General features: G+C 40.7%; 38 protein-coding genes and 1 pseudogene (2 of these 39 running past the window's edge). 5 read left to right on the top strand and 34 right to left on the bottom strand.

Features of this window, described 5'->3' with window-relative positions:
* From ACAM22_RS02730 to ACAM22_RS02685, 10 genes are all read right to left on the bottom strand, one after another.
* Positions 1–356, bottom strand: partial view of a GNAT family N-acetyltransferase gene (locus tag ACAM22_RS02730; RefSeq protein ID WP_369606922.1) — the 5' portion only. Its footprint begins 148 nt before the window's first position; only the first 356 of its 504 coding nucleotides appear in the window; the start codon lies at positions 354–356; its stop codon lies off the left edge, out of view.
* Between the two features lie 199 nt (positions 357–555).
* Positions 556–795 carry a 30S ribosomal protein S18 gene (gene rpsR / locus ACAM22_RS02725; RefSeq protein WP_000068664.1) on the bottom strand — a complete coding sequence of 80 codons (240 nt, stop codon included), beginning with the start codon at positions 793–795 and terminating at the stop codon, positions 556–558.
* A 31-nt stretch (positions 796–826) separates the two neighbouring features.
* Positions 827–1297 carry a single-stranded DNA-binding protein SsbA gene (ssbA, locus tag ACAM22_RS02720; RefSeq protein WP_261026331.1) on the bottom strand — a complete coding sequence of 157 codons (471 nt, stop codon included), beginning with the start codon at positions 1295–1297 and terminating at the stop codon, positions 827–829.
* An 11-nt stretch (positions 1298–1308) separates the two neighbouring features.
* Positions 1309–1599 carry a 30S ribosomal protein S6 gene (rpsF, locus tag ACAM22_RS02715; RefSeq protein ID WP_045612061.1) on the bottom strand — a complete coding sequence of 97 codons (291 nt, stop codon included), beginning with the start codon at positions 1597–1599 and terminating at the stop codon, positions 1309–1311.
* 163 nt (positions 1600–1762) lie between these two features.
* Positions 1763–7813, bottom strand: coding sequence for an LPXTG cell wall anchor domain-containing protein (locus ACAM22_RS02710; protein ID WP_369606921.1), 6051 nt, complete (start codon positions 7811–7813; stop codon positions 1763–1765).
* A 38-nt stretch (positions 7814–7851) separates the two neighbouring features.
* Positions 7852–13293, bottom strand: a complete 5442-nt coding sequence (locus tag ACAM22_RS02705) for a YSIRK-type signal peptide-containing protein (RefSeq protein WP_369606920.1) — start codon at positions 13291–13293, stop codon at positions 7852–7854.
* A gap of 270 nt (positions 13294–13563) precedes the next feature.
* Complete coding sequence (gene asnS, locus ACAM22_RS02700) at positions 13564–14910, bottom strand: asparagine--tRNA ligase (RefSeq protein WP_261027731.1); 1347 nt, start codon at positions 14908–14910, stop codon at positions 13564–13566.
* 19 nt (positions 14911–14929) lie between these two features.
* Positions 14930–16108: a pyridoxal phosphate-dependent aminotransferase gene (locus ACAM22_RS02695; RefSeq protein WP_261027717.1), complete on the bottom strand. Its 1179-nt coding sequence runs from the start codon at positions 16106–16108 to the stop codon at positions 14930–14932.
* Positions 16105–16593: a DUF5590 domain-containing protein gene (locus tag ACAM22_RS02690; protein WP_369606919.1), complete on the bottom strand. Its 489-nt coding sequence runs from the start codon at positions 16591–16593 to the stop codon at positions 16105–16107. Before ACAM22_RS02690 ends, ACAM22_RS02695 begins: the two co-directional genes overlap by 4 nt.
* A gap of 300 nt (positions 16594–16893) precedes the next feature.
* Positions 16894–18090: an MFS transporter gene (locus tag ACAM22_RS02685; protein ID WP_369606918.1), complete on the bottom strand. Its 1197-nt coding sequence runs from the start codon at positions 18088–18090 to the stop codon at positions 16894–16896.
* A 418-nt stretch (positions 18091–18508) separates the two neighbouring features.
* Between ACAM22_RS02685 and ACAM22_RS02680 the strand changes: the two are divergent.
* Positions 18509–19057, top strand: a pseudogene (locus ACAM22_RS02680) (NAD(P)H-dependent oxidoreductase).
* A gap of 121 nt (positions 19058–19178) precedes the next feature.
* Here ACAM22_RS02680 and ACAM22_RS02675 read toward each other — a convergent pair.
* Positions 19179–23063 carry a YSIRK-type signal peptide-containing protein gene (locus ACAM22_RS02675; protein WP_369606917.1) on the bottom strand — a complete coding sequence of 1295 codons (3885 nt, stop codon included), beginning with the start codon at positions 23061–23063 and terminating at the stop codon, positions 19179–19181.
* 123 nt (positions 23064–23186) lie between these two features.
* On the bottom strand, positions 23187–31379 hold the full coding sequence (locus ACAM22_RS02670; protein ID WP_369606916.1) for a YSIRK-type signal peptide-containing protein: 8193 nt from the start codon (positions 31377–31379) through the stop codon (positions 23187–23189).
* Between the two features lie 216 nt (positions 31380–31595).
* On the opposite strand from ACAM22_RS02670, the gene ACAM22_RS02665 reads away from it, so the two are divergent.
* The gene (locus ACAM22_RS02665) at positions 31596–33080 is read left to right on the top strand and encodes a M protein trans-acting positive regulator PRD domain-containing protein (protein WP_369606915.1); all 1485 of its coding nucleotides are present in this window, start codon (positions 31596–31598) and stop codon (positions 33078–33080) included.
* Positions 33081–33130: 50 nt separating this feature from the next.
* Here the strand turns inward: ACAM22_RS02665 and yaaA are convergent, their stop codons facing one another.
* From yaaA to ACAM22_RS02640, 5 genes are all read right to left on the bottom strand, one after another.
* Complete coding sequence (yaaA, locus tag ACAM22_RS02660) at positions 33131–33859, bottom strand: peroxide stress protein YaaA (RefSeq protein ID WP_369606914.1); 729 nt, start codon at positions 33857–33859, stop codon at positions 33131–33133.
* Positions 33860–33937: 78 nt separating this feature from the next.
* Positions 33938–34102: a YczI family protein gene (locus ACAM22_RS02655; protein ID WP_031227831.1), complete on the bottom strand. Its 165-nt coding sequence runs from the start codon at positions 34100–34102 to the stop codon at positions 33938–33940.
* A gap of 169 nt (positions 34103–34271) precedes the next feature.
* Positions 34272–35867, bottom strand: coding sequence for a hypothetical protein (locus tag ACAM22_RS02650; protein ID WP_153210751.1), 1596 nt, complete (start codon positions 35865–35867; stop codon positions 34272–34274).
* Between the two features lie 11 nt (positions 35868–35878).
* A complete protein-coding gene (locus tag ACAM22_RS02645; RefSeq protein WP_045612079.1) occupies positions 35879–36289 on the bottom strand; it encodes a peptide deformylase in 411 nt (136 codons plus the stop codon).
* Positions 36290–36403: 114 nt separating this feature from the next.
* Positions 36404–39100, bottom strand: a complete 2697-nt coding sequence (locus ACAM22_RS02640; protein WP_369606913.1) for a cation-translocating P-type ATPase — start codon at positions 39098–39100, stop codon at positions 36404–36406.
* Positions 39101–39406: 306 nt separating this feature from the next.
* Here ACAM22_RS02640 and mntE point away from each other — a divergent pair, with 306 nt between their 5' ends.
* Positions 39407–40591, top strand: a complete 1185-nt coding sequence (gene mntE, locus ACAM22_RS02635; protein ID WP_261050456.1) for a CDF family manganese efflux transporter MntE — start codon at positions 39407–39409, stop codon at positions 40589–40591.
* Between the two features lie 37 nt (positions 40592–40628).
* Here mntE and ACAM22_RS02630 read toward each other — a convergent pair whose 3' ends face one another.
* The 8 genes from ACAM22_RS02630 to cdaA form a co-directional block, all read right to left on the bottom strand.
* Positions 40629–42500 carry an ABC-F family ATP-binding cassette domain-containing protein gene (locus tag ACAM22_RS02630; protein WP_369606912.1) on the bottom strand — a complete coding sequence of 624 codons (1872 nt, stop codon included), beginning with the start codon at positions 42498–42500 and terminating at the stop codon, positions 40629–40631.
* Complete coding sequence (locus ACAM22_RS02625) at positions 42497–43696, bottom strand: CCA tRNA nucleotidyltransferase (protein ID WP_369606911.1); 1200 nt, start codon at positions 43694–43696, stop codon at positions 42497–42499. The genes ACAM22_RS02630 and ACAM22_RS02625 overlap by 4 nt, the downstream gene beginning before the upstream one ends.
* A complete protein-coding gene (dapB, locus tag ACAM22_RS02620) occupies positions 43693–44460 on the bottom strand; it encodes a 4-hydroxy-tetrahydrodipicolinate reductase (protein WP_369606910.1) in 768 nt (255 codons plus the stop codon). The genes ACAM22_RS02625 and dapB overlap by 4 nt, the downstream gene beginning before the upstream one ends.
* Before the next feature lie 389 nt (positions 44461–44849).
* Positions 44850–45698, bottom strand: a complete 849-nt coding sequence (locus tag ACAM22_RS02615) for a DegV family protein (RefSeq protein ID WP_369606909.1) — start codon at positions 45696–45698, stop codon at positions 44850–44852.
* 1 nt (position 45699) lies between these two features.
* Positions 45700–46074 carry a DUF1149 family protein gene (locus ACAM22_RS02610; protein WP_001050087.1) on the bottom strand — a complete coding sequence of 125 codons (375 nt, stop codon included), beginning with the start codon at positions 46072–46074 and terminating at the stop codon, positions 45700–45702.
* 73 nt (positions 46075–46147) lie between these two features.
* Positions 46148–47500, bottom strand: a complete 1353-nt coding sequence (gene glmM, locus ACAM22_RS02605) for a phosphoglucosamine mutase (protein ID WP_369606908.1) — start codon at positions 47498–47500, stop codon at positions 46148–46150.
* A 24-nt stretch (positions 47501–47524) separates the two neighbouring features.
* Positions 47525–48304, bottom strand: coding sequence for a YbbR-like domain-containing protein (locus ACAM22_RS02600; RefSeq protein ID WP_369606907.1), 780 nt, complete (start codon positions 48302–48304; stop codon positions 47525–47527).
* Positions 48291–49148 carry a diadenylate cyclase CdaA gene (gene cdaA / locus ACAM22_RS02595; RefSeq protein WP_238395585.1) on the bottom strand — a complete coding sequence of 286 codons (858 nt, stop codon included), beginning with the start codon at positions 49146–49148 and terminating at the stop codon, positions 48291–48293. Before cdaA ends, ACAM22_RS02600 begins: the two co-directional genes overlap by 14 nt.
* A gap of 138 nt (positions 49149–49286) precedes the next feature.
* Here cdaA and ACAM22_RS02590 point away from each other — a divergent pair, with 138 nt between their 5' ends.
* Entirely contained in the window at positions 49287–50255 is a 969-nt protein-coding gene (locus ACAM22_RS02590) for an NAD(P)/FAD-dependent oxidoreductase (protein ID WP_203180085.1), read from the top strand.
* Between the two features lie 424 nt (positions 50256–50679).
* On the opposite strand, the gene whiA is transcribed toward ACAM22_RS02590, so the two are convergent.
* From whiA to ACAM22_RS02545, 9 genes are all read right to left on the bottom strand, one after another.
* A complete protein-coding gene (gene whiA, locus ACAM22_RS02585) occupies positions 50680–51591 on the bottom strand; it encodes a DNA-binding protein WhiA (RefSeq protein ID WP_004262315.1) in 912 nt (303 codons plus the stop codon).
* Positions 51588–52565, bottom strand: a complete 978-nt coding sequence (locus ACAM22_RS02580) for a YvcK family protein (RefSeq protein ID WP_261050468.1) — start codon at positions 52563–52565, stop codon at positions 51588–51590. Before ACAM22_RS02580 ends, whiA begins: the two co-directional genes overlap by 4 nt.
* Entirely contained in the window at positions 52562–53452 is an 891-nt protein-coding gene (gene rapZ, locus ACAM22_RS02575; RefSeq protein WP_261050469.1) for an RNase adapter RapZ, read from the bottom strand. The genes ACAM22_RS02580 and rapZ overlap by 4 nt, the downstream gene beginning before the upstream one ends.
* Before the next feature lie 51 nt (positions 53453–53503).
* Positions 53504–53884, bottom strand: a complete 381-nt coding sequence (locus ACAM22_RS02570) for a RidA family protein (RefSeq protein ID WP_001140420.1) — start codon at positions 53882–53884, stop codon at positions 53504–53506.
* A 10-nt stretch (positions 53885–53894) separates the two neighbouring features.
* Entirely contained in the window at positions 53895–54482 is a 588-nt protein-coding gene (yihA, locus tag ACAM22_RS02565) for a ribosome biogenesis GTP-binding protein YihA/YsxC (protein WP_000422605.1), read from the bottom strand.
* Between the two features lie 8 nt (positions 54483–54490).
* Positions 54491–55723, bottom strand: a complete 1233-nt coding sequence (clpX, locus tag ACAM22_RS02560; RefSeq protein WP_369606906.1) for an ATP-dependent Clp protease ATP-binding subunit ClpX — start codon at positions 55721–55723, stop codon at positions 54491–54493.
* A gap of 36 nt (positions 55724–55759) precedes the next feature.
* Positions 55760–55930 (bottom strand): hypothetical protein, encoded by a 171-nt coding sequence (locus ACAM22_RS02555; RefSeq protein ID WP_130897099.1) that lies wholly within the window; start codon positions 55928–55930, stop codon positions 55760–55762.
* The gene (locus tag ACAM22_RS02550; RefSeq protein WP_261050471.1) at positions 55930–56436 is read right to left on the bottom strand and encodes a dihydrofolate reductase; all 507 of its coding nucleotides are present in this window, start codon (positions 56434–56436) and stop codon (positions 55930–55932) included. The genes ACAM22_RS02555 and ACAM22_RS02550 overlap by 1 nt, the downstream gene beginning before the upstream one ends.
* A 130-nt stretch (positions 56437–56566) precedes the next feature.
* Entirely contained in the window at positions 56567–57085 is a 519-nt protein-coding gene (locus ACAM22_RS02545; RefSeq protein WP_050280517.1) for a DNA starvation/stationary phase protection protein, read from the bottom strand.
* Positions 57086–57344: 259 nt separating this feature from the next.
* On the opposite strand from ACAM22_RS02545, the gene ACAM22_RS02540 reads away from it, so the two are divergent.
* Positions 57345–57671 carry the 5' portion of a transposase gene (locus tag ACAM22_RS02540; protein WP_261050475.1) on the top strand. The gene runs 231 nt beyond the window's last position, so the window shows 327 of its 558 coding nt (coding positions 1–327); its start codon is at positions 57345–57347; the stop codon falls past the right edge of the window.

The raw sequence follows: 57671 nt of genomic DNA, 5'->3' as shown, positions 1-57671 counted from the left end.
CCTAAGTGCAAACCTACACCAAGAGTGACCTTACTAGAAACAACCTTGACTCGTTTTTCTGCTTCTTCTAGCAGTGGATTCCCAATCCCTTGATTTCGAAAAGGCTCAAACACATTAAAATCTGATAATTCTGGATAGACTTCTGCAAAAGGACCATGTTTAGCAGAGGGCAAAATGGTAACGTAGCCCGCTACAACACCATCAATCTCTGCAACTAAGACTTCTCTCTCCCCACTTTCCTGTTCCAGAAAATATCTAGCCAAAATTTCCTCTCTACCAGGCCAACCTTGATTCATAAATCCATGAGATAAGGATTCAATATCAGACTTAATCATATTTCTAATCGTACAATTCATCTTTGACTTACCCACCTTTACTCTTTCTATTACCATTATAGCACGCCAAGGTCAGAAAAAAACTATCTCGTTAAAAAAGACCCATCCGGGCCTTAATTCGCTTTCTTATTTCCGAGCTTATGAAAAAGAGGTCCACTGGACCCAAACTCGCTCTCTCATTTCAAAGCTCGTGAAAAAAAGACCCAACTGGGTCTTTTCTTTAATCTTCGTTTACGAAAGGCATCAAAGCCATTACGCGAGCGCGTTTGATAGCTGTTGTTACTTTACGTTGGTTTTTAGCTGAAGTTCCTGTTACACGACGAGGAAGGATTTTCCCACGTTCTGAAACGAAACGGCTAAGAAGCTCAGTATCTTTGTAATCAACATATTCAATTTTGTTTGCTGCGATGTAATCAACTTTTTTACGGCGTTTGAATCCGCCACGACGTTGTTGAGCCATGTTTTTTCTCCTTTATAATTTTAGTTGTCCATTAGAATGGTAAATCATCATCTGAAATATCCAATGGATTTGTTGCTCCAAATGGATTTTCATCACGTGAAAAGTCTGGTACTGAATTTGTAGGCGCTGAATAGCTTGCAGTTGGTGCAGAATAAGCTCCACCTGTGTGACCCTCACGCACACTACGGCTTTCCAACATTTGGAAATTCTCAGCCACGACCTCTGTCACGTAGACACGTTGTCCTTGCTGGTTATCGTAACTACGAGTCTGGATACGACCTGTCACCCCGATAAGTGAGCCCTTTTTAGCCCAGTTAGCAAGGTTTTCAGCCTGTTGGCGCCACATAACGACATTGATAAAATCAGCCTCACGTTCGCCATTTTGACTCTTAAATGTACGGTTTACTGCAAGAGTAAAAGTCGCAACTGCTACATTTGATGGGGTATAACGCAACTCAGCGTCACGTGTCATACGCCCTACAAGTACAACATTGTTAATCATAGTTTACCTTCTTACGCGTCAGTTTTGACGATCATGTGACGAAGAATGTCAGCGTTGATTTTTGAAAGACGGTCAAACTCTTTAAGAGCTGCGTCGTCGCTTGCTTCAACGTTAACGATGTGGTAAAGTCCTTCACGGAAATCTTTGATTTCGTATGCAAGACGACGTTTTTCCCAAGATTTTGATTCAACAACAGTTGCACCGTTGTCAGTCAAAATAGAGTCAAAACGTGCTACCAAAGCGTTTTTAGCTTCTTCTTCAATGTTTGGACGAATGATATAAAGAATTTCGTATTTAGCCATTGATATGTTCCTCCTTTTGGTCTAATGACCCCAAGACTTTGCAAGGGGTAAGTGAGGTTCGCTCACAATAAACTATTATACTAGAAAATATTTTTTTACGCAAGTAAAAACAGCGAAATTAAAAAAGAAGATGATGAATCATCTTCTCAAAAACTATGAGTTTTTAGTCTTCTTTTTTCTTGCGAGCAAGAAGTCCAAATCCACCTAGGGCTCCAAGAAGTCCAAGTGCTGCTAGGCTAGCATTAGCTTCTGTACCTGTGTTAGGTAATTCTTTTTGACCTTCAACATATTTAGGTGTTTCTGGTTTAGAAGGTTGACCTGGTTTAGAAGGTTGACCTGGTTTAGAAGGTTTTTCTACTTCCTTAGGATTTGGAACATAGTTAATTGGTGTATCCTCACCTGGGTTAGTTGGGATACTTGGTACTTCATAACCTTTAGTTGGATCGTTTGGATCCACTGGTTTCAACGGATTACCATCTTTATCCTTAGGTGTGTAGCCTGGGACATATGGTACTACTTCTGTTGGTTGTCCTGGTTTGGTTGGATCTGTTGGATCATTTGGATACTTGATTGGGTCTGTTGGTTGACCTGGGATATTTGGTACCCATGAACCTAGTGGTTTATATGTTACAACTTCTGTAGTATTTTCTGAGTCTGCAGTTACTTTTGTAGTTGGTACAGTTGCTTTATCAGCTAAGTACCCTTTAACTACTGGTGATTTAACTTCAGCTAAGTCTTGAGCTGGAGTCCAATCTCCGTAAGTCACTTCACCTGTTACCAAGTTGACCTTAGCTTCACGTGTGAATTTAGCCTCTTGGATAACAACTTTTGGAGTGCCGTCTTCGTTTAATACTGGAGTTCCATCTTCGTACACATAAGTGATCGTACGTGTGACTGTTTTGTTTAGATCTTTTTCTTCCAAGCCAGCTGGGTATTTAGGTCCGTCTGGGTTGTTTGGATCAACAGGTGTCCCTGGAGTTTTTGGTTGATCTGGTGTAACTGGTACAACACGTTCTTTAAGCGTTACTTTGAACTCTTGATCAGTGTCTTTATCTTTATCGAACTTACCACCTTCTGGGTATGTATTAGAAACTAATTCATATCCTTTGTTTTCAAGTTCTTTGATCTTAGCTTTTACTTCAGCTTCTTTTGTAAGTGGTGTATCTGAGTCACCTTCTTCAGTAATAGCATCAACACCTGGAATTGGGTTTCCTTTTTCATCTACGAAAGTCGTTTTAGCTTTTTGTGTATCCTTCACATAGTTGATTGGTGTATCCTCACCTGGGTTAGTTGGTACATTTGGTACTTCATAACCTTTAGTTGGATCGTTTGGATCTACTGGTTTCAACGGGTTACCATCTTTGTCCTTAGGAGTCATACCTGGTACGTATGGAAGAACTGGTTTGTCGTTGCCTGGTTTTGTTGGATCGTTTGGATCATTTGGATACTTGATTGGGCCTGTTGGTTGACCTGGGATATTTGGTACCCATGAACCTAGTGGTTTATATGTTACAACTTCTGTAGTATTTTCTGAGTCTGCAGTTACTTTTGTAGTTGGTACAGTTGCTTTATCAGCTAAGTACCCTTTAACTACTGGTGATTTAACTTCAGCTAAGTCTTGAGCTGGAGTCCAATCTCCGTAAGTCACTTCACCTGTTACCAAGTTGACCTTAGCTTCACGTGTGAATTTAGCCTCTTGGATAACAACTTTTGGAGTGCCGTCTTCGTTTAATACTGGAGTTCCATCTTCGTACACATAAGTGATCGTACGTGTGACTGTTTTGTTTAGATCTTTTTCTTCCAAGCCAGCTGGGTATTTAGGTCCGTCTGGGTTGTTTGGATCAACAGGTGTCCCTGGAGTTTTTGGTTGATCTGGTGTAACTGGTACAACACGTTCTTTAAGCGTTACTTTGAACTCTTGATCAGTGTCTTTATCTTTATCGAACTTACCACCTTCTGGGTATGTATTAGAAACTAATTCATATCCTTTGTTTTCAAGTTCTTTGATCTTAGCTTTTACTTCAGCTTCTTTTGTAAGTGGTGTATCTGAGTCACCTTCTTCAGTAATAGCATCAACACCTGGAATTGGGTTTCCTTTTTCATCTACGAAAGTCGTTTTAGCTTTTTGTGTATCCTTCACATAGTTGATTGGTGTATCCTCACCTGGGTTAGTTGGTACATTTGGTACTTCATAACCTTTAGTTGGATCGTTTGGATCTACTGGTTTCAACGGGTTACCATCTTTGTCCTTAGGAGTCATACCTGGTACGTATGGAAGAACTGGTTTGTCGTTGCCTGGTTTTGTTGGATCGTTTGGATCATTTGGATACTTGATTGGGCCTGTTGGTTGACCTGGGATATTTGGTACCCATGAACCTAGTGGTTTATATGTTACAACTTCTGTAGTATTTTCTGAGTCTGCAGTTACTTTTGTAGTTGGTACAGTTGCTTTATCAGCTAAGTACCCTTTAACTACTGGTGATTTAACTTCAGCTAAGTCTTGAGCTGGAGTCCAATCTCCGTAAGTCACTTCACCTGTTACCAAGTTGACCTTAGCTTCACGTGTGAATTTAGCCTCTTGGATAACAACTTTTGGAGTGCCGTCTTCGTTTAATACTGGAGTTCCATCTTCGTACACATAAGTGATCGTACGTGTGACTGTTTTGTTTAGATCTTTTTCTTCCAAGCCAGCTGGGTATTTAGGTCCGTCTGGGTTGTTTGGATCTACTGGAGTTCCTGGTGTTTTAGGTTGATCTGGTGTAACTGGTACAACACGTTCCTTAAGCGTTACTTTGAACTCTTGATCAGTGTTTTTATCTTTATCGAACTTACCACCTTCTGGGTATGTATTAGAAACTAATTCATATCCTTTGTTTTCAAGTTCTTTGATCTTAGCTTTTACTTCAGCTTCTTTTGTAAGTGGTGTATCTGAGTCACCTTCTTCAGTAATAGCATCAACACCTGGAATTGGGTTTCCTTTTTCATCTACGAAAGTCGTTTTAGCTTTTTGTGTATCCTTCACATAGTTGATTGGTGTATCCTCACCTGGGTTAGTTGGTACATTTGGTACTTCATAACCTTTAGTTGGATCGTTTGGATCTACTGGTTTCAACGGGTTACCATCTTTGTCCTTAGGAGTCATACCTGGTACGTATGGAAGAACTGGTTTGTCGTTGCCTGGTTTTGTTGGATCTGTTGGATCGTTTGGATATTTGATTGGAGTTGTTGGTTGACCTGGGATGTTTGGAATCCATGAACCAAGTGGTTTGTATGTTACCACTTCTGTAGTGTTTTCTGAGTCTGCAGTTACTTTTGTAGTTGGTACTGTTACTTTATCAGCTAAGTATCCTTTAACTACTGGTGATTTCACTTCAGCCAAGTCTTGAGCTGGTGTCCAATCTCCGTATGTAACCTCACCTGTAACCAAGTTAACTTTCGCTTCACGTGTGAATTTAGCTTCTTGTGTTACTGTTTTTGGAGTTCCATCTTCGTTTAATACTGGAGTTCCATCTTCGTAAACATAAGTAATTGTACGTGTTACTGTTTTGTTTAGATCTTTTTCTTCCAAACCAGCTGGGTATTTAGGTCCGTCTGGGTTGTTTGGATCAACAGGTGCCCCTGGTGTTTTTGGTTGATCTGGTGTAACTGGTACAACACGTTCTTTAAGTGTTACTTTGAACTCTTGATCAGTGTCTTTATCTTTATCGAACTTACCACCTTCTGGGTATGTATTAGATACTAATTCATATCCTTTGTTTTCAAGTTCTTTAATTTTCGCTTTTACATCAGCTTCTTTTGTTAATGGTGTATCTGAGTCACCTTCTTCAGTAATAGCGTCAACACCTGGAATTGGATTTCCTTTTTCATCTACGAAAGTAGTCTTAGCTTTTTGCGTATCCTTCACATAGTTGATTGGTGTATCCTCACCTGGGTTAGTTGGGACACTTGGTACTTCATAACCTTTAGTTGGATTGTTTGGATCTACTGGTTTAAGTGGTTGACCATTGCCATCTTTTGGAGTGTATCCTGGTACATATGGTACTACTTCTGTTGGTTGTCCTGGTTTGGTTGGATCTGTTGGATCATTTGGATACTTAATTGGGTTTGTTGGTTGACCTGGGATGTTTGGTACCCATGAACCAAGTGGTTTGTAGGTTACTACTTCCTTGATATCTTCAGAATCACCTGTTACGTTTACTACTGGTACACTTGCTTTGTCAGCTAAGAATCCTTTAACTACTGGTGATTTAACTTCAGCTAAATCTTGTGCTGGAGTCCAATCTCCATATGTAACTTCTCCTGTAACTAAATTAACTTTCGCTTCACGTGTGAATTTAGCTTCTTGTGTTACTGTTTTTGGAGTGCCGTCTTCGTTTAATACTGGAGTGCCATCTTCGTATACGTATGTAATTGTACGTGTTACTGTTTTGTTTAGATCTTTTTCTTCCAAGCCAGCTGGGTATTTAGGTCCGTCTGGGTTGTTTGGATCTACTGGAGTTCCTGGTGTTTTAGGTTGATCTGGTGTAACTGGTACAACACGTTCCTTAAGCGTTACTTTGAACTCTTGATCAGTGTTTTTATCTTTATCGAACTTACCACCTTCTGGGTATGTATTAGAAACTAATTCATATCCTTTGTTTTCAAGTTCTTTGATCTTAGCTTTTACTTCAGCTTCTTTTGTAAGTGGTGTATCTGAGTCACCTTCTTCAGTAATAGCATCAACACCTGGAATTGGGTTTCCTTTTTCATCTACGAAAGTCGTTTTAGCTTTTTGTGTATCCTTCACATAGTTGATTGGTGTATCCTCACCTGGGTTAGTTGGTACATTTGGTACTTCATAACCTTTAGTTGGATCGTTTGGATCTACTGGTTTCAACGGGTTACCATCTTTGTCCTTAGGAGTCATACCTGGTACGTATGGAAGAACTGGTTTGTCGTTGCCTGGTTTTGTTGGATCTGTTGGATCGTTTGGATATTTGATTGGAGTTGTTGGTTGACCTGGGATGTTTGGAATCCATGAACCAAGTGGTTTGTATGTTACCACTTCTGTAGTGTTTTCTGAGTCTGCAGTTACTTTTGTAGTTGGTACTGTTACTTTATCAGCTAAGTATCCTTTAACTACTGGTGATTTCACTTCAGCCAAGTCTTGAGCTGGTGTCCAATCTCCGTATGTAACCTCACCTGTAACCAAGTTAACTTTCGCTTCACGTGTGAATTTAGCTTCTTGTGTTACTGTTTTTGGAGTTCCATCTTCGTTTAATACTGGAGTTCCATCTTCGTAAACATAAGTAATTGTACGTGTTACTGTTTTGTTTAGATCTTTTTCTTCCAAACCAGCTGGGTATTTAGGTCCGTCTGGGTTGTTTGGATCAACAGGTGCCCCTGGTGTTTTTGGTTGATCTGGTGTAACTGGTACAACACGTTCTTTAAGTGTTACTTTGAACTCTTGATCAGTGTCTTTATCTTTATCGAACTTACCACCTTCTGGGTATGTATTAGATACTAATTCATATCCTTTGTTTTCAAGTTCTTTAATTTTCGCTTTTACATCAGCTTCTTTTGTTAATGGTGTATCTGAGTCACCTTCTTCAGTAATAGCGTCAACACCTGGAATTGGATTTCCTTTTTCATCTACGAAAGTAGTCTTAGCTTTTTGCGTATCCTTCACATAGTTGATTGGTGTATCCTCACCTGGGTTAGTTGGGACACTTGGTACTTCATAACCTTTAGTTGGATTGTTTGGATCTACTGGTTTAAGTGGTTGACCATTGCCATCTTTTGGAGTGTATCCTGGTACATATGGTACTACTTCTGTTGGTTGTCCTGGTTTGGTTGGATCTGTTGGATCATTTGGATACTTAATTGGGTTTGTTGGTTGACCTGGGATGTTTGGTACCCATGAACCAAGTGGTTTGTAGGTTACTACTTCCTTGATATCTTCAGAATCACCTGTTACGTTTACTACTGGTACACTTGCTTTGTCAGCTAAGAATCCTTTAACTACTGGTGATTTAACTTCAGCTAAATCTTGTGCTGGAGTCCAATCTCCATATGTAACTTCTCCTGTAACTAAATTAACTTTCGCTTCACGTGTGAATTTAGCTTCTTGTGTTACTGTTTTTGGAGTGCCGTCTTCGTTTAATACTGGAGTGCCATCTTCGTATACGTATGTAATTGTACGTGTTACTGTTTTGTTTAGATCTTTTTCTTCCAAGCCAGCTGGGTATTTAGGTCCGTCTGGGTTATTTGGATCTACTGGAGTTCCTGGTGTTTTTGGTTGATCTGGTGTAACTGGTACAACTCAAGTTCTTTAATTTTCGCTTTTACATCAGCTTCTTTTGTTAATGGTGTATCTGAGTCACCTTCTTCAGTAATAGCGTCAACACCTGGAATTGGATTTCCTTTTTCATCTACGAAAGTAGTCTTAGCTTTTTGCGTATCCTTCACATAGTTGATTGGTGTATCCTCACCTGGGTTAGTTGGGACACTTGGTACTTCATAACCTTTAGTTGGATTGTTTGGATCTACTGGTTTAAGTGGTTGACCATTGCCATCTTTTGGAGTGTATCCTGGTACATATGGTACTACTTCTGTTGGTTGTCCTGGTTTGGTTGGATCTGTTGGATCATTTGGATACTTAATTGGGTTTGTTGGTTGACCTGGGATGTTTGGTACCCATGAACCAAGTGGTTTGTAGGTTACTACTTCCTTGATATCTTCAGAATCACCTGTTACGTTTACTACTGGTACACTTGCTTTGTCAGCTAAGAATCCTTTAACTACTGGTGATTTAACTTCAGCTAAATCTTGTGCTGGAGTCCAATCTCCATATGTAACTTCTCCTGTAACTAAATTAACTTTCGCTTCACGTGTGAATTTAGCTTCTTGTGTTACTGTTTTTGGAGTGCCGTCTTCGTTTAATACTGGAGTGCCATCTTCGTATACGTATGTAATTGTACGTGTTACTGTTTTGTTTAGATCTTTTTCTTCCAAGCCAGCTGGGTATTTAGGTCCGTCTGGGTTGTTTGGATCTACTGGAGTTCCTGGTGTTTTAGGTTGATCTGGTGTAACTGGTACAACACGTTCCTTAAGCGTTACTTTGAACTCTTGATCAGTGTTTTTATCTTTATCGAACTTACCACCTTCTGGGTATGTATTAGAAACTAATTCATATCCTTTGTTTTCAAGTTCTTTGATCTTAGCTTTTACTTCAGCTTCTTTTGTAAGTGGTGTATCTGAGTCACCTTCTTCAGTAATAGCATCAACACCTGGAATTGGGTTTCCTTTTTCATCTACGAAAGTCGTTTTAGCTTTTTGTGTATCCTTCACATAGTTGATTGGTGTATCCTCACCTGGGTTAGTTGGTACATTTGGTACTTCATAACCTTTAGTTGGATCGTTTGGATCTACTGGTTTCAACGGGTTACCATCTTTGTCCTTAGGAGTCATACCTGGTACGTATGGAAGAACTGGTTTGTCGTTGCCTGGTTTTGTTGGATCTGTTGGATCGTTTGGATATTTGATTGGAGTTGTTGGTTGACCTGGGATGTTTGGAATCCATGAACCAAGTGGTTTGTATGTTACCACTTCTGTAGTGTTTTCTGAGTCTGCAGTTACTTTTGTAGTTGGTACTGTTACTTTATCAGCTAAGTATCCTTTAACTACTGGTGATTTCACTTCAGCCAAGTCTTGAGCTGGTGTCCAATCTCCGTATGTAACCTCACCTGTAACCAAGTTAACTTTCGCTTCACGTGTGAATTTAGCTTCTTGTGTTACTGTTTTTGGAGTTCCATCTTCGTTTAATACTGGAGTTCCATCTTCGTAAACATAAGTAATTGTACGTGTTACTGTTTTGTTTAGATCTTTTTCTTCCAAACCAGCTGGGTATTTAGGTCCGTCTGGGTTGTTTGGATCAACAGGTGCCCCTGGTGTTTTTGGTTGATCTGGTGTAACTGGTACAACACGTTCTTTAAGTGTTACTTTGAACTCTTGATCAGTGTCTTTATCTTTATCGAACTTACCACCTTCTGGGTATGTATTAGATACTAATTCATATCCTTTGTTTTCAAGTTCTTTAATTTTCGCTTTTACATCAGCTTCTTTTGTTAATGGTGTATCTGAGTCACCTTCTTCAGTAATAGCGTCAACACCTGGAATTGGATTTCCTTTTTCATCTACGAAAGTAGTCTTAGCTTTTTGCGTATCCTTCACATAGTTGATTGGTGTATCCTCACCTGGGTTAGTTGGGACACTTGGTACTTCATAACCTTTAGTTGGATTGTTTGGATCTACTGGTTTAAGTGGTTGACCATTGCCATCTTTTGGAGTGTATCCTGGTACATATGGTACTACTTCTGTTGGTTGTCCTGGTTTGGTTGGATCTGTTGGATCATTTGGATACTTAATTGGGTTTGTTGGTTGACCTGGGATGTTTGGTACCCATGAACCAAGTGGTTTGTAGGTTACTACTTCCTTGATATCTTCAGAATCACCTGTTACGTTTACTACTGGTACACTTGCTTTGTCAGCTAAGAATCCTTTAACTACTGGTGATTTAACTTCAGCTAAATCTTGTGCTGGAGTCCAATCTCCATATGTAACTTCTCCTGTAACTAAATTAACTTTCGCTTCACGTGTGAATTTAGCTTCTTGTGTTACTGTTTTTGGAGTGCCGTCTTCGTTTAATACTGGAGTGCCATCTTCGTATACGTATGTAATTGTACGTGTTACTGTTTTGTTTAGATCTTTTTCTTCCAAGCCAGCTGGGTATTTAGGTCCGTCTGGGTTATTTGGATCTACTGGAGTTCCTGGTGTTTTTGGTTGATCTGGTGTAACTGGTACAACACGTTCTTTAAGTGTTACTGTGAACTCTTGATCAGTGTCAACATCTTTATCAAAGACGCCATCTGTTGGATATGTATTAGAAACTACTTCATATCCTTTGTTTTGAGCTTCTTTGATTCTCGCAGCGATTTCATCTGCTTTTGTAAGTTTGTCTCCACCTTTACCTGTTTCAGAGATTGGCGTGTTACCTTCCACCTGCTTAACATTACCATCTTTGTCTTGGTAGACAAATGTTGTTTTAGCTTTTTGGATTGGTGAGTAAGTTACTACATATTCGTAATCTTCATCTGTTGCAGTTGTTGGCTGTACCGGAACTTTTTCTACACTTGCAATGTAACCTTCTTTTTGAGGTACTGTTACTTCTGGAAGATTTGTATCTCCGTTACCTACCCAATTAACGTAAATAGGCTTATCATTGGAGTCAACTGCAGCTTTACCATCAGAATTTAATTTGACAGTACCTGTATAACTTACTGTTTGTTTAGTTGGTTCAAACACCTGTTGCCCTGCAAGATTTTTAACATCGTCTGCATACACATACTTAATTGTACGGTTTACTTCTTCAACCTTAGTTTTCTTAACATATGAATAAATAACATTGTTAACATAAGCATCAGGATTCAAACCAGCCGCGGTAATTTCATCTGCAGTATATATATCACGAATCCGTTTATCACTAACATTAATAGTTCCTGCAGGACCTTTTGGAGGAATTTCAGCTAATATATAATCAACCCCAGCAATAGGTTTAACCAAATCTGGAATTTGATTCGTAACATCATATTTTTTACCTAGAATATTTTTTGTTTCATACGTACCATCTTCCTTAAGAGGTGCATATCCATTATATTCTGTCGGTATATATCCAATAATTTTACCAGTTTCTAAATCTTTTAAAGTTAAAGTAACTGCCCCAGTCTCAACAGTGGTTGAACCATTCGGTATAACACTAACTTCCCAACCATTGTTAACTTTAGTAGCAATTTCTTCTGTTTGACCATTTAATGGAGTCCCGCCTGTAACTGATAAAGTTGCGCTAGTTTTGTCATTACCAACTGTACTTCCCTTAGCAACTCGCCCTAATTCATCATATTTTATTTTTGAAAAATCATCTGAGAAGGTACGAGGTGTCAATACTTTTTCAATCCCTAGCTTATCTAAAGCCATAGAGACAGTTGAACCCTCTTGAATAACACCATCAATGACTTCTAGTTCCAATCGAGTTGGTGATTTCAATGTAGCTTTTAATGTAAAGCTTGTATCTCGGCCATCTTGGAGAATCCAAACATTATTTTGATTAGCTTGAACATTTGACCAACGGTTAGATGGCCTATATGTCACTTCTGAACTCTTAATAGAATTCTTTCCATTTCCCAATTCACGGAAATAAGTGAACTCATCATTTGGTAAATCAATTGTAAATTTAGATCCTTTGCTATAGCGAACATCAGTATCTGTATTAATAACTACAGAATCATTCTTTTTCACAAGTGAAGAGCCATTATAGTTAACACCATTGTCAGTCAACAAAGAGACACTAGTCGACTGCTTCTGAACACTCGGCTTAGTTGCTTTATGTATGTAAGTATGTTCCAGAACTTTTTGGCCATCTACCTTAATCTCCGCAGTGTATTCTGTATCCTTAGAAATTTGAGGAGCATAATATCCACTACCTGTTAAATTTTCAACAGAATATGTTGTAACCGGATAATTACTAGCTTTTTCGTTCCATTCTATTGTATAAGTAATAGTTCCTACTTCATTGGGAATAGCTGGTTGCTCTGCAAGACGTTCTTCATAAGTCATTCCATCTTTCATACGTTGAGCCCAATATGGACTTGTTGTACCTTTGTTACCTGTAGAATTACTTTGGGCAGCAGATTTCACCACACCTATCGTTGTACCATCCGCGGCTTTTATTGGTGTTCCTACCTTGAATGCATCACCAAATCCTGCTAAATTTTTTAATTCAATTTTAGTAGTATCACCCTTTTGAGTTCTAGACGTGTCAAAAGAAATTTCTATTCCCCATGCCGTTGGTGCTGAATTATCAGCATTCATAGTAATATAAGCGTTTTGAACGTTTACTACGGCTTTTCCTTCTTTTATAAGAGCTTTACCAGTATGAGTTTCAGCTAATACAGCTTCAACTTTACCTGCATGGCCTGCACGTTTCATTTCAGCATAAACTGCTTCAATTGCGGCTGAAAGACGGTTCACTTGGGCTACCATCTGATCTTTAGAAGCATCAGATGAAAGTAAACCTTTAGATGCTACTGCTTCTAACTTAACAGCAGCAATTGCAGCTGACAATTTTTGTTTAGCTTCAACATCTTTAGCTTCCTTATCTGAAAAGTTTGAAGCAACTGTTGCCATTACTTCTGCTTCTGAAGTCAATTGAGTAAGAACTGTCTTCACTTCATCTTTAGGTTTTACTGTTTCAGCTTTTTCAGATGTTTCTTTGTCAGTTTTTTCTTTAGCTACTTCTTTTTTGTCAGCTTGCTCTTTATCAGATTTTTCTGTTGCAGCTTTATCAGTAACTTCTTTTTCTGCTACAGGTTTAGCTTCTTCTTTTACTTCAGATTTTTCATCTGCTTTTACAGCATCAAGCTTTAATTCTGGAAGTTCTTCAACAACTGGTGTTGTTATGGCTGAATCAGGTTTCTGTTTATCAGGATTTGTAATTTCTGTAGCCTTTGCAGAACCAGTGTTCGTCTCATCAGCTTTGACAGCATTTGTTCCTAATAGGAGAGCAGTTCCCAATAGAACACTAGCGGCACCAAAGCTATACTTACGAATAGAAAAGCGTTGAGCTCTTCTACCATGGTATTTTCCCATTCTTGAATACATGTTTTCTCCTTTTTTAAAATATGTGTTAATTACGGAATTACACCCAAGTATTTAAACAACGCCTCCATTTCCAGCTTAATTTATACATTAAAGCAGCTACACTTAGGTACTTAATCCCTAATTTACATTATAACATTATTTCAACTAAACTGTCTACGTTTATGTACAAAATATGAGGATTTTTCTATATATATATATCAATCGCTGTTTTGTGTAATTTCATCATAAAAAATAAAAGGCCAATTTGACCTTTTACTTTTATATATTTATTTACGGTTTAATACGGTGCAACATACGTGGGAATGGGATAGCTTCACGGATGTGTTTTGTTCCTGCTGCAAAGGTTACCATACGTTCGATACCGATACCAAATCCTCCATGTGGAACTGTACCGTATTTACGAAGATCAAGGTAGAATTCATATTCTGTACGATCCATGCCAAGTTCATCCATCTTAGCGACAAGGGCATCGTAGTCCTCCTCACGCATAGATCCACCGATGATTTCTCCATAGCCTTCTGGAGCAAGCAAGTCTGCACAAAGCACGCGCTCTGGATTTCCAGGAACTGGTTTCATGTAGAAGGCCTTGATGGCTGCTGGGTAATTCATGACAAATGTTGGTACACCAAAGTAGTTTGAAATCCATGTTTCGTGTGGTGAACCAAAGTCATCACCATGCTCAAGGTGTTCGTAGTCAGCGTCTTCATCATTTTCATGCTCTTGCAAGAGGTCAATAGCTTGATCATAAGTGATACGTTTGAATGGCTCTGCAATGTAGCGTTTCAAGAGCTCTGTATCACGTTCCAAGGTTTCCAAAGCTTGAGGCGCACGGTCAAGAACACCTTGAAGAAGAGCTTTTACATAAGCTTCTTGCAAGTCAAGCGACTCATCGTGTGTCAAGTATGAGTACTCTGCATCCATCATCCAGAACTCAGTCAAGTGACGGCGCGTTTTTGATTTTTCAGCACGGAATACGGGACCAAAGTCAAAGACACGACCAAGTGCCATAGCACCTGCTTCTAGGTAAAGCTGACCTGATTGGCTCAAGTAGGCTGGCGTACCGAAGTAGTCTGTTTCAAAGAGTTCTGTTGAATCTTCTGCCGCATTTCCTGAAAGAATTGGGCTATCAAACTTCATGAAGCCGTTCTTGTCAAAGAATTCATAAGTTGCGTAGATGATCGCGTTACGGATTTGCATCACTGCTACTTGCTTGCGAGAACGGAGCCACAAGTGACGGTTGTCCATCAAGAAGTCTGTTCCGTGTTCTTTTGGTGTAATTGGGTAATCTTGAGATTCACCGATCACTTCGATGTCTGTAATATCCAACTCATAACCAAACTTAGAACGTTCGTCTTCTTTGACAATTCCTGTCACATAAACAGACGTTTCTTGGCTCAAGCGTTTGATAACATCAAACTTCTCAAGTCCTACTTCTTCACCAAATTTTTCTACAAAGTTTGGTTTAAAGGCCACACCTTGGAAGAAAGCTGTTCCATCACGCAATTGCAAGAAAGCGATTTTTCCTTTTCCTGATTTGTTGGCAACCCAAGCACCAATCGTCACTTCTTGACCAACATAGTCTTTTACATCGATAATCGTTACACGTTTTGTCATTATTTTTCCTTTTCTTTTTCTTTTATTTTTCCATAAATGCTTTCAAGCGTTTAACTGCTTCTTTAAGCGTGTCTAGGTCTGTCGCATAGCTGAGGCGCACATTTTCTGGCGCTCCAAATCCTGCTCCTGTAATCAAGGCCAGACCAACTTCTTCAAGAATAGCCGTTGTAAATGCTGTTACATCGCTATAACCTTTCATCTCCATAGCTTTTTTGACATTCGGAAAGAGATAGAAAGCTCCTTGTGGTTTTACAACTTCAAAACCAGGGACTTCACACAAGAGTGGATAGATGGTATTGAGACGTTCTTCAAATGCTTGACGCATAACTTCCACAGAATCTTGCGGTCCAGTTAGGGCTTCGATAGTTGCATATTGTGAAACAGCAGTTAGGTTAGAAGTTGTTTGACCTGTCAATTTGCTCATAGCAGCGATGATTTCTGGATCACCCACTGCATAACCTACTCGCCAACCTGTCATGGCATAAGCTTTTGATACACCGTTAATAACAATGGTTTGCTTGCGAATGGCTTCTGATAGACTAGAGATTGGTACGAACTCATTCCCGTTATAGACCAAACGACCATAAATATCATCTGCTAGGATGAGAATGTCATGTTCAACAGCCCAATTTCCGATAGCCAAGAGTTCCTCACGGGTGTAAATCATTCCTGTCGGATTGGATGGCGAATTCAACACCAAAACCTTAGTTTTATCTGTACGAGCTGCTTCTAACTGCTCTACGGTCACCTTAAAGTGATTGTCTTCCTTAGCTTGAACAAAGACTGGAATCCCTTCTGCCATCTTGACCTGGTCTCCATAACTAACCCAGTATGGAGTTGGAATAATAACCTCATCTAAAGGGTTGATTACAGCCATAAAGAAAGTATAGAGTGAGAACTTAGCACCGGTAGCAAATGTGACTTCGTTGGCTGCTACGGAATAACCATAATAACGCTCAAAATAGGTATTAACTGCTACTTTTAACTCAGGCAAACCTGAAGCTACCGTATAGAAAGAAGCACGTCCATCTCGAATGGCTGCAACAGCTGCATCTTGAATATTTTTGGGAGTATGGAAATCGGGCTGACCTAAAGTTAAGAAAAGTACATCTTTTCCTTCAGCCTTTAACTTCTTTGCTCTTGCATCACTAGCCAGAGTCACACTTTCTTCCATTTCTAAAACACGATTGGATAGTTTCATAGGCCCTCCTTATTGACCAATGCTCCTGTTTCAAAATCTACTAGATAAAAATTAGAGCCTGACTTGACTTCCCAGATTGGCTTATCTTGATAACGGCCAAAGGTAATCTTGTCAATCTCGCCAGCTCCTTTTTCCTTAGAAAGAGCTTCTGCTTTTTCTTGTGACACACCCTGATTTAGCTGATAAACGTAGATCTTATGGTCATCTTTTCCGATCAGGACAGCAAGTGCTTCTTGCTGTTTATTACGACCAAGAACGCTGTAATAAGATTCCAAGCCATTGTATAAATCAACCTGATCAGCCTGCTCTAATCCTGCATACTGCTGAGCTAATTTTTCTCCTTCACTTTTAGCTGTTTGATATGGTTTCATACTCAGAAACACTAGATACAGAAAGGAAGCACTGATAACCACAAACAAAATCGTCATCCCTAGACCATACTGCCACAGTAGATTATTTTTTGCTTTGTTTTGTCTTTTTTTCACTCGTCTATTTTACCATCTATTAAGCTTTATTACAAGTGAATGCAAGAATACTCTTCGAAAATCAAATTCAAACCACGTCAGCTTTATCTGCAACCTCAAAGCTGTGCTTTGAGCAATCTGCGGCTTGCTTCCTAGTTTGCTCTTTGATTTTCATTGAGTATAAGAAACCAATTCTATTTCTTCCTTCAAAGCAAACCGATTTTTCTTGATTAAAGCCGAGCAAGAAAAGTAAAGACAGCTCCAAAATCAACCTATTAAAAAACCTGAGCTTGGCACTCAAGTTTTCGTAATTTTTTTGATTTATGGAATCACTTTATCATCCATTCTTTTAGCCATTTTTCCTAAAAATATAGGCAGTAGAAGACTAATCATGACTAAAAAGAAGCCTAGATAAAGAAATGCTACTACAAAGCCTAAATTGTCAATCAACCAGCCTGTCAATGGAAAGAAGACAATCATACTCAGGCTAAACATCATAGAATAGACACTCAGCATGGTTGCCCTTACTTCACTTGGAAGGCGCCCTTGCAAATCATTGTCAAAAATCGGCTTAAAAAGAGCATGCAGAGCATTACTAATCAAATAAATCAGAATATAGATTAGAGGTGTTCCAAAGTAGGACAGCAGGTAGGTAACTCCAGTCAACAGGACGAGAATAGGGAAAATCTTCAAGGCGGCATATTTCTTTCCAATCTTACTCGCTAGATAGACTGCAACGATATTTAAGAGACTACCAAGTAGCATAACTGCTGAAATTTGCCAACTACTTAAATCTGGTAACTGATTTTGATAGTAAAAATAAAACATGCACATGAGTGTACCAACAATCTGAGACAAAATCATCCAGTTGAAGAGCATGGGATTTCGCTCCAACTCTTCCTTAACAGTCCAAATAATCTGTTTCATGGTCACACTATCAGTTTTTTCTAGCTTGACACTGGGCTCTTTCAGCATCCAAATCAAGACAAGAACTATGATAGAAGTGGCAATCATGATATAGTAGGTCAGGTGCAATTGACCATGGACAAAAAATCCCGCCAACACTGTCCCCAAAGAACGAGTTCCTTCTGCTACTCCTGACATGAAACTTGAAATAGATAAGTAACGCTTCTTGAGTCCAGCCTCTACAGCCGAGTCATAGACCATTGCTGCGCTTGTTCCTGAATCAAAATTATAAGACAAGGCACTCACCACCATTGCTAGTGCATAAATCCAAAAATTTCCCTGACCAGCCAACATGAGAATAGAAGACACAATCCCTGCTATACGACTTAAATAAAGGTTGGTCTTATAGGAATAACGATCAGCCAACATTCCAGATGGAATTTCACAGAGAAGACTGGTCGCATGAAAGATACTTTCCAGAAGTCCAATCTGCCAAAGAGACATTCCGTTTTGACTGAGAAAGAGAATCCAAAAGCTGGTAATCCCTAAAAAAGCAAAAAACTCAACTCCGGCCATCAGGCCAATATTTTTCCGATAATTTCTTATTAACATCTTTTCTCCTTAACAAGTGTATTATTATTTCTTTTGTCCGTCACTTGTTAATCTTTGCCTTACATGATCTCCACCCCTTTTAGAAGCATTCTTCAATGCCATTATTGTTCCTTTAATGATTTATGAAATGATACCGGAAAATAGCTGTTCTGCGGTTTCTATTGCTAGTTTTCTTGTTTATTTTAGCACTTATGTCATTATATTACAAGAGAATATTGGAATACTCCTATAAAATCAAAGAAAACTAAAATCCAAAAAACAGTTCTTACTTTTCCAGTGGCAACTGACTAGAGTTTCAGCAATTTTATAATTTTCAAATAAACTCTGAGCAAATTTCTTGCAAGTCCTTTTGTTTTGTTGTAATATATTTTATAACAACGAGAGACTTCTCGGAAATTTAAGAAAAAGGAGACACATCATGTCTAAAAAAGTATTATTTATCGTCGGATCACTACGTCAAGGTTCTTTCAACCACCAAATGGCTCTCGAAGCTGAGAAAGCACTTGCTGGTAAAGCAGAGGTTAGCTACCTTGATTATTCAACCCTTCCTCTCTTCAGCCAAGATTTGGAAGTTCCAACACATCCAGCTGTAGCTGCTGCTCGTGAAGCAGTTCTCGCTGCGGATGCCATCTAGATTTTCTCTCCAGTCTATAACTTCTCTATCCCTGGTACGGTGAAAAACTTGCTTGACTGGCTATCTCGCGCTCTTGACTTGTCTGATACACGTGGCGCTTCTGCCCTTCAAGACAAGTTTGTCACCGTATCATCTGTAGCCAATGCAGGTCACGATCAACTTTTCGCTATTTACAAAGACCTCTTGCCATTCATACGTACACAAGTCGTTGGTGACTTTACTGCTGCACGTGTTAACGACTCTGCCTGGGCAGACGGAAAATTGGTTCTTGAAGAAACAGTCCTAAACTCACTTGAAAAACAAGCGGAAGACTTGGTTGCAGCAGTTCAGTAAAAAATAGAGAATTTTAAGAAGTCCTTAATATAAAAATGAGCAACTTTAAATTAAAAGTTGCTCATTTTTTGTGCTATTTAGTACTATCCTACTTGTTAAATCTGTATTGACACTTTTTTATTTAGCGATGTCTTCTAGCATGACCACGAGTTCCTGGTCCAGTTCTAATTGGTTTAACTTGTTTACCTGGACGCGAAGGAACATGGTGTACTGGTCCATGATGAGGTCTCGTTAAATGCGGTTTAGGCTGAACACTTGGTTTTGGATTAGTAACAATTACGTTTGGTTTTGTAACCACTCCGACCACATGCGTGTGGCTAGTAGTGCCAGTATGAATGACACTTGTCACCTCTGAATGAGTTTCGGTTTCATTTGTTGTGATAGTGACAATTGGTGTTGTTGGACCCGCTGTTGCTGCATTTGAGGTAACAGTGGTTGTCGTTGTAGTTGTAGTCGTAGCCGTTCCACCAGGAACAGGTTTTGTTTCTGTTTTCTTATTAACAGATGTTTGTGAAGAAAAATCTGTTGGTTTAATTGCAGCCAAGGCTTCAGCTGGAGTTAAGTTAGGTTTTGAATCAGTAGTCGCTACCGGTTTTGGTTGAACTACAGGTGTTGGTGTAGCTGGAGTAGATACTGCCGGTTTAACCGGTGTTACCGGTGCTGGTGCTACTGGTTTTACTGGAGCTACTGGTTGTGGTGTGGCAACAGGCGCTGGAGTTACTGGTGTCGAAACTACTGGTTTGACTGGTGTTGATGGTGCTACCGGTTGTGGTTGAACTACAGGTGCTGGCTTAGCCGGAGTTGACACAACTGGTTTAACTGGCGCGACAGGTTTTGCAACAATTGGTGATGATGCCACAACTGGATTCGGAACGGTCAAAACTGGTTTGATAGAAATTCCATTACCTAGACTAGAAGGAGTTGCTGCAATAGTTGTTACTCCTTGTGGAGTGACATTTGGTTTATGAACAGTCGTATCCACTGCAGCTACTGGTTTATCATCAATTCTTGTGATTTTCCAATTATCATAAATAACTGCACCAGTAACGAGGTTAACTCTCGCTACTCTTTCAAAAACTACAGAACGAACTACATCTTTGAAAGCTTGTTTACCATCTTTTTGGTATTTGTAGTGAATCGTCTGCTTAGTCATTTTTCTCAGTGTATCTAAGTTTTCAACAGATTTAGGCCAAACAGGTGTCAATGCGTCTCCTACTACTAATGGATTTCCAGCAATTGGTTTAGGATCATCTGCTGTGACAGTCACAACTTTTTCGATTAATTGAACTGAGAATACTTGATCAGTTTGTTTTTCACTGTCAAAGCGTTTATCATTAGCATTTGCAAAACCATCATGTACTAATTCATATCCTTGTTTTAGGTATTGATTAATACGATTTTTTGAATTATAAGCAATTGTTTCACCTGGAAGACCAACAACACTGTCCACATTTCCTAAAACTTTAGGACTTGTTTCTGTTTGATTAAGGTATTTAACATGCGCCTTTTGTTGAGCAACATAATCATAAACAACATGGATATCAGCCTGTGTCAAATGTCCCTTACTATTAGCAGGTATTTGCGACAAGACATATACCACACCATCTTTTTCGAAACGCTCAGGAACTTTAGCAGTCACATCATAGTTATTTCCCAACAAGTTAATGAGATTTGAACTCTTATCATGTGGTGTATTGAATGTTTCTAAAATAGCTTGACTTGTTTTATCACGATATTGAATATCAACTTTACCAAATTTAGCTTCTTCGTACACAGCTACCACGTTGGCTTGAGCTCGTGTAATCGTACCAGATGTCTTCGTATTACTATAAAAACGATCATTCTGTGCGTACTCTTTGAAGACATAATATTTACCATTTGGTGAATGTAATAGATAAGGTGCTGTGATAGATGTTGTTTGAATTCCTTTGTTTTCTTGAACTTCTGTCTCAGTTGTATTTCTCTCCAAAGTAGCTACATAGCTAGTATCAATTTTGGTAGATGGTCTTACAGTAGTGAATTTGTCTTGAAGGATACCTCCATTTTCCACCGCTGCAATGGCAGGAAGAAGCATTTTCCCTTGAGTATCAACGAAGCGAACAGCTACATCTCCATATACAAGGCGTCCATCTGTTCTAACCATATCTGGGTTAGCAATTTTCCAGTCAGAATCAGCAGCTTGTTCGTATTGGTCTGTAAGATTTTTACCTTTGGCATCAACCACTGTCAATGTCCCTGGAACATTCGATTTAAAACCATTTCTAGCTTCATTCAGATAATTAACTGTGTGACTTGTCGGAACACGATCAACTCCAAAATCTTTTGTACGTAATACATAAGTTCTTCCAGCCAACATCTTTCCAGATACCAATTCAAAGGTTAATTCATTATCTGCTGCCTTAAGAATCTTGAATTTGGCATGTTGACCAGGCTCTTCACGAGGTGCTTCCAAGATAACATTATGGCGATTTACCCTTGTTCTTGATGTATCAGGGCTAGTATTTATCATTTCGACATTGTGGGCACCACGCTCAATAAATTCACCAACAGTAGCAAACTTATTGAATTCTGTATCTTTAATACGAACAGTGAAACGAGTCCCTGCACTAAAGTTTGATTTCCATGTTCCGATACGAAGGGTACTGTTGTATGTCTTGATACTTCCATCATCATCCAACATCACATCACCTGTGAAGTTAGCTGTAGTAGGTGTATCATAAACTTTAGGTGCTCCGATATCTGTTTTAATCACAGTGTAATTCTTAGTGACTACATTTTGACCATTAACTGAGATAACACCAGTTACAGACTTATCCACATTCACTCTAGGATAACGAATTCCACCTCTGTATTGAAGTTCAAAAGTAACATCGTCTAAGCGTTCAATTTCGTCAGTGAAACGGTATGTTGCTTCAATATGACTTCCTTTGTCAACTAAATCCCATGATTCTTTAGTGTCCAAAGCAACGTCACGATCTCCACGTGAAGCCCAGTATGAAAGGCTTCCAGCTTTGGCATTATCATTTTTCTGAATCAGACTCACTCGTTCTGCAAATACTTTACCTTCAGCAACCAATTTTTGAGGAAGATTATTGTCTTGTGGTAATTCCTTCAAGCCAATTGTGAAGATATCCCCCTTATGATAGGCACCATTTTTAAATTTTAATTGGAAACGATAATCAGCAATACCTGTTGAAGTCACACGGTCGGCCATGTCGATTGTACCACTGGCAATAATATTTCCATTATCGATAGCTACATCCTGTATTTGAGTTGGCGATAGACTAGCGCTAATTTTCTTGCCGTGTCCTGCACGTTGCAACTCAGTATAAACTGTTTCAATAGCTGAATACAGTTGATTTAATTGAGTCTTAAGATTTTCTACACTAACAGATGAATCTTTCAGCAAGGATTTTGATTGTGAAATCTGAATTGTTGCTGCCTTAACAGCTTCTTGAACCAAGGCTTTTTCTTCAACTTTACGATCTGCTTCTTGAGCATAACGAACAGCAACTTGATTTAAAACTTCTGCTTCTGATACAACCTGTTCCAAGGTAGTTTTTTCGACTGATTTTTCTTCTTTTACCTTCTCACTTGAAGTAGGTGAGGTAGTTTTTTCTTCACTAGACTTAACTTCTTTAAAAGTGAATTCTTTTGAGTCAGAAATTTTTGTCTCAGCTGCCACTTTAGACTCTGCTTCCTTCTTTAGAAGGGCATTGATATCTAATTCTTCTTTTTCCAAAACTGGAGCTTGAAGAGTTGAAGGTAATTCTGCTATTTTTTCCTCAGATTTCTCTTGCTTGGTCTCTTCTGGTTTTTCAGAGACTTTTTGTTCTTCTTTTTCAGTGCGATGTGAATCTACTTTCTGTTCATCTGCACTCACATTTGAATAAGTACCAAAAACCATCAAGGCAGCTACAGCAACAGATACTGCACCAAAACTTGATTTTCTAATGGAATACTTGTTTACCTTATTCATTTGATTCCGTTTTACTCTTGAATACATATATTTTCTCTCTAACTTTTTATGATAAAAAAGGGAGTGGAATTGATGCTGTATTGACATACATTCTCACTCCCTAAAACACTACACTTCCAATATTTTGTTGTCTAGAGTTTTATTTTGATTTTATTCATCTCTTTTTGCTTTTCCAACTAAACTGAATCCAGTAAATAGGCCAAGTACTCCTAGAACTTGAGCCATACCAGAAGAGTGACCCGCAGTTTTTGGAAGTTCTTTTTCCTCCTCTTTTGGAGCTGAGTTTGGAGTTGGAACTGCTGATGGCACTTTTGGAGCTGGGGTAGAGGTTGGAACTGGAGTTGGCGTAACTTGTGGAGTTGGGGTTGGAGTCGGAATTGGAGTTGGGGTCGGTACCGGGGTTGGAGTTGGAACCGGAGTTGGGGTCGGTACTGGATCCGGCGTAACTTGTGGAGTTGGGGTTGGAGTCGGAATTGGAGTTGGGGTAACTTGTGGAATTGGTTGAACATTTCTATAAGTTACAGTTACAACCTGATTTCCAGTTTCTGCTGTAATTCCTTGAACCGCAGCCACTTTAGCAAGATCAGGATTGTATCCTGCAATGCTTGGAGATACCACTTCGTCAAAACTTGTCACTCCATCTTCAGAAACCCAAGATGTACTTGTAGCCTTACCTGTTACATTATCGATACTTAACATACGTGAAAAGCTTACTTGATCATGATGATCTTCACTTGCTTTTGTACCATCTTCAAATACATAATGAATCGTTCTTTCCACAAGTTTTGGAGTATCTTTTTTAACAGTGATCTTATGTTTCAATAGGACTGTATATTCTTGAACTTTTGTTTCATCTGTATCAAAAGTTGCATCTGCAGGGAAACCATCTTCCTGTAATAAGTACCCTTTTTCAAGCAACGATTTCAAAACAGTTTCTGTCGTATAGGCGATCTTTTCTCCTGATTTACCAGTAATATTGTCTGTATGAACGACTTCATCCTTGTTATCAACATCTATGTAACGAACAACTGCAACTTGTTCTGTCTTGACGTAAGTTACCTTTGTATCTTCACCTGGGTTTTCAGGTGTAACACTTGTACGCTCTGGTTTGTAGCCTACAATTTCAGGTACTGCTGTTTCTCCAGCTTTACGAGGATCATTTGCATCATTCAGGTATTGGGGTTGAGGAGCATTTGCAATTACATTTCCAGAAGCATCTACTGGAATGATTTTACCCAAAGCTTTATAGGTAACTGTATCTGTTGCTTTTGGTAAATCTGGCGTAACTGTCTTAGCACCAGCTTCTGCTTTATCAGCGAAATACCCTGTCACAACTGGTACTTTAACTGTTCCATAGGTATGGTCCTTATTTTCCCAAGTTGTTTCTTTAGTCGCTTCATTATATGATCCCTTGAAGACAAAATCATTTTGCACATTATCTTTAGGAGTTGCAGAACCTGCCCCAGTAAAGTTTACAGTTTGTTCAGTTTCCTTAGTTAATGAATCAATAATTTCGTTATATGTTACAAAGGTATCTTTTCCGATGCGATCAGGATCAGATTCGTCATTTGGTTCGATTGTCTTGTCAACAATATTATATCCCCAAACAGTTGGTTGCTCATTATTTAATACATGGAATTTTGGAGCTTCAGGAATTTTTGTTTCTGCTGCTTTTGTTGCATCGTTTGGATCATTATCATAGTACTTATAGAGAGCGTCTTCAATGTTTTGTACAACCTCTCCTTGTTTATTGATATATTGTCCTTTATTATTGACTGCTACAATACGTCCCATTTCTTTCAAGTCAACATTAACTTCTGTATCTTGAGGAGAATTTGGATTAACCTCCATTGTTCCTACTTTATTTACAGTAGCATAAAATTTTGGTGTAACAGGAGTTCGTACAGCTTTGAACACTGCATTCACGGATGAATTTGCTTCTGAATTAGTTGAACTATCTGGTTTTGCTGCAGCAGCGCGCTTACCTCTAGATGAACGGCGTACAGAACGCTCACCATTTTCAGTCACAGTTAAGCCTACTGGAGACACTTGAGAATTATTAACTTGTGTAGCTAAAAGATTCTCTGAAACTGGAGCTACTTCTGACAAAGCTCGTCTGCTTCTAGATGATCTAGCAACTCTTGATTCACCATTATTCGTAACTGATGGTTGAGATGCTACTGGAGCTACAACATCTTGGTTCTTAATTCCAGTAATCTTCCATTGTTCATAATGGATATCACCAGATACCAAATTCACAAGAGCATTTCTTTCATAGCTGATATGTTGATCAATTGTTCCATATGCAGCTTTTCCATTTTTAAGGTAACGGAAGTTAATACGGCGACTTATTGTTTGAGTCAATTTCTCCATTCTCTCAACAGTGCCTGGCCAATTTGGTGTATTTGGTTGTCCCGGATTGACTGGGGTGTTGGGTTGTGGTTTAGGATCTTTCGGTGTTACACGTTCGATACGTTCTGAAAGGGTTACAGTGTAGACTTGGTCACGTGCTGTATCGTAGTCATAAACCTTCGCACCACCTGCTGTGAATTCATCGCTGACAAGCTTATAACCTTGTTTCTTGAATTCTGTGATTTGACTTGTTGTGCTGTAGGCAATGGCTTCACCTGACTTACCTGTCACTTCATCTGTTGTGAGAACGCGGTTACCGTTAGTACTTACATAACGGATAACAGCTTTTTGGGCATCCTTACGATAAGTAACTGTTTCAACACGGTCTTGATCTTTAGCCTTCACTCCACTTACAGCTGGGATTTCTGATTTATCCGCTGTGTAACCTGCGATAGTTGGTGATACCACTTTATCAAACGTATCATCATTGGTTGTCCAGTCTTGGAAGTCAATATGACCTGTTACCAAGTTGACATTGCTCCAACGTTTGAAGTTCAGTGTTTCAACCACATCATCCTTAGCCTTGCTTCCATCTTCGTAAACATAATGGATGGTACGGCTAACACTTTCCTTGTTATCCAAATCATGGACACTAGCTGGCCAACGTGGGCTATCTGGTTGTCCTGGATTGACTGGGGTGTTTGGTTGTGGAGTTGGGTTATCTGGGTTAACTGGTTCAACACGTTCTGAAAGGGTTACAGTGTAGACTTGGTCACGTGCTGTATCGTAGTCATAAACCTTCGCACCACCTGATGTGAATTCATCGCTGACAAGATTATAGCCTTGTTTCTTGAATTCTGTGATTTGACTTGTTGTGCTGTAGGCAATGGCTTCACCTGACTTACCTGTCACTTCATCTGTTGTGAGAACACGGTTACCGTTAGTGCTTACATAACGGATAACAGCTTTTTGGGCATCCTTACGATAAGTGACTGTTTCAACACGGTCTTGGTCTTTAGCTTGAACTCCACTTACAGCTGGGATTTCTGATTTATCCGCTGTGTAACCTGCGATGGTTGGTGATACCACTTTATCAAACGTATCATCATTGGTTGTCCAGTATTGGAAGTCAATATGACCTGTTACCAAGTTGACATTGCTCCAACGTTTGAAGTTCAGTGTTTCAACCACATCATCCTTAGCCTTGCTTCCATCTTCGTAAACATAATGGATGGTACGGCTAACACTTTCCTTGTTATCCAAGTTTTCAACTGTTCCTGGCCAACGTGGGCTATCTGGTTGTCCTGGATTGACTGGGGTGTTTGGTTGTGGAGTTGGGTTATCTGGGTTAACTGGTTCAACACGTTCTGAAAGGGTTACAGTGTAGACTTGGTCACGTGCTGTATCGTAGTCATAAACCTTCGCACCACCTGATGTGAATTCATCGCTGACAAGGTTATAGCCTTGTTTCTTGAATTCTGTGATTTGACTTGTTGTGCTGTAGGCAATGGCTTCACCTGACTTACCTGTCACTTCATCTGTTGTGAGAACACGGTTACCGTTAGTGCTTACATAACGGATAACAGCTTTTTGGGCATCCTTACGATAAGTGACTGTTTCAACACGGTCTTGGTCTTTAGCCTTCACTCCACTTACAGCTGGGATTTCTGATTTATCCGCTGTGTAACCTGCGATAGTTGGTGATACCACTTTATCAAACGTATCATCATTAGTTGTCCAGTCTTGGAAGAAAATTTGACCAGTCACTAGGTTAATACGACTCCAACGTTTGAAATTCAGTGTTTCAACCACATCATCCTTAGCCTTGCTTCCATCTTCGTAAACGTAATGGATGGTACGGCTAACACTTTCCTTGTTATCCAAGTTTTCAACTGTTCCTGGCCAACGTGGGCTATCTGGTTGTCCTGGATTGACTGGGGTGTTTGGTTGTGGAGTTGGGTTATCTGGGTTAACTGGTTCAACACGTTCTGAAAGGGTTACAGTGTAGACTTGGTCACGTGCTGTATCGTAGTCATAAACCTTCGCACCACCTGCTGTGAATTCATCGCTGACAAGCTTATAACCTTGTTTCTTGAATTCTGTGATTTGACTTGTTGTGCTGTAGGCAATGGCTTCACCTGACTTACCTGTCACTTCATCTGTTGTGAGAACGCGGTTACCGTTAGTACTTACATAACGGATAACAGCTTTTTGGGCATCCTTACGATAAGTAACTGTTTCAACACGGTCTTGATCTTTAGCCTTCACTCCACTTACAGCTGGGATTTCTGATTTATCCGCTGTATAACCTGCGATAGTTGGAGATACCACTTTATCAAACGTATCATCATTAGTTGTCCAGTCTTGGAAGTCGATATGACCTGTTACCAAGTTGACATTGCTCCAACGTTTGAAATTCAGTGTTTCAACCACATCATCCTTAGCCTTGCTTCCATCTTCGTAAACATAATGGATGGTACGGCTAACACTTTCCTTGTTATCCAAGTTTTCAACTGTTCCTGGCCAACGTGGGCTATCTGGTTGTCCTGGATTGACTGGGGTGTTTGGTTGTGGAGTTGGGTTATCTGGGTTAACTGGTTCAACACGTTCTGAAAGGGTTACAGTGTAGACTTGGTCACGTGCTGTATCGTAGTCATAAACCTTCGCACCACCTGCTGTGAATTCATCGCTGACAAGCTTATAACCTTGTTTCTTGAATTCTGTGATTTGACTTGTTGTGCTGTAGGCAATGGCTTCACCTGACTTACCTGTCACTTCATCTGTTGTGAGAACGCGGTTACCGTTAGTACTTACATAACGGATAACAGCTTTTTGGGCATCCTTACGATAAGTAACTGTTTCAACACGGTCTTGATCTTTAGCCTTCACTCCACTTACAGCTGGGATTTCTGATTTATCCGCTGTATAACCTGCGATAGTTGGAGATACCACTTTATCAAACGTATCATCATTAGTTGTCCAGTCTTGGAAGTCGATATGACCTGTTACCAAGTTGACATTGCTCCAACGTTTGAAATTCAGTGTTTCAACCACATCATCCTTAGCCTTGCTTCCATCTTCGTAAACATAATGGATGGTACGGCTAACACTTTCCTTGTTATCCAAGTTTTCAACTGTTCCTGGCCAACGTGGGCTATCTGGTTGTCCTGGATTGACTGGGGTGTTTGGTTGTGGAGTTGGGTTATCTGGGTTAACTGGTTCAACACGTTCTGAAAGGGTTACAGTGTAGACTTGGTCACGTGCTGTATCGTAGTCATAAACCTTCGCACCACCTGCTGTGAATTCATCGCTGACAAGCTTATAACCTTGTTTCTTGAATTCTGTGATTTGACTTGTTGTGCTGTAGGCAATGGCTTCACCTGACTTACCTGTCACTTCATCTGTTGTGAGAACGCGGTTACCGTTAGTACTTACATAACGGATAACAGCTTTTTGGGCATCCTTACGATAAGTAACTGTTTCAACACGGTCTTGATCTTTAGCCTTCACTCCACTTACAGCTGGGATTTCTGATTTATCCGCTGTGTAACCTGCGATAGTTGGTGATACCACTTTATCAAACGTATCATCATTAGTTGTCCAGTCTTGGAAGTCGATATGACCTGTTACCAAGTTGACATTGCTCCAACGTTTGAAATTCAGTGTTTCAACCACATCATCCTTAGCCTTGCTTCCATCTTCGTAAACATAATGGATGGTACGGCTAACACTTTCCTTGTTATCCAAGTTTTCAACTGTTCCTGGCCAACGTGGGCTATCTGGTTGTCCTGGATTGACTGGGGTGTTTGGTTGTGGAGTTGGGTTATCTGGGTTAACTGGTTCAACACGTTCTGAAAGGGTTACAGTGTAGACTTGGTCACGTGCTGTATCGTAGTCATAAACCTTCGCACCACCTGCTGTGAATTCATCGCTGACAAGCTTATAACCTTGTTTCTTGAATTCTGTGATTTGACTTGTTGTGCTGTAGGCAATGGCTTCACCTGACTTACCTGTCACTTCATCTGTTGTGAGAACGCGGTTACCGTTAGTACTTACATAACGGATAACAGCTTTTTGGGCATCCTTACGATAAGTAACTGTTTCAACACGGTCTTGATCTTTAGCCTTCACTCCACTTACAGCTGGGATTTCTGATTTATCCGCTGTGTAACCTGCGATAGTTGGTGATACCACTTTATCAAACGTATCATCATTGGTTGTCCAGTCTTGGAAGTCAATATGACCTGTTACCAAGTTGACATTGCTCCAACGTTTGAAGTTCAGTGTTTCAACCACATCATCCTTAGCCTTGCTTCCATCTTCGTAAACATAATGGATGGTACGGCTAACACTTTCCTTGTTATCCAAGTTTTCAACTGTTCCTGGCCAACGTGGGCTATCTGGTTGTCCTGGATCGACTGGTGTGTTGGGTTGTGGAGTTGGGTTATCTGGGTTAACTGGTTCAACACGTTCTGAAAGGGTTACAGTGTAGACTTGGTCACGTGCTGTATCGTAGTCATAAACCTTCGCACCACCTGCTGTGAATTCATCGCTGACAAGGTTATAGCCTTGTTTCTTGAATTCTGTGATTTGACTTGCAGTGCTGTAGGCAATGGCTTCACCTGACTTACCTGTCACTTCATCTGTTGTGAGAACACGGTTACCGTTAGTGCTTACATAACGGATAACAGCTTTTTGATTTTCTTTTTCAATGACTACATTAGAATCTTTACCTACAGCATCTAAATCACTATCATCGTTTGGATCAATAGTTTTAGTTTCTGCATCATATCCGCGAATAGATTGGTTGTCACTAATTTTCCAACCAACTGGTGCTTGAGGAATTTCAGTAACATCTGCTCTTGTTGTGTCATTAAAATCGTTTTTATATTGTCGACGAATAGCATCTTCTTTATTCTCGACTACCTCACCATTTGAATTGATGTAATGTCCATCTTTGTCAACTAAATTGATATAACCTAAGTCTTTATACCAAACGTTGACAACTGTTTCATTTATATAGTCTGGGTTAACTGTTAACTCATCAACACTCTTGGCATCTGCGTAGAAACCTGGATTGACCGGTGTCATAACTTTCTTGAAAGTATAATCCAAATCTCCGATAGCACGTTTCCGACGACGCGAACTACCTTGTGCTGCATGAGCCTCAATAGCACTCTTTAATCTCAAGCTCGCTTCTTGATCTAACGGAATATTCCATCCGCCTTTTATATTTGCCTTTGCATCTTCAACTCGAAGTCCCTTTACAGGTTTTAAGGCAGTTTTATCTTTTTCTACTGACTCTTTATCTACTTCAGAAGTTTTTTCAGCCACCTTTGATTCAGCATTTCTCTTTTCAGCTGATTCAATTTTGCTAACTACTTCAACTTTATCAGCAGCTTTACTAGTAGTTGAACCTCTAAGTTCCAAAGCAATGACAGCAGCTTGGAGATCAGACTCAGCTTGAGATAATTCTGACTCTGCCACATCTGCTTTATTTAATAATCCTTTAGCAGATTGGATACTAGTTTGAAGGCGTTTTACACTGTCTTCAGTGTATAACTTAAGCTCCAATTTTTCTGCGCGCAAAAGGGCCGTTGATAATTTTGTCTTATCAACAGCATTATTAGAAGGTACTTCTTCTTTCTGGCTTTTAGCTTCTTCAACTTTTTCTGCTGGTGCTTTAGCATCTTCAGATTTAGCTGGAGTTACTTCTACTGGATTAGCAACAGTTGGAGCTGCATAAGTTGTTTCTTTTTTAGGTGTAGAAACTTCTGCTGTTTTAGTAGCTTCATCTACCTTATCAACAGAGACACTATTAGTTGCCTCAGGATGTTGTTCCTCCGCTTGTACTGCTTGCGCATTGGCAGCAGTTCCCAAGACTAAGGCTGTCCCGAGTAAGACACTAGCCGCACCAAAGTGATACTTACGAATAGAGTATCGTTGTTGCATGCTATACCAGTCAAATGATTTCTTATGTGAATGTTTCATTGTGAACTCCTAGAAAGTATTTTATAGTTTTAACTCTACAACTATTCAATATATAAATCAATATTTTCTGAAGAATTAATATATTCTGTTTTTGCACCTAAGAGCCACTTATCTTATTCTAAATTTTCTGATTACTAACGACAATTTTCTTACTCTAAGTTTTTTGTACTTTTTAGACAAAAACATGATATAATAAATTAAGGAGGAAATACCTATATGCGTAACCTTTTATCTACGAAAGATCAGCGACAATTACGTTTAATGGAAACCTTGATTCAAAATCGTAATTGGATGAAATTGCATGAACTTGCCGAAAAGTTAGGATGTACAGAACGAATTCTAAAAAGTGATTTAAATGAATTACGTGCTGCTTTTCCAACTATTGACATCCAATCTTCTGTTAACGGAATTATGATAGATTTAGAAGTTAATACTAGCGTTGAAGATATTTATCAATATTTTCTTGCTCATTCTCAATCTTTTCAATTACTAGAGTATCTGTTTTTTAATGAGGGCCTACCTATTTATCGAACAATAGAAAATCTTCACTCTAGTAATGCCAACCTCTATCGATTGGGCAGAAATATTACAAAAACTCTGTCAACTCAATTCCAAATTGAACTATCATTTACTCCATCCGAAATACGTGGCAATGAAATCGATATTCGCTATTTTTTTGCCCAATATTTTTCTGAGCGCTATTATTTCCTAGACTGGCCTTTTCCTGACCTTCCTGAAGAGGATTTAACAGAGTTCACTGACTTCTTCTATAAGATCACGAATTATCCAATGCGATTTTCAATCTATAGAATGTACAAATTGATGATAGCCATCAGTATTTACCGCATTAAAAACGGTCATTTCATCGACTTACCAAATCATTTCTACGATGAATACTACCCTCTTTTGATGAGTATTCCAAACTTTGAGGAGATACTTGTCCATTTTTCTGAAAAACTGGGACTGGAAATCACCCCAGATATCATTGCCCAAATTTTTATATCCTTTATTCAAAACAATCTTTTCTTAGATCCTCAAGAATTCTTCAACTCTTTAGAAGATAACAGTGAAGCAAGATACTCTTACCAATTACTTAGTCAAATATTAGAACGCCTAGCAAAACAATATAAGATTACTTTTACTAACCACGATGAGCTTATTTGGCATTTACACAACACTGCTTTCTTTGAAAGACAGGAAATCTTTTCTACCCCAATCTTATTTGAACAAAAAGCATTGACGATTAAAAAATTTGAAGTTTACTTCCCAGACTTTATGGAAAGTGCACGTCAAGAACTGGCCCAATATCGTCAGGCAATTGGACAGCATGACCATCCTGAACAGTTGGAACACTTGATGTACACCATCTTAACCCATGCTGAAAACCTCTCTACTCAGTTGTTAGAAAATCGACCACCTATCAAGGTTTTGATTATCAGTAATTTTGACCATGCTATATCCCTTACCTTTGTTGATATGCTTTCCTATTACTGTAATAACCGCTTCACCTTCGATACTTGGGATGAATTGAAAACAAGTCCTGAGATTTTAAATCAGACAGGTTATGATATCATTGTGTCTAATTTCTATATTCCAGGAATTACCAAGAAGTTTATTTGTCAAAATCATCTGTCAATTATGGATTTAGTTAATCACCTCAACACCTTATCAAATGAGATTCATTTGTCCAATACTTTATAAGCTAGAAAAAAGTCAGCATAATCCTGCTGACTTTTTCTCTTATCTGATTTCTATACTTCCTTAACAAAAACCAATTTCTGTGGCTGTGACAAATCTTCTCGGTAGTTAAATCCTGCAAAGCTTAAGCGACGAGCTTCCTCAACCGTCTGTACTTGATTTTCTATCAGGGCTGTCAGGAAGGCTCCACGCGCTTTCTTGGAAATAGTTGAGTGAATCTTCAGCTGACCACCCTTGTCCTCCATGAATTTGAAGGTCACCATTTTTTCTCTGATTTCCTTAGAAAACACAGTTTCAAACTCTGACGACAAGAGGGAGAAAATTAGGTCTTCACCATTCATAGCCTCATCATAGGCTACCTTCCAATGGCTCTTCAAAGTCTTACCAGCGACTTTTAACTTCATCAAAAAATCCAAACGGTGAGGGGCCATAGGTGACAAGGCTGGAACGACTCCGTACAAAGCCGAAGTAATAAAGACATGATTTTCAATATAGACTTGTTCTGCCTCGTTCAACTTATCTCGCTTGATATGGCGATACATGAGCCCATCAAAAAGTTTCAAGGCTGGGTAGTGTTGAGCAGCTTGCCTTTTCAAAGCTTGGATATTTTGAAATTCTGCCGCAGCTTTCTCGGCTGAAACTTTGTAAAAACTCTCCAATTGACTAGCAGAATAGAGAGCCAAGGCATCCAGCACGGCCTGACTTTCTGGTTTTAAAGGAGCGGCTTCAATACTTGGCAAATCTGTGTTCATTTCTTTTGCTGTTGGGATTAAAATTTTCATATTAATAGTGTAGCATATTTTTTTGCCACTACCAAGAAATTCATCTGAAAAACCTCGGTTTGACCGAGGTTTCTCTGGTTATTTTGGCCATCCTAACCAGACAGCCACGAGAACAAGGGCTATGCCAGCTAAACTTGTTAAGATAGATAGAAATTTATCTTTTTTCTCCTTGAACTGAGAAAAACCTATCTTCAAAGCGAGCAGTCCGAGTAGCATTGAAGCAAGCATCACATAAAAACCCATTTGTTTGTCCTCCATTAGTCTTAATTTACCTTATTATAACATATACTTCTTAAATAAAGCTTTTTTATACTCAATGAAAATCAAAGAGCAAACTAGGAAACTAGCCGCAGGTTGTACTTGAGTACGGCAAGGCGACGTTGACGTGGTTTGAAGAGATTTTCGAAGAGTATTACTGTACTTTAAAGGTCTTGAGATAGTTGTCTTTTCCTACTTGACCTTCGAAGGTTTTACCATTTTCAAGGTAAGGGAGGTCATCTGATACAGACGCCTTAACCTTGTAAATCTTGCCATCAACTTTAAAGAAGTAGACGGTGTCTCCCTTGATAACAGCTGATTTGAGGTCTGCTACTACTCCCTTGATGCTTTCTGTCGTTGCATTGTCAATTTCAAGGTCGTTTTTATTGGCGTACTTGCTGAGCATCTCTTCCACTGTCGTAGCTACGATAACGTTTTGGTACTCGACTGCGTCTACCAGAGCATACTCTTTGACCAAGCCAGCATTGTCCTTCAAACCCATGATGTAAAGAGGCTTGTCATTAAGGTTGATGAGGATTGGGAAGGTTGCCTTGTAGGATTTCTCCTGAACAGCACCTTCGGCTGATTCACGGGCTGATTCTTCGGTCGCAGAAGCCAAGCTATACTTAGTGATTTCTCCTGTTCGCATATTTTCAAGGATAAAACCAAGATTACTTTCATCCGCATTGGCCGAAGTCACACCTGTGTAGAGGTAAATGTCATTTCCGATAGACAAGTAATTATAGCCCTTGGTAGTCTGGGTCACGTTTTTCTTGGAAATCATGGCATTCCAGAAACCATCCTTGTACTTGCCGTTATAGTTGATTTGCTCAATGGTTTCCTCAGCTGGATAAACCCTGTCCACCCATTCTGGAACATCTGACAAGCTGTATTCCTTGGTTTCTCCATTTGTAGCATCCAAGATAATGACTGAAACAGGACGAGGAACCGCAAGCCCAAATTGCTTTTGGTAAACGGTTGCTACATAGAAAGGATTGCCCTCATCGTCCACCTCAAAAGATGGAGTTTTGAAGATCTTGGTTGGGTACTTCAAGCGCAAGTGACGCTTGACATCGCGGTTAAAATACTCCGAGTCCGAATACTTGATTGGTGTCTTCAAGTCCACCAAGTCCGCATTTCCGGTTACCATGTCCACCTTAATATATTCGCCGATTCCCTTGGCCTGATTGTTAAACCACTTGATAGGATCTGCGTATTCTAGTGGCGTAACTCGATAAGGTTTCCCATCAATCGTCAATTGGGTATAGGTGTCTGCCGCTACGTACTGCGACACCTTATCTGTTAGGGAACCCAAGTAGCGGTCACCAATTTTTTCAGCGGTACTTCTATCTAAGATAGGAACCTTACTGGTATCAGTCTTAGGAAATTCAGTAAAGTCTTTTTCCGTAACTGTGACTACATTGGCATAATTTTTAGCCTGAAAAATGCTAGAAGTTACCAAGGAAACCAAGGCTGCTAAGAGAAGAATTCCTCCAATAGAAGCTAAAAGGATTTTCCCTAACCGATTGATTTTGAAACCCTCAAGATTTAAGGCAGCTTCCGCCTTGCCGTGGCGCACATGAACCGTTTTGACAAGGTTTATCCCCTTGCCAAAACCAAATAAGATTGCTACAACCAGCAAATGCCCACAGAGGAAAAAGAGAAATTCCCAGCTGGTCAGGTTAAGAGGCGGTAAAAAGATATACCAGGTCGTTGCGATAAAAATAAGTTCAAAGACTATTCGTTTCATTTGCTTTCCTCCTAAATGATTCGTCCTTCCAAGTGATCCAGTTCATGCTGGCAAATCTGGGCTGGGAAGCCTGTCAAGGTAATGGTCTGTTCCTGCCACTTGCTGTCACGATAGGCAACCCTTATGGTTTCATAACGCTTAGTAGGTCTCACACCTGTCAAGGACAAACAGCCTTCTTCTGTCTCATAAGCTCCTTCAGAGGACAGGAGCACTGGATTAAACATGACCACAGGAACCAAACCAAGATTAAAGATAATCACGCGCTTCTGCACCCCAATCATATTGGCAGCCAGACCGACACAAGTCTCACGATTTGCTAAGAGTGTATCCTGCAAATCTCTGGCAAGATAAAGGTCTTCCTGACTTGCTGGCTGAGATACCTGAGATAAAAACAAGATATCCTTCACAATTTTCTTTTCCACTTCCTCACACTCCTCTTGTTTTTTACTATATTATAGCAATTATAGCACAAAAGACGGCAACTGCAAGCCCTTTCCCTCAACTGTAGCAAAAAGCCATCCGAAGATGACTTTTTTTTAAATCGCATTCTTGTCAAAACCGAGTTTACGTTGGATAAATTTAACGATTTCGACGATGATAATCATTGAGAAGCTTCCACCCATAACGATTCCCCATTGTGACAAGTCTAGTTTGGTTACGTGGAAGATTCCTTCAAGCGGTTCTACGACGATTGTTGCCATGAGAAGGATGAAGGATACCAAGATAGACCAGTTAAATGTCTTAGACTTGAATGGACCAACTGTCAAGATGGATTGGTAAACAGATTTGACATTGTAGGCATGGAAGAGTTGAATCAAGCCAAGGGTTGCAAAGGCCATAGTTAGGGCATCTGCATGAATGGCATGATTGTCACCCACATGAACTGGGTAAGCAATCGCAAGTCCATAAACACTCATAACAATAGCTGCTTGGAGTACACCTTGATAGATGATAGAACTCACAACACCACCTGAGAAGAAGCTTGCCTTGCGTCCACGTGGTTTATGATTCATGACACCAGGCTCAGCAGGTTCAACACCAAGAGCGATAGCTGGGAAGGTATCTGTTACCAAGTTGATCCACAAAAGATGAACTGGCTGCAAGACGTCCCAACCAAACAAGGTTGATAGGAAGATGGTCAATACTTCAGCAGTATTAGCAGAAAGCAAATACTGAATAGTCTTTTGAATGTTTGAGAAGACCTTACGTCCTTCTTCAACTGCGACGATGATGGTCGCAAAGTTATCATCTGCAAGAATCATGTCAGATGCCCCCTTAGAAACCTCTGTACCAGTGATTCCCATACCGATACCGATATCGGCTGTTTTCAAAGCCGGAGCATCATTGACACCGTCACCTGTCATGGCAACGACCTTACCTTGTTTTTGCCAAGCCTTGACGATACGAACCTTGTGTTCTGGAGACACACGGGCATAAACAGAGTATTGACCAACGACTTTTTCAAAGTCTTCATCAGATAGTTCGTTGAGCTCAGCACCAGTTAAAACATGTCCTTCTGTATCATTTGCGTCAATGATTCCCAAACGTTTGGCAATAGCTTCTGCAGTGTCTTGATGATCACCCGTAATCATGATTGGACGGATTCCAGCTTCCTTAGCCACACGAACAGCCTCAGCTGCCTCAGGACGTTCAGGATCAATCATCCCGATCAAACCAGTAAAGATTAAATCATTTTCAAGCTCTTCAGAAGTGAGGTTTTCTGGAATGCTGTCAATAATCTTATAAGCACCAGCAAGGACACGCAAGGCTTGGTAGGCCATTTCAGAGTTGTTTGTATGAATGAGGTTTGTAACCTTCTCATCAATCGGAGCAATATCCCCAGCCTTATCACGAAGAACACAACGTTTCAAGAGTTGGTCTGGCGCACCTTTAACAGCGACGAGGAAGCGTCCATCTGCAAGTGGATGAACTGTTGACATGAGCTTACGTTCAGAATCAAATGGCAACTCAGCCACACGTGGATATTTCTCTAAGAACCCTTTGACATCGTAGCCCTTGTCCAAGGCATATTGGATGAAGGCTGTTTCGGTTGGGTCACCAATCAGGTTGCCTTCCACATCGATTTTCGTATCATTGGCCAAGACAACTGAACGAAGAAGGGGCATTTCAAGACCTAGTTCAATATCATCAGCTGAGTCATGTAGGACTGCATCGTAGAAGACTTTTTCGACGGTCATCTTGTTCATGGTCAGCGTGCCAGTCTTATCAGAAGCGATGATTTCAGTTGAACCAAGTGTTTCTACTGCTGGCAATTTACGAACGATAGAGTTTCGTTTGGCTAAAACTTGAGTACCAAGGGCAAGAACGATAGTTACGATAGCTGGTAGCCCTTCTGGAATTGCTGCAACGGCAAGCGCAACAGAGGTCATCAACTCACCGAGTGGATTTTTGCCTTGAATGAAAACACCCACTACAAAAGTAACAAGGGCAATGACCAAGATAGCATAGGTCAAGACCTTAGAAAGGTTGTTCAAGTTTTGTTTGAGTGGTGTATCCGTCTCATCCGCATCTTGGAGCATACCCGCGATATGACCAACTTCCGTGTACATACCTGTATTGACAACAACACCAAGACCACGACCATAGGTCACGTTAGAGTTTTGGAAGGCCATGTTGACACGGTCCCCAATACCAGCATCTGCAGCAAGTTCAACTGTCAAGTCTTTTTCGACTGGAACAGACTCACCTGTAAGAGCTGCTTCTTCGATTTTAAGAGAGTTGGCTTCAAGCAAACGTAGGTCTGCTGGTACAACATCACCTGCTTCGAGGGCAACGATATCTCCAGGTACCAATTCTTTAGAGTCAATCTCCGCCATGTGACCATCGCGAAGAACGCGGGCAGCTGGACTTGACATAGATTTGAGGGCTTCGATGGCTTCTTCTGCTTTTCCTTCTTGGTAAACACCAAAGGCAGCATTGATGATAACCACAGCTAGGATGATAATAGCATCTGCGATATCTTCCCCACCAGAAGTCACGACTGACAAGATTGCTGCCGCAACTAGGATGATAATCATCAAATCCTTAAATTGCTCGATGAATTTGACCAGGATTGATCGTTTCTCTCCTTCTTCGAGTTCATTGTGGCCGAATTCAGCAAGGCGTTTTTCTGCCTCGCTTGATGACAAACCTTGCTCGGTCGCATCCACAGCCTTCAAGACCTCTTCAGGACTTTGAATGTAAAACGCTTGGCTTTTTTGTTCTTTTGACATGTGTCTCCTCCTTGACATTGTGTGCAAAACAGACTCTCTTTTTCTCATCGTATCTTTTCACGACAAACAAAAAGAAACCTGTTAATCATAACAAGTCTCGCTGTTTAAGATAGGGCCGGAAAGCATACTCTTCAGTATAAAATTCGGAATGACGACACTATCACAGGTTTCTGCCAGCTACTCCCTTGAGTAGTACTATTATACCAAATTTTGAAAAGTTTTCAAAGAGTAAAAAATGACTTATTTGAATTTTCCCTTGAAAACCAGTATAATGGTAGAATGCTATGTGACTAGAAAGGAAGTTGAATGAAGCAATCTATCTCAAATCTCAAGTTAGCTGAGCGTGGGGCCATTATCAGTATTTCAACCTATTTGATCTTGTCTGCAGCCAAATTAGCAACTGGTCATCTTCTTCATTCATCCAGTTTGGTGGCCGATGGTTTTAACAACGTATCAGATATTATCGGAAATGTGGCCCTCTTGATTGGGATTCGAATGGCGCGCCAGCCTGCTGACCGAGACCACCGTTTTGGCCACTGGAAGATTGAAGATTTGGCTAGCTTGATCACTTCTATCATCATGTTTTATGTCGGTTTCGATGTACTTCGGGATACCATTCAAAAGATTCTCAGTCGAGAAGAAACTGTCATTGATCCTCTTGGTGCAACTCTAGGAATCATTTCTGCAGCGATTATGTTTGTGGTCTATCTCTACAATACTCGCCTCAGTAAGAAATCAAACTCCAAGGCCCTGAAGGCTGCCGCCAAAGACAATCTTTCTGACGCTGTTACCTCACTTGGTACGACCATTGCCATCCTGGCTAGTAGTTTCAATTATCCCATTGTGGATAAGCTGGTCGCTATCATCATCACTTTCTTTATCTTGAAAACTGCCTATGATATCTTCATTGAGTCTTCCTTTAGCCTTTCAGATGGCTTTGACGATCGTCTACTTGAGGAATACCAAAAGGCTATCATGGAAATTCCCAAGATCAGCAAGGTTAAGTCCCAAAGAGGTCGTACCTACGGTAGCAATATCTACCTGGATATCACGCTGGAGATGAATCCTGACTTGTCGGTTTACGAGAGTCACGAGATTGCGGATCAGGTCGAGTCTATGCTGGAGGAGCGTTTTGGCGTCTTTGATACCGATGTCCATATCGAACCGGCGCCTATCCCTGAGGATGAAATTTTAGACAATGTCTATAAAAAATTGCTTATGCGTGAACAATTGATTGACCAAGGAAATCAACTGGAAGAACTCTTGGCTGATGATTTTGTCTATATTCGCCAGGATGGAGAGCAGATGGATAAAGAGGCTTATAAAGCCGAAAAAGAGTTAAATTCAGCTATCAAGGATATTCAAATCACTTCCATCAGTCAGAAGACCAAACTCATTTGCTATGAGCTAGATGGAATTGTTCATACCAGTATCTGGCGTCGCCACGAAACTTGGCAAAAAATTTTCCACCAGGAAACAAAAAAAGAATAGAGAAATCCTGTCCATGAGACGGGATTTTTCTATTCTTCTAGCTATCAAATTCACTTAGGTATTCATAGCGTTCGTATTTTTCAAGGAGTGCTTCGTTTTTCTCATCCAGTTCTTTTTGGAGAGTAGCCAGCTTACCAAAGTCAGAGCCGTTAGCCTGCATTTCCTCTTCGATAGCAGCGATACGGTTTTCCAAGGTTTCAATATCGCCTTCAATGCTTGCCCACTCCTGTTTTTCTTGGTAGGTCATACGTTTCTTGTCTTCGCGGACCTTGACCACCTTTTCCTTCTCGGCTTTTTGCACTTGATTGGCCATCTCTGTCTCAAAAGCCTTTTCATCAAGATAGTCGGTGTAATGACCAAAGAAAGGACGAATTTTACCATCCTCAAAAGCCAGAATCTTGGTCGCTACCTTATCCAAGAAATAGCGGTCATGGCTAACTGTCAAAACAGGACCCGCAAATCCTTGCAAGAAATTCTCCAAAACTGTCAAGGTTGCAATGTCCAAATCATTTGTTGGCTCGTCCAAGAGGAGAACATTTGGTTTTTCCAAGAGCAATTTGAGGAGATAAAGACGTTTTTTCTCTCCACCAGACAATTTCTCAATCAAGGTTCCATGCGTTGAACGTGGAAAGAGGAACTGCTCCAACAACTCAGCAATGGAAGTCGTAGAACCACCACTGGTCTTGACCTCTTCTGCCACTTCCTGCAAGTAATTAATCACTCGCTTGCTTTCATCCAAACCCTCAATTTGTTGAGAGAAATAGGCGATGCGAACTGTTTCCCCAATCACAACTTGTCCTTCGGTCGGATCAAGACTTCCTGCAATTAGGTTAAGCAGGGTTGATTTCCCAACACCGTTATCACCAACGATTCCGATACGATCTTTGGCCTGCACCAAGAGATTAAAATCTTGCAAAATAGGCTTGTTTTCATAGGCAAAAGAAACATCCTGAAACTCGATAACTTTCTTCCCAATCCGACTGGTTTCAAAGTTCATGGTCAAGTCTGTCTCAGCAACGCCACCTGAAACTTCTTTCTTCAAGTCATGGAAACGATTGATACGAGCCTGTTGCTTGGTCGCACGCGCCTGTGGTTGTCTGCGCATCCAGGCCAATTCTTGCTTATAAAGTTGTTCCTTTTTGTGGAGAAGAGCCGCATCGCGCTCGTCCTGTTCCGCCTTAAGGCGAACATAGTCCTGATAATTACCCTGATATTCCGTCAATCCAGCTCGGTCCAACTCGAAAATCCGTGTTGACAGCGCATCTAGGAAATAGCGATCGTGGGTGATAAAAAGGACGGTCTTCTTGGAATTTTTTAAAAAGAGGGTCAGCCACTCAATAGTCGCAATATCTAAATGGTTGGTCGGCTCGTCCAGCAGCAAGAGGTCGTGGTTGCCAAGTAAGACTTGCGCCAACTGAACCCGTCTTCTGAGACCACCTGACAATTCCCCAACAGGAGTCGATAAGTCCTGAATTCCTAGCTTACTGAGAACAGTCTTGACCTGACTCTCAATTTCCCAAGCTTGGAGAGAGTCCATTTCAGCCATGACCCGTTCCAAACGAGACTGCTTGTCCTCACTGTAGTTGAGCATGATCAACTCATACTCACGAATGAGCTGGATTTCCTTAAGGTCGCTTGATAGAACCGTATCCAAGACCGTCTTGCTATCATCAAAATCAGGATCTTGAGTCAAGTAACCAATCTGGTAATCATTCTTAGCTGAAAAAGGACTGACATCCCCATCAAAGCCAGACACACCCGAAAGGACATCTAAAAGGGTGGTCTTCCCTGTTCCATTGACACCGATCAGACCAATTCTGTCTAGGTCGTGGATGATAAAGGAAATATCCTTAAAAACGGTCTTGTCACCGACGGATTTACTTAGTTTTTCAACGATAAAATCACTCATTTTTTCTCCCTCAGGTAAGTATGGATGGCTTGACGGTCATTCTCCAATTCTCCATCGACAATGACATATTCAATCTCTGTTAAAATCTCTCCCAAGTCTGGCCCTGGTTGATAGCCATATTCCTTGATCAAAATGCCACCATTAATCTGAATTTCTTTCTTGTCATGAATGGTCAAACTCTGGTAGGTTTCTGTGATGGCTTGTGGATTAACTTCTTTTCCTTGGGCCTGACGAAGATTTTCAGCCTGTAAAAGTAAATCCAAGTCAAAGCGATAACAATCGCGCTTGCTCAATTCTCCCTTTTCACGCAAGGTCAAAATAGTCAGTAAATCCTGAACCTGCTTACCAAACTGGCGTGAGGTCTTCCAAGCTTTCAAAAATGGCTGCGCATTTTCAATCTCCAAAGCCCACAAAAGAGCTGCCCAGGCTTGTTCAGAAGATTCAAAAGTGAAATCAGTATCCAAATCAAACAATCTGTTGAGCTTGTCCTGGCTGGCTGCCATATCAGGGAGATAATCATAAGCTTGACTCTCAATCATGGAATCCAAGCCCCTTCTCCAAAACGGAGACAGCAAGAGTTTATCAAACTCAACGAAGGTACGCTCTACAGAAATTTTCTCCAAAAGCGGTGTCAAGGTCTTCATAGCTTTAAATGTTTCTGGCTCAAGTTCAAAGCCAAGGCTGGCCTGAAAACGGAAACCGCGCATAATCCGCAAAGCATCTTCATTGAAACGCTCACTAGCCACTCCAACTGCTCGCAAGACTTGATTTTCCAAATCTTCTAAGCCATGGAACAAGTCAATAATTTCCCCTGCCTCATCCAAGGCAAAGGCGTTGACTGTAAAATCACGGCGCTTAAGGTCTTCTTCTAACGAGCGCACAAAGGAAACAGCACTGGGTCTGCGATAGTCCACATAGACATCCTCTGTCCGAAAGGTAGTTACCTCATACTCCTCATCCCCATCTAAGACCAAGACAGTTCCATGCTCGATTCCGATATCGACTGTTCGCGGAAAAATCTGCTTGGTCTCCTCTGGATAAGAAGACGTCGCAATGTCCACATCGTGGATGGGACGATTGAGAAGGGCATCTCGAACAGAGCCCCCAACAAAATAAGCCTCAAAGCCTGCTTCTTTAATTTTTTCTAATACTGGTAAAGCCTTCTGAAATTCAGAAGGCATTTGCGTTAATCTCATAATAAGTGTTCTAATCCATAGACAAGCTCATGACGCTTGACAACTTCTTTAATTCCCAAATTCACTCCTGTCATGAAGGAGCTGCGATCATAGGAGTCATGACGGAGGGTCAATCCTTCTCCCTGATTGCCAAAGATGACTTCCTGATGGGCTACCAAGCCTGGTAAACGAACAGAATGAATCCGCATACCATCAAAGTCAGCACCACGGGCACCTGCAATCAGTTCTTCTTCATCAGGCGCACCTTGCTGGATAGACTCTCTAACTTCCGCCATCAACTCAGCTGTTTTAATAGCTGTTCCACTCGGAGCATCTTTTTTCTTGTCATGATGGAGCTCGATAATCTCCACATTAGGAAAATATTTAACAGCCTGCGTCGCAAATTGCATAAGTAAGACAGCACCTAGGGCAAAGTTAGGGGCAATCAAACCACCCAAATCTTTGGCACGTGAAAAATCTTTTAGCTCTGCAATTTCTTCACTAGTAAAGCCAGTCGTTCCAACTACTGGAGCAAAGCCATTTTCGAGGGCAAAGCGTGTGTTTTCGTAGGCAACAGCTGGAGTTGTGAAATCTACCCAGACATCCGCTTCAAAACCTGCTAAATCAGCCTTATCCTTGAAAACAGGAACTCCCTGCCATTCTGACTCAGACTCAAAAGGATCCAAAACTGCTACCAAGTCCAAGTCTGGATCAGCCAAGACCATCTGACAAGCAGCTTGTCCCATCTTTCCCTTAAAACCAGCAATAATTACTCGAATACTCATCTCTACTCCTGTCTAAGATACAAAGGACGTTGGCTGCCCATGAAAAATAGGGAATGGCGCTGACTTTCGACGAAAGGCCAGACAGGCATCTTTTTTCATGAGGCAGGTAGTCCGTGTTCAATTATCAAGATACAAAGCCTGCAAGAACACAAAGTGAAAATAGGAGTTCTGATCATGGAGTAGATACTCCTTGGAAGAACTATCTTTTTCACACAGGGTTCCAGGCGTGTTCAATTATCAAGATACAAAGGACGTTAGCTGTCCATGAAAAATAGGGAATGACGCTGACTTTCCACGAAAGGCAAGACAGGCATCTTTTTTCAAGAGGCAGGTAGTCCATATTCAATTTCTAAGATACAAATTCTTCTTGACTAGTCTAGAAGTGCTAACTAAATCAATGGAATATAACCTAAAGCAATACTTCCTTCTCCTAGGTGTGTCCCAATGACACTGCCAAATGTAGCAAGTGAAATATCCGTAGCCACTCCAGATTCAAGCAAGTGCTGACGCAATTCCTCAGCCTTTTCAAGAGCATTGCCGTGAATGACAATGACCCGATATTGACCTGAAGCTGTTGCTTCCTTGATGATTTCAATTAAGCGCTTGGTTGCTTTCTTCTCAGTACGAACTTTTTCGTAAACTTCAATCACACCTTGGTCATTGAAATAAAGGATTGGCTTAATACTGAGCAGATTTCCCAAAATAGCAGCACCATTTGAAAGGCGCCCACCTTTTACTAAGTGGTCCAAATCATCCACCATGATAAAAGCAGATGTGTGACTGATTTGAATAGCTAGCTTATCCTGAATAATTGTAAAATCATCGCCCTGGTCTCGCCAGTTAAAGACACTTTCAACCATGATACCCAGCGGAGCACTTGTAATCAAAGTGTCCGGGAAGGCAATAGTCAAGCCCTCATAGTCATCCACCATATACTGGATATTTTGGTAAAAGCCTGAAATTCCAGAAGATAGGAAAAGTCCCAAGGCATGGGTATATCCTTGTTCTTTAAGCGTAGTTAAGATTTCATCTAACTTGGCAATGCTTGGTTGACTGGTCTTAGGCAATTCAGAAGCCTGAGCCATTTTTTGGTAAAATTCCTCAGCAGTCAGATTGACACCTTCAACATACTCCTCACCATCAATATTGACAGGAATATCCAAGACAAACAAATCTTCTCTTTGTAAGGTCTCTGCACTGAGATAAGCAGAAGAATCTGTGATAACAGCTAATTTCATATTAGAACTCCAAATTGATTCCTGGTAAGTCTAATGCAATTTCAGTTACTTCGTAAGTCAAACGATTGAGCATGTTCAAACATGGACGAGCCAAGGTTTCCACTTCTTCTTGACTCAATTCACTTGGTTCATTGACAATACGGCCATCGATATGGTTCACCTGTGAAATAGTGCCACTAATGACAAACTTATCAAATACAATCATAAAGGTCAAGATGACAATTAAAGAAGTCACTTGATTTTCTTGATCATGTTGGAGTAATTGGAAATTCACATCTACCTTGGTTTCAGGAGCTCCATTTTCATTTTCCCATTCAAAATTACGCGCATCAAAATGATACTGACTAACAAATTCTTGTTCACGTTTAAGATTCATGTCTCTCTCCCTCGGCTACAATGTTATAAGCTATTGTACCATAATTTTTTATTTTCATCTAGTTTTCTAGGATTTAGTCAATCCCGATTTCAGCTCGAACTACATCAGCGATGGTATCAACATAGTAGTCCACTTCTTCTGTTGTAGGTGCTTCTGCCATGACACGCAAAAGGGGTTCTGTCCCACTTGGGCGAACAAGGATACGGCCATTCCCTGCCATTTCAGCTTCCATCTTCTCGATAATTGCCTTGATAACTGGCACTTCCATAGCCTTTTCCTTCATGGCATTTTCCACTCGGATATTGACTAATTTTTGTGGATAGATGGTTACTTCTGCGGCCAACTCTGACAAGCTCTTACCAGTTTCCTTCATGATTTTCGTCAATTGGACTGCTGATAATTGACCATCACCAGTTGTATTGTAATCCATCAAGATGACGTGACCAGACTGTTCACCACCAAGGTTGTAGCCTGATTTTCTCATTTCTTCAACAACGTAGCGGTCGCCGACTGCAGTGACTGCCTTGTTAATACCTTCACGGTCCAAGGCCTTGTGGAAACCAAGATTAGACATAACAGTTGTCACAATTGTATTTTGGGCCAATTGTCCTTTTTCAGAAAGGTATTTCCCGATGATGTACATAATCTTATCACCATCGACGATGTCGCCATTCTCATCGACAGCAATCAAACGGTCACTGTCTCCGTCAAAGGCCAAACCGATAGCTGACCCGCTTTCTTTGACCACTTCTTGAAGGGCTTCTGGGTGTGTAGAACCAACATTGAGGTTGATGTTAAGACCGTCTGGAGTTTCCCCGATAACCATCAATTGAGCACCGAGATCAGCAAAGATTTGACGGGCACTTGTAGAAGCTGCTCCATTAGCTGTATCCAAGGCAACCTTCATTCCTTCAAGAGGAGTTCCTGTTGAAACCAGATAGCCTTCATACTTACGCAAGCCTTCTGGATAATCTACCAAAGTTCCCAAACCTTCTGCACTTGGACGAGGAAGAGTATCTTCCACAGCATCTAGCAAGGCTTCAATTTCTGCTTCTTTTTCGTCATCCAGTTTGAAACCATCACCACCAAAGAACTTGATTCCATTATCAAAGGCTGGATTGTGGCTGGCAGAAATCATGACACCGGCACTTGCACCTTCAGTTTTAACCAAGTAAGCTACTGCTGGTGTTGCCAGAACGCCTAGTTTGTATACGTGAATACCAACTGAAAGAAGACCTGCCACCAAGGCAGATTCTAGCATTTCCCCTGAAATACGTGTGTCACGTCCCACAAAGACTTTCTGTGCTTCCGTTTCATGTTGGCTGAGAACATAGCCTCCAAAACGTCCTAACTTAAAAGCCAATTCTGGTGTTAGTTCTACGTTAGCTTCCCCACGGACTCCATCAGTCCCAAAATATTTACCCATTTTTATAAAATCCTTTTTCTATTTTTAATTCGTTTTTGAACTAGTTGCTTTCGTTGACGAAGATGTCTCCGACGAACTGCTTGTAGTTGAATTTGATGCGCTTGAACTTGGTGCTACTGGTTTTGTAGTGACCTTCATTGTTGTATCAAACGGAGTGATCACTACTGGTAAGACTACCCCGTTGCGATCGATCGCCTGCAAAGGTACCGAACCACTGTAATTACCTGTAATGCGTTCGCTGGTTGGTAAAAGTGCAATAATCCGATCGATTTTAGCTAATGTTTCCTGGTCAGTTGTGACAGAAACCCGTTCATTTGACACGGTTACACTATCAAGTTGTAGCTTCGGATCAATCTGGCTTTGGTCAACTTGTGGCACAACAAGCATCCCATCTCGCTTAACCTTCTTCCCAACTTTCACTGTGATCTTTTGAGGTGTAGCCACAGCGGTCAATCCGCTAGGAAGATTTTCAATGGTCAAAGGAACTTCAATCGTTCCAACACTAGCATCTGTCAAATCCGCTGTGACCTTAAACTTACGAGTGCTTTCCTGCATTTCACTGGCCAAGGTCACACGATTGGCTCCGGTTAATATCACGGAAACCTCTGATGCAAATCCGCTAATGAAATACTGGTCATCATCATAGTGAATATCGATAGGAACGTTCGTTATCGTATTGGTGTAGGTTTCTGATTTGACCTGCCTTGCGGTATTGCTATTTTGAAAGTTGGTCGACGTTGCATAAACGAATAAGACACAAGCAAAAAAGAGAGATGAAATGATATATAGACTATTTTTTCTCATATTTCCAACCTCCTAGCAAACGGTCCTTGAAACTGGCTTTTTCCTCAACAGCTGGCAAAAGAATTGTTCGTAGCTCTGCTTCAAATTCTTCAATCGTCAAATCATGCTTGAAAACCCCATTGTAAGTAATAGAAATACCACCTGTTTCCTCTGACACGATGAAAGTCAAGGCATCGGACACTTCTGATAAACCGATAGCCGCCCGGTGTCTGGTCCCAAATTCCTTGGAAATTCCTGTACTTTCTGTCAAGGGCAGATAGGCAGAGGTCACTGCAATCCGATTTTCTCTGATAATCACAGCACCATCGTGTAGGGGAGTGTTGGGGATAAAGATATTAATAAGGAGTTCAGCTGAAATATTGGCATCCAAAGGAATCCCTGTCGCAATGTATTCTTGTAAGGTCCGAACCCGTTGAATGGCAACCAAAGCACCAATCTTACGGGGACTCATGTATTCAACTGACTTAACAAAGGCACGAATCATTTTCTCTTCTGCACTAATTTGAGTAGTAGAAAAGAAATCTGTCGCCCTTCCCAAGCGTTCCAAACCAGTCCGAATCTCTGGAGAGAAGATAACAACCGCAGCAATGACCCCATAGGTAATAATCTGATTAATCAACCAAGAAATCGTTGTTAAACCAAGGATATTGGCCACAACCTGAGCTAATACAAAGATCACGACCCCACGCACCAAAATCATAATCTTAGTGCCAGCTATCGCTTTTGTAAAACGATACAAAACATAGGTCACAATCAAAATATCAAACAGATTGATGGCGATACTCCAAGGACTAGAAAACAAGCTAGTCCAATATTGCAGGTTGGATAATTGTTGAAAGTTCATCTGCTGTCTCCTCTCTGTCCAAACACGTTCCTTTCTATTATACCATTTTTCTGACATTTTTTTCCCTATCCTACTTCATTTTAAATTAAAGAAAAAATATGATAAAATAAACTGACTAGAAAAAACAAAGGAGAAACCATGTCTCAACTCTATGATATCACTATTGTAGGTGGTGGTCCAGTCGGGCTTTTTGCAACCTTTTATGCCCATCTACGCCAAGCCAAGGTTCAAATCATCGACTCTCTTCCACAACTAGGTGGACAACCTGCTATTCTCTACCCTGAAAAGGAAATCCTAGACGTACCAGGTTTCCCAAATCTGACTGGAGAAGAATTGACCAACCGCTTGATTGAACAACTAAATGGATTTGATACTCCTATCCATCTCAATGAAACGGTTCTTGAGATTGAAAAACAAGAAGAAGGCTTTGTCATTACAACTTCTAAAGGAAGTCACTTGTCTAAAACTGTTATCATCGCTATGGGTGGCGGTGCCTTTAAACCACGTCCGCTGGAACTAGAAGGCGTTGAGGGCTATGAAAATATCCACTACCACGTTTCCAACATCCAGCAATATGCTGGTAAGAAAGTGACGATTCTTGGTGGAGGAGACTCGGCTGTGGATTGGGCTTTGGCTTTTGAAAAAATCACACCAACTACCCTTGTCCACCGCAGAGATAATTTCCGCGCCTTGGAACACAGTGTCCAAGCCTTACAGGAATCATCTGTGACCATCAAGACACCATTCGTCCCTAGCCAACTCCTTGGAGATGGAAAAACGCTCGATAAACTTGAAATCACAAAAGTCAAATCTGATGAAACCGAAACGATTGACCTAGACCACCTCTTTGTCAACTATGGTTTCAAATCTTCTGTCGGTAACCTTAAAAACTGGGGTCTGGACCTCAATCGTCACAAGATTATCGTCAACAGCAAGCAAGAATCTAGCCAAGCAGGTATCTATGCTATCGGTGACTGCTGCTACTATGATGGAAAAATTGATCTGATTGCGACAGGTCTAGGGGAAGCACCGACTGCTGTAAACAATGCCATCAACTACATTGACCCTGAGCAAAAAGTGCAACCAAAACACTCTACTAGTTTATAAAAAAGAACCACGAGTCACATAGGATTCGTGGTTTTATAGTTCATCTACAATCTGATTAGCTCATACCTTTCCCCTTCTTTTTCAAAAATCAAAAATGTCCTATCAAATTGATAAAGCATATGATATAATAACGATGGCACTAACGATACGCCTTGGAAAAGGAGGTATTACAGATGCTAGAACTTCTCAAAATAGTACTTATCGCAGTCATCGAGAATATCATCTCATGGCTGGTGACTCGTTGGTTAGACGATCACTTCGACAAGTAACCTTCCTGGTTAGTGCTATCTAACCCAGAAAAAATCCCCTTGGTATTGCAGTACTGAGGGGATTTCTGATAGCACTAAAATGCTAGAACTTCTCAATTCCCCTTTATTATCTCACATGCTCTATTCAATTGTCAAGAAAGAGGTGTTTTATATCTCTATAACTCATCGGCTATCTTATTGATTTTTCTGAGTCTGTGATTGACACCACTTTTGGTCAGAGGGGTGCTGAGGCTATCTGCTAACTGCTGGATAGAGTAGTCTGGGTGCTGAATCCGCAACTGCGCCACTTCCTGCAAATCCACTGGCAGGTTTTCTAAGCCCATGATATCTTTGATTTTGCTGATATTGTTGATAGTCTTCATGCTGGCAGAGACTGTCCGAGCGATATTAGCTGTCTCGGCATTATTGGCTCGATTGAGATCATTACGGGTTTCGCGCAAAATCTTAACTCGCTCAAAATCATCACGCGCCTGCATGGCTCCGATTACTATCAAGAAGTCCATAATGTCTTCAGCTCGCTGGAGATAGGTCACAGCCCCCTTCTTGCGCTCAAGCACCTTGGCATCCAGTAAAAATTGCTGGAGAAGGGAGGCAATCCCTTGCGCGTGGTCCAGATAAACAGAACTGATTTCCAACTGGTACTTACCTGATTCAGGGTCACGAATACTTCCATTTGCCAAGAAAGCGCCACAAAGATAAGCACGACCTGCTTCCTCGTCTGATAAAATCTCCTCATCAATACCTGTTTCCAGACCAAAAAAGGAGTCTGCCAAGTGCAAATCACTCAACAAGTCCTGCACTTTTTCATCTGTAAAAACGGTATAGACCCGATTCTTACGAAGATTACTTCTTTGGTGATGTCGAATTTCCGATTTGATTTCGTAGAAATGGAGAAAAGACTCATAGAGGTGACGAGCTAGCTTAGCGTTTTCTGTCACAACAGACAGGGTCAAGCCTGAAGTCGAGAGGCCTATACTGCCAGACATCTTGATAATGGCAGATAATTCATGCCGGCTTAGATGGTGCTGACCTAGGATTTCTTCTTTTACTGCTACTGTGAAACTCATTTTCTCACCTGTATAATCCGCATCAATTCGTCCACGATCAAATCTCCATCGTGGAAGGCACCCCCATTTTCCAGACGAAGGAAGTTGGATGAAATCACACGCGGAACTTGCTTACAAAGACCAGCAAAATCATGTTCCACCTGCACCAAATATTCATCAAACCGGTTGGAATTCATGTATTCCTGAGGCACTTTTTCGATATTCACCAAGACAGTATCGATAAAAGGTCGACCAAGGTGACGATGCAAGACCTCCACGTGGTCACTATCTGTAAAGTGTTCCGTCTCTCCACGTTGGGTCATGATATTGCAGACATAGGCGATTTCTGCCTTGGTTTCCAAAAGCGCCTGCCCGATTTCCTTAATCACGATATTGGGCAAAATAGAGGTAAAGAGAGAGCCAGGCCCTAGGACAATCATGTCACTTTCAAGAATGGTCTGGACTACTCGACGGCTAGCCAGAGGCGTATCATCGTTGAGGGTATTGGTCACATAGACATGGTCAATCATGCCTGGATGGTCTGCAATATGACTCTCTCCAGCTACTTCTTTCCCATCCTGAAAGACTGCATGCAGGGTCAAAGGATGGTCACTGGAAGGATAAATCTTCCCAGTTGTATGGAAAAATTTGCTCAGTAACTGCATGGCATTATAGGTCGAGCCCTGCATTTCTGACAGGCCAGCGATAATAAGATTTCCCAATGGATGTCCGGCAAAGGCTCCCGCATCCTCAGAAAAGCGATACTGAAAGACTTTCTCATAGAACTTAGGCATATCCGACATGGCCACAAGGACATTACGAAGATCACCTGGCGGTGTCAACCTCTGCATATTTTTTCGGAGTTCACCTGATGAACCACCATCATCCGCCACCGTTACGATAGCAGCGATTTCCACATCTTTTTCCCGCAGACTTTTTAGAATGACAGGAATCCCAGTTCCTCCTCCAATCACTGTTATCTTTGGTTTTCTCATGAACGGTTTACCGTTTCCTTTCTTCGGTCTTTGTCGCGATGCCCTTCATTAACAGGCCAATTCTTGGATAAGTCCTGAGCCAAGCGTTTAGCAAAGGCCACACTACGGTGTTGTCCACCCGTACATCCCATGGCAATGGTCAAAACGGACTTCCCTTCCTTTTGGTAACTTGGCAAAATCGGCTCAATCAAGGCCAACAAATGTTGATAAAAATCTTCTGACTCAGGATGGTTCATGACATAGTGATACACTGGTTCATCTACACCTGTTTGATTTCGTAATTCTGGAAGGTAGTAAGGATTTGGCAAGAAACGGACATCAAAGACCAAATCCGCATCAATCGGGATTCCATATTTAAAGCCAAAAGACATGACTTCGATACGGAAAGACTGGGCTTGTTCTTGATCCGAAAACTGCTCTGCAAGGGCTTTACGCAGCTCACGTGGAGTGAGTTCAGTCGTATCCACCACATTTTGACTCATATTTTTCAAAGGTGCCAAGAGCTCACGTTCCAGCTTGATTCCATCCAAAATCCGTCCATCTGCTGCTAGTGGATGACTCCGTCTGGTTTCCTTATAACGAGCTACCAATTCCTTATCTGCCGCATCCAAAAAGAGAATTTTAAAGTCCAGTTCTTCCTTGTTTTCCAACTCATCCAAAACAGTTTGAATCTCTGAGAAGAAAGAACGGCTACGCATATCCACTACCAAGGCCAACTTATGGTCGTCTTCCTTTGTTTCCACCAACTGCAAAAACTTAGGCAAGAGGGCTGGTGGCATATTGTCAATGGTGAAATATCCCAAATCCTCGAAGGACTGAATGGCTACTGTTTTTCCTGCACCACTCATCCCTGTCACAATCACCAAGTGAAGTTGTTTCTTTGTCATCTTTTTCTCCTTATATCAAAAGAAGTTTGGCAACACCAAACTTCAACTAGCTTATCCAATCTCTGCGATGACTTCAATTTCGACTTTTACATCACGAGGAAGACGAGCTACCTCCACAGCTGAACGAGCTGGAAATTCCTCTTTAAAGGCCGTTTGGTAAACCTCGTTAAAAGGAACGAAGTCGTTCATATCACTCAAGAAGCAAGTTGTTTTGACAACATGGTCAAAGTCTGTTCCAGCTTCTGCCAAAATAGCACCGATGTTTTTTAAGACTTGTTCTGTCTGTTCTTGAATCGTTTCTCCAACGATTTCCCCAGTTTCAGGAGATAGGGGAACTTGACCGCTAGCAAACAAAAGGTTGCCAACGATTTTTCCTTGAACATATGGTCCGATAGCCTTTGGAGCTTTGTCTGTATGAATTGTTTTTGCCATTTTCTTTTCCTCACAATTTTTCTAAGATTGCATCCCAAGCCTCATCCATCCCTGCCTTGCTGACAGATGAAAAGAGGATGAAGTCGTCACTTGGGTCAAAGTTTAATTTCTTTTTGATTGCTGATTCGTGCTTGTTCCATTTACCACGAGGAATCTTGTCCGCCTTAGTCGCCACAATGATGACTGGAATCTCATAATACTTAAGAAATTCGTACATCTGCACATCATCTGCTGACGGGTCGTGGCGGAGATCCACCAAACTAACAACCGCACGGAGATTTTCCCTAGTTGTCAGATATTCCTCAATCATGCGCCCCCACTTTTCACGCTCTTTTTTGGAAACGCGAGCATAACCATAACCAGGAACATCCACAAAGCGCATCTTGTCGTCAATGTTAAAGAAGTTGAGAAGCTGGGTTTTCCCAGGTTTCCCTGATGTTCGGGCTAGATTCTTGCGGTTCAGCATAGTATTGATAAAGCTAGACTTGCCAACATTTGAACGCCCTGCAAGAGCGATCTCTGGCAGTTCATCCTGCGGATAGTGGGACTTGTTAGCCGCACTGAGCAAGATTTCAGCATTGTGTGTATTAAGTTCCATAGTCACCTCTAGGCTGTTTCTAGGATTGGTTTATCCGTTCCATCGACAGCTTCTTTTGTGATGCGAACCAATTTCACATTTTCCTGACTCGGTACTTCAAACATGACATCTAGCATGGTTTCTTCGATGATGGAGCGAAGACCACGCGCACTAGTTTTGCGTTCGATGGCCTTATTAGCAATCTCTTGAAGGGCTTCATCATCAAATTCTAACTCAACATCATCATAAGATAACAAGGTTTGGTATTGTTTTACCAAGGCATTTCTTGGCTCTTTCAAGATACGAACCAAATCATCTACTGTCAACTGTTCAAGAGCAGCAAAGACAGGCAAACGTCCAATCAATTCAGGGATAATACCGAATTTTTGAATATCTTCTGCGATGATTTCTTGCATGTATGAGCTATTTTCGTCAATTGCCTTGTTATTTTGACCAAATCCGATGACTTTTTCACCCAGACGTTGTTTGACGATTTCTTCAATACCATCAAAGGCACCACCCACGATGAAGAGGATATTTTTAGTATCCACTTGAATCATCTCTTGTTGTGGATGCTTGCGTCCACCTTGAGGTGGCACACTAGCAATAGTTCCCTCGATAATCTTGAGAAGGGCTTGTTGCACCCCTTCACCAGAAACGTCACGTGTGATCGAGACGTTCTCGCTCTTCTTAGCAATCTTGTCAATTTCATCCACGTAGATAATCCCACGCTCTGCGCGCTCGATATTAAAATCTGCAGCCTGCAAGAGTTTGAGGAGGATATTTTCCACATCCTCACCCACATAACCAGCCTCAGTAAGAGCTGTTGCATCCGCAATCGCAAAAGGCACATTCAAGCTCTTAGCCAAGGTCTGAGCAAGGAAAGTCTTCCCTGAACCAGTTGGGCCAATCATTAAGATGTTTGACTTCTGCAAATCCACATCTTCCGACTCTTCACGCGTATCGTGGAAATTGATACGTTTGTAGTGGTTGTAAACTGCCACTGCCAAGGCACGCTTGGCACGATCTTGACCGATTACATAGTGGTTCAAGATATGGAGGAGTTCGATTGGTTTTGGTACCTCAGACAAGTCTGCCAAGACTTCCTCAGCCAACTCCTCTCGAATGATTTCCTGGGCCAACTCCACACATTCATTACAGATAAAGGCGTTGTTGCCTGCGATTATTTTTTGTACTTCTTCTTGGCTTTTGCCACAAAATGAGCAATAAACCATCATATCATTATTCCTAGTTGTAGGCATGATTTCCTTCCGTTCTATTCTATACTGTCATTCTATCTAAAATAAGGTCATGTAAAAAGCATGGATACTATTGACCAAATTGGTAAAGGCATTTAACCAGAGCAGGACAGAAAGTCCATAACGCTTTTTACGAAAAGACTGTGCTCCAGCGAGCAAACAGACCAAGCACAGCATGGCTGTGAAAAAACCAAATATACTACGTTCCATTAGACTTCCTTTCTCTTGCGGTATTGGATGGTAAAATCATAAGGATTCTTCTCATCTTTGGTGTAGGATTTGCTTGAAACTGTCTCAAAAAGAGACAAGTTAAACTCTTCAGGGAAATAGGTATCTCCTTCAACCCTAGCATGAATTTGAGTCACAATCACTTCATCAAGATAGGGTTCAAAAGCCTGAAAAATTTGCTTCCCACCGATAATATAGAGATTCTTGTCTTGACCCTGATACCAGTCTAGGACAGACTGGATATCGTGAAAAGTAGCAACCCCATCTATCTTTTCTTCTGGGTTACGAGTCAAAATCAAGGTCTCCCGTTTTGGAAGCAAGCGACGCCCCATCCCATCAAAGGTCACGCGCCCCATCAAGATAGCATGATTCAGAGTTGTTTCTTTAAAGTGTTGCAATTCTGCTGGCAAATGCCAAGGCAGACGATTGTCCTTACCAATCACACCCTCTTCATCCTGGGCCCAAATAGCTACGATTTTCTTAGTCATGCTTCCATCCTTTTCACTGATAGTACTATTTTATCAAAAAACTCAAAAAAAGACTGGTTTGGAATAGCTTACAGAATAGAAAAAATCCGTAAGAGGAATCCTACAGATTTTTATATGATTATTCTATTTCTTACAAACCAGGTGCTTGTCCAAGTTCTGCTGCAAGCATCCAGATTGTTTTATCAGTTTCAGTTTTAGCATCTGAGAAGATACCGTTTGTCACATCATCACCCTCTTCATCAGTGACATCCAAACCTTTTTGGAAGAGTTCTGACAAGTAACGGTAGATAGCAAGAACACGTTCCAAGCTTTCTTCAACATTACGGTATTCACCAGCTTCTTCTTCGATTTCACTGTTTTGAAGGAATTCTGTCAATGTAGAGAATGGGCTACCTCCAAGTGTAATCAAGCGTTCGCTGATTTCATCCAATTGACCGTCAAGAGTTTCCATATACTCATCCATTTTTGGATGCCATACAAGGAAACCACGACCACGCATATACCAGTGTACTTGGTGCAAAGCCACATGAGCTACGTACAAATCAGCAACAGCTTGATTCAATACTTCCTTTGTTTTTGCCAATGCTACTGGCGCTGCTTTTGTTAATGATGTTACATCTTTTACTGCTTCTTTTTTCAATTCTACCATTATTTTTACCTCATTCATTATTATTTGTAATCACTTCTTAATGATTACTACCTTAGTATACTACTAAGAATAACCAATAGCAAGCCAAATGACTCACATGAGAAAAGTTGCAATAGACTGATAATTTAAGAATTTGGGCTCTATAATATTTGTAGTGGGTAAATCCCCTATAGATATTATGGAGCCTATTTTGTTGTAGAAAAAAAGTCCCATAAGATCTATAATGAAAAGCGACAAAACCATCATTAGAAAGAATCATATGGAACAATTACATTTTATCACAAAACTACTCGATATTAAAGACCCTAATATCCAAATTATAGACATCATCAATAGGGATACCCACAAAGAAATCATCGCTAAACTGGATTATGAGGCCCCTTCTTGTCCTGATTGTGGAACTCTAATGAAGAAATATGACTTTCAAAAACCATCTAAGCTCCCTTACCTCGAAACAACTGGTATGCCTACTAGAATTCTCCTTAGAAAACACCACTACCATCTCTATCAACTCTTGCTTTTTCACTTTCAGAACAAAGAGGCAGACAAATTTTTCGGACTTATTGAGGACAATCTTAAGCTGGTT

The organism is Streptococcus sp. SN-1 (assembly GCF_041154385.1).
GTDB classification, from domain to species: Bacteria; Bacillota; Bacilli; order Lactobacillales; family Streptococcaceae; genus Streptococcus; species Streptococcus mitis_CT.
This window is presented reverse-complemented; position numbering and strand designations above follow the sequence as displayed.

Bases quoted from the DNA above. Each gene is read 5' to 3' on its own strand.
- rpsR (WP_000068664.1), bottom strand. From the start codon at position 795: ATGGCTCAACAACGTCGTGGCGGATTCAAACGCCGTAAAAAAGTTGAT.
- ssbA (WP_261026331.1), bottom strand. From the start codon at position 1,297: ATGATTAACAATGTTGTACTTGTAGGGCGTATGACACGTGACGCTGAG.
- rpsF (WP_045612061.1), bottom strand. From the start codon at position 1,599: ATGGCTAAATACGAAATTCTTTATATCATTCGTCCAAACATTGAAGAA.
- ACAM22_RS02705 (WP_369606920.1), bottom strand. From the start codon at position 13,293: ATGTATTCAAGAATGGGAAAATACCATGGTAGAAGAGCTCAACGCTTT.
- ACAM22_RS02695 (WP_261027717.1), bottom strand. From the start codon at position 16,108: ATGAAACTATCCAATCGTGTTTTAGAAATGGAAGAAAGTGTGACTCTG.
- ACAM22_RS02685 (WP_369606918.1), bottom strand. From the start codon at position 18,090: ATGTTAATAAGAAATTATCGGAAAAATATTGGCCTGATGGCCGGAGTT.
- ACAM22_RS02675 (WP_369606917.1), bottom strand. From the start codon at position 23,063: ATGTATTCAAGAGTAAAACGGAATCAAATGAATAAGGTAAACAAGTAT.
- ACAM22_RS02670 (WP_369606916.1), bottom strand. From the start codon at position 31,379: ATGAAACATTCACATAAGAAATCATTTGACTGGTATAGCATGCAACAA.
- ACAM22_RS02665 (WP_369606915.1), top strand. From the start codon at position 31,596: ATGCGTAACCTTTTATCTACGAAAGATCAGCGACAATTACGTTTAATG.
- yaaA (WP_369606914.1), bottom strand. From the start codon at position 33,859: ATGAAAATTTTAATCCCAACAGCAAAAGAAATGAACACAGATTTGCCA.
- ACAM22_RS02655 (WP_031227831.1), bottom strand. From the start codon at position 34,102: ATGGGTTTTTATGTGATGCTTGCTTCAATGCTACTCGGACTGCTCGCT.
- ACAM22_RS02650 (WP_153210751.1), bottom strand. From the start codon at position 35,867: ATGAAACGAATAGTCTTTGAACTTATTTTTATCGCAACGACCTGGTAT.
- ACAM22_RS02640 (WP_369606913.1), bottom strand. From the start codon at position 39,100: ATGTCAAAAGAACAAAAAAGCCAAGCGTTTTACATTCAAAGTCCTGAA.
- mntE (WP_261050456.1), top strand. From the start codon at position 39,407: ATGAAGCAATCTATCTCAAATCTCAAGTTAGCTGAGCGTGGGGCCATT.
- ACAM22_RS02630 (WP_369606912.1), bottom strand. From the start codon at position 42,500: ATGAGTGATTTTATCGTTGAAAAACTAAGTAAATCCGTCGGTGACAAG.
- ACAM22_RS02625 (WP_369606911.1), bottom strand. From the start codon at position 43,696: ATGAGATTAACGCAAATGCCTTCTGAATTTCAGAAGGCTTTACCAGTA.
- dapB (WP_369606910.1), bottom strand. From the start codon at position 44,460: ATGAGTATTCGAGTAATTATTGCTGGTTTTAAGGGAAAGATGGGACAA.
- ACAM22_RS02615 (WP_369606909.1), bottom strand. From the start codon at position 45,698: ATGAAATTAGCTGTTATCACAGATTCTTCTGCTTATCTCAGTGCAGAG.
- ACAM22_RS02610 (WP_001050087.1), bottom strand. From the start codon at position 46,074: ATGAATCTTAAACGTGAACAAGAATTTGTTAGTCAGTATCATTTTGAT.
- glmM (WP_369606908.1), bottom strand. From the start codon at position 47,500: ATGGGTAAATATTTTGGGACTGATGGAGTCCGTGGGGAAGCTAACGTA.
- ACAM22_RS02600 (WP_369606907.1), bottom strand. From the start codon at position 48,304: ATGAGAAAAAATAGTCTATATATCATTTCATCTCTCTTTTTTGCTTGT.
- cdaA (WP_238395585.1), bottom strand. From the start codon at position 49,148: ATGAACTTTCAACAATTATCCAACCTGCAATATTGGACTAGCTTGTTT.
- ACAM22_RS02590 (WP_203180085.1), top strand. From the start codon at position 49,287: ATGTCTCAACTCTATGATATCACTATTGTAGGTGGTGGTCCAGTCGGG.
- whiA (WP_004262315.1), bottom strand. From the start codon at position 51,591: ATGAGTTTCACAGTAGCAGTAAAAGAAGAAATCCTAGGTCAGCACCAT.
- ACAM22_RS02580 (WP_261050468.1), bottom strand. From the start codon at position 52,565: ATGAGAAAACCAAAGATAACAGTGATTGGAGGAGGAACTGGGATTCCT.
- rapZ (WP_261050469.1), bottom strand. From the start codon at position 53,452: ATGACAAAGAAACAACTTCACTTGGTGATTGTGACAGGGATGAGTGGT.
- ACAM22_RS02570 (WP_001140420.1), bottom strand. From the start codon at position 53,884: ATGGCAAAAACAATTCATACAGACAAAGCTCCAAAGGCTATCGGACCA.
- yihA (WP_000422605.1), bottom strand. From the start codon at position 54,482: ATGGAACTTAATACACACAATGCTGAAATCTTGCTCAGTGCGGCTAAC.
- clpX (WP_369606906.1), bottom strand. From the start codon at position 55,723: ATGCCTACAACTAGGAATAATGATATGATGGTTTATTGCTCATTTTGT.
- ACAM22_RS02555 (WP_130897099.1), bottom strand. From the start codon at position 55,930: ATGGAACGTAGTATATTTGGTTTTTTCACAGCCATGCTGTGCTTGGTC.
- ACAM22_RS02550 (WP_261050471.1), bottom strand. From the start codon at position 56,436: ATGACTAAGAAAATCGTAGCTATTTGGGCCCAGGATGAAGAGGGTGTG.
- ACAM22_RS02545 (WP_050280517.1), bottom strand. From the start codon at position 57,085: ATGGTAGAATTGAAAAAAGAAGCAGTAAAAGATGTAACATCATTAACA.